Raw genomic sequence first — 55,892 nt, forward strand, 5'->3', positions numbered from 1 at the left:
CCCCCGAAGAGACCGGTGAGCACATCGCGGATCTTGGCGTTGCCGGCCCACTCGTGGTCGGCGAGATCGCCGATGACCTCGTGGCGGATCGTGGCGGCGGGGTCGAGCGAGTCGTGCTGGGTGAGCACCCCGATGTGCAGCCCGCCGCTGTGGGTGACCCGGCCGGTGTCGGGCTCCTCCAGCCCGGCGAGCATGCGGATCAGCGTGGTCTTGCCGTCTCCGTTGCGCCCGACGACTCCGATGCGGTCCCCCTCGGAGACGCCGAGCGACACTCCGTCGAGCAGGGCACGGGTGCCGTACACCTTGCTGACTGCCTCGACATTGACCAGATTGACGGCCATTTCTCTCCTGACAGGGGGATCGATCGACCTACCAGGGTAGTCGGGGCGCACCGTCCGCAGTCCGCGCGTACGGTGCGCGACCGTACACCCACGGAGAGTGGACAGTACGCGACCGGGTCGCGACGCTGGGTGGGTCGCCCCAGTTGACCGTGTGAGCTCTGGACGGCCGTGGGTGGCCGTCGGCGTGGGGCCGGGAGCCAGAGGCCAGGAGCCTGGGGGCCTGGGGCCTGGGAAACGCACCTGGAGGTGGCGGATTTGGCCGGGGTGGACGACGAGCCGGTGTCGTCGGACAGTCTGAGGACGTTCGGGGCGTTCGTGCAGGGGCTGCGGGAGCACGCGGGGCTGTCGCGGGAGGCGTTCGCACCGATGGTGCGCTTCTCCCGGCACACGGTGGCCTCGATCGAGCTGGGCCGCCGGATGCCGGACACGCAGTTCGTCGAGCTGGCGGAGGCGGCGCTGGGGAACACGGGCGCGCTCCGGCGGGCGTTCGGGCATCTGACGCGGCAGCCGGGGCTGGCGTCGTGGTTCAGGGAGTGGGCGCGGCGGGAGAGGACGGCGGTGAGCCTGTGCACGTACGAGTGCAGGATGGTGCCGGGGCTGCTGCAGTCGGAGGGGTACGCGCGGACCCTGTTCGAGAACGCGGTACCGCCGTTGAGCGACGCGCAGGTGGAGGAACAGCTCGCCGCCCGGATGGAGCGCCAACAGCTGCTGCGTACGCGCCTCAACGTCCCCTTCAGCTTCATCGTGGCGGAAGCCGTCTTCCGCGAGCGGCTCGGCGGTCCGCAGGTGACGCGGGGGATGCTGGACCATGTGCTGGCGAGTACGGAGCCGAGGAACGTGACGCTGCAAGTCATGCCGCTGGGCTGCGAGTTCCACGCCTGCCTTGACGGCCCGTTGCAGTTGCTGGAGGGACCGGACGGAAGGCGTTACGCCTACTCCGAGGGACAGAAGAACGGCCGGCTGATCGGCGACCCGAAAGAGGTGGTCCCGCTCCAACAGCGCTATGACACACTGCGCTCACAGGCTCTGACCCCTGGTGAGTCCCGGGGTCTGCTGGAGCGGATCCGAGGAGTGTTATGAGCACCGCCGAACTCGCCTGGTTCAAGTCCAGCTACAGCGGCACCGAAGGCGACAGCTGCGTCGAAGTCGCCCTGCCCTGGCACAAGTCCAGCTACAGCAGCGCCCAGGGCGACAACTGCGTCGAGGTCGCCGCGTGCCCCGGCACCGTCCACGTCCGCGACTCCAAGGTCCCCGACGGCCCCCGGCTCGCCGTCCCCGCCGCGGCCTGGTCAGCCTTCGTCTCGGCGTACGGCGAAGCCTGACCGTTCCACCAGCCACCAGCCCGCCAGCGCCATCGCGACCGCGGCCGGGGCGCTGACCGGGACCGCGACCAGGGTCGCGGTGCGGCCGTCCAGCAGACCGGCGAAGCCGACCATGGACAGGCCGAGGACGCCGAACAGGCACAGGGTGATGCCGAGCGCGGCGAGCGGACCCGAGCCGGGGCGGACCGGAGCGGGTGAGGGCTGTTCGAAGCCGCGGAACACGGCGACCAGGACCGCCGTCAGCAGCGCCGCGGCGGCGATCCTCAGCGGAGTCTGCGCCCACCAGGCGGCCGAGGCCGGTTCCGGCAGGGTGACACCGGCGGCGAGGAGCGCGCCGTAGACGCCGAGCATCGCGGTCAGATGCCACAGGAACGCGGTCATGGCCACGCCGTTCGCGGCGACGACGGTGCGCCAGACCCGGGGACGCGCCACCAGCCGGGCGCCGGGCGCGCGCAGCAGCTCCACCGCGCCGACCAGCCACAGGCCGTGGCAGAGCAGCGCCAGGGTCGGCGGGGCCATGTTGGAGACCTTCTCCCCCGGCATGCCGACCATGGACAGCGGGTACGGCCCGGCCGCCACGAGCAGCGCGGCCCCGGCCAGCCCCGTCGCCGCCAGCGCCGACGGCAGCCGGAGGCGTCCGTCGGCCCGCAGGAAGCCGAGCTGGTGCACGGCCAGCCAGACGAAGGCGAAGTTCAGGAACTCCACGAAGGGGACCCCCAGCGCGAACCGGAGCACGTCCACGAGGACCGCGCCGGCGACGAGCGCCCCGAACGCGCCCCAGCCGTACCGCTCGTGCAGCCTGAGCAGCGGCGGGGTGAAGGCGACCATCGCCAGATAGATCCCGATGAACCACAGCGGCTGGGTGACGAGCCGCAGGGAGACACCGGTCAGTCCGCCGCCACCGCCGAGCAGTTGCACGAGCAGCGCCGCCACTCCCCAGACGAGGACGAAGACCATCGTGGGCCGCAGCAGTCGGCGCAGCCGTGCCCGCAGGAACGCCGCGTAGAGCGAGACTCCGTCGTCCGCGGGGTGCCTGCGGCGCAGGGAGCGGTAGGAGAGCGCGTGCGAGAAGCCGCCGACGAAGAAGAACACCGGCATGATCTGCAGTGCCCAGGTGAGGAGTTGGAGCTCCGGCACGACGGCGAGCAGATTGCCGACGCCGTCGGCGGTGACGGCGGCCATCAGCCAGTGCCCGAGCACGACGGTCCCGAGCGAGACGACCCTCAGCAGGTCGACGTAACGGTCCCGGGTGTCCGGTGTCGCCTCGGCGAGCGTTCGTACGCGTGATCCCATGCGCCCACGGTCCCGTCCGGGGGCGCGTGGCGGTCAGGGCGTTCGTACTCAACTCCCGGCCTGAGTACGTGCCAGCGGCCGCCGAACCGGCCGCGCTCGGCTCGGCTCGGCTCGGCTCGGCTCGGCTCGGCTCGGCTCGGCTCGGCTCGGCTCGGCTCGGCTCGGCTCGGCTCGGCTACAGGATCGTGGCGCCCCGCGCCGGGGCCTCGGCGACGCGGGCCGTGCGGCAGGTGCTTGAGGCGATCAGGACCTCGGAGATCCGCGCCGCAGACTCCGCGTCCTTCGCGAGGAACGCGGTCGTCGGTCCGGAGCCCGAGACGAGCGCGGCCAGCGCGCCCGCGTCGGTGCCGGTGCGCAGGGTGTCCGCGAGCGACGGGCGCAGCGAGAGGGCCGCGGGCTGGAGGTCGTTGACGAGTGCGCCGGCCAGCGCGCCCGCGTCGCCGGTGCGCAGGGCGTCCAGCAGCAGCGGGGACGCCACCGGGACGGGGACGTCGACGCCCTCGTTGAGCCGGTCGAACTCCCGGTAGACCGCCGGGGTGGACAGCCCTCCCTCGGCGACGGCGAAGACCCAGTGGAACGCCCCGCCGACGGGCAGCTCCGTGAGCCGCTCGCCCCGGCCCGTGCCGAGGGCGGCGCCCCCGACCAGGCTGAACGGCACATCGCTGCCGAGCTCCGCGCAGATGCCGAGCAGTTCCTCCCGCGACGCCCCGGTGGACCACAGCGCGTCGCAGGCGAGGAGCGCGCCCGCGCCGTCGGCGCTGCCGCCCGCCATGCCGCCCGCGACGGGGATGTCCTTGTCGATGTGGACGTGCACGGCCGGGTCGATGCCGTACCGCGCGGCGAGCAGTTCGGCCGCCCGCGCGGCGAGGTTCGTCCGGTCCAGCGGCACCTGGTCGGCGCCGGGGCCCGTGCAGGTCACGGTCAGCGACTCGGCGGGGGTGACGGTGATCTCGTCGTACAGCCCGACGGCCAGGAACACATTGGCCAGGTCGTGGTACCCGTCGTCCCGGACCCCGCCGACGGCCAGCTGGACATTGACCTTGGCAGGTACCCGTACGGTGACGCTCACGTGGTTTCCCCGGCTCCCTTGTGCTCCGCGATACGCGCGAATTCTTCCACCGTCAGCGACTCGCCCCTCGCCTGCGGCGAGATCCCGGCCGCGACCAGCGCCGCCTCCGCGGCCGCCGGGGAGCCCGCCCAGCCGGCGAGCGCGGCCCGCAGCGTCTTGCGGCGCTGCGCGAAGGCCGCGTCGACGACCGCGAAGACCTCCGCCCTGCTCGCCGTCGTCTTCAGCGGCTCGGTGCGCCGGACCAGGGAGACGAGCCCGGAGTCGACGTTCGGCGCGGGCCAGAAGACGTTCCGCCCGATCGCCCCGGCCCGCTTGACCTCGGCGTACCAGTTCGCCTTGACCGACGGCACGCCGTAGACCTTGTTGCCGGGCCGGGCCGCGAGCCGGTCGGCGACCTCGGACTGCACCATGACCAGCGTCCGCTCGATGGTCGGGAAGCGCTCCAGCATGTGCAGCAGGACCGGCACGGCCACGTTGTACGGGAGGTTCGCGACGAGCGCGGTGGGCGCCGGGCCCGGCAGTTCCCGCACCTGCATCGCGTCGGAGTGGACCAGCGCGAAGCGGTCCTTCCGCTCCGGCATGCGTGCCGCGATCGTGGTGGGCAGGGCGGCGGCGAGCACGTCGTCGATCTCGACGGCCGTCACCCGGTCCGCGGCCTCCAGCAGCGCGAGGGTGAGGGAGCCGAGCCCGGGACCGACCTCCACGACCACGTCGTCGGGGCGCACCTCGGCGGTGCGGACGATCCGGCGGACGGTGTTGGCGTCGATGACGAAGTTCTGGCCGCGCTGCTTGGTGGGGCGTACGCCAAGCGCTGCGGCCAGTTCTCGGATGTCGGCGGGGCCGAGGAGGGCATCGGGATCGGTGGTGCTCACCGGTACAGCCTACGGCCGCAGTGCGGCCACGGACTCGCCCCCCGTTGCACGTAGAGCTTCTTCGCCCGGTACGTCTGTTCCTCGGGTGAGGCGTCCTGAGGTCTGCCGCGCCCGCCGAGCGACTGCCAGGTGCGGGTGTCGAACTGGTAGAGCCCGCCGTAGGTGCCCGACGGGTCCACCGCGTCCGGCCTGCCGCCGGACTCGCACCGCGCGAGCGCCTCCCAGTTGAGCCCGTCGGCGCCCCGCACCGAGTCGGGCAGCCGCTTGGTGCCGGTTTTCACCTGCTGCGCGACCGGCTCCCGGACCACCGCCTCGGAGACCTTCCGGGGCTTCTGCCGGACGCCGTTCACCGTCCGGACCGAGTAGGTGACCCGCCGCGCGCCCGCGCGGCCGGCCCGTGCGACGACCTCGGTGCCCCTGTGCAGCTCGGGGTCGTCGGTCCGGACGGTGTCGTACGGAATGGGCTCGTCGCGGACCTCCTCGGTGTCGCTGATGCGCATGACGGTGATCGTCTGGCCGTCGCGCGGGAAGCTGTCCGGAGGCACGGAGGTGGTGTCCAGGTCGCCGAGGGTGATGCCGGCCGCCTCGACGGCCTCCCGGGCGGTCGCAGCGTTCGTGCGGATGGTGCGGGCCCGGCCGTCCGCCATGAGCGTGACGGTCCGCTCGGTCAGCACGTCGACGTCGAGGCCCGTGCGCGAGATGGACCTGGAGCGCGAGACGGACATGTGCGCGCCGTTCGCCCGCACCCCGACCTGGCGCAGCGCCTCCTCGACCGTGCGGGCGGTCGTCCACACCTGGCGGCTGCGGCCGTCGATGGTGAGGGTGACGGGGCGGCCGAAGCGGACGACGACCTCGTCGCCGTGGGCGAGGTCCGTGCCGGGCGCAGGGGCGACGAGATCGTGCTCGCCGACCGTCAGCCCCTCCTCGGCGAGAAGCTCGTCCACGTCGTCGGCGAACGTGTGCAGGGTGCGGGGCACCCCGTCGACGCTGAGGCGGACGGCCTTGTCCGCGGCGACGAAGGCGGTGGTGCCGCCCGCGAGGAAGGCGACGACGAGGGCCTGCGGGATGAGGCGGCGCAGCCCGTCGGGGCCGCCGAGCGGGAACGTCCGGCTCTTCCGGCGGCGCGCGGCGCGCCGGGCTTCGGCCCGGGTGGCGGCGCGGCTGCCGGTGGGGGCGGGCTCCGCCCCGGTGGCAGCGGAGGTGGCGGGTGCGGGGGCCGCGCGGCGGGCCGCCCCCCGGGTGGCCGCGGGGCGGGCCTGGGCGGGGGTGGTCGCCGGGCCGGCCTCGACCCGGGTGGCGGGCGCGGCGGGACGGGCTCCGGCGGGGGTGGCGCCCGCCGCGGGCCAACGGGCCGTGACGGCCTCGGGGCCCGGGGGCCGCTCCGGTGCGTCCGGGCCCGGAGGCCGCCCGGCCGGGCCGGAGCCGTCGGGTCCCCGGGGGGCGCCGCCGGGAGGGCCCCCGGGCGTCCCGGGCCGGAACGCCGTGACCGTCGGCGCGTACGGCGACACTGCTGCTGCCGGGCCGTGCGGCGGCACCCTGACGGGCGCCGGCGGCACGGGCGGCGGCGGGGGCTCCATGAGCCTGGCGGCGCGGCGACCGCCGCGTGCGGCACGGTGACTGCCCTGCGAAGTGCTCACGAGGCCGGGACCCTAGCCGCTCCTCGTCACTCTCCAAAGCAGGCCGACTACGCGGTGTCGCGACACCATGCCAGACAGGTCCCGGAATGTGACGGTTCGTTATCTTTCAGTAATCGAATGCACGAGCCGTGTTCGAAGCAATCGCCTCCGACATGGCGTCCTCGTCGATCCCCCGCACCGCGGCCATCGCGCGGACCGTGACCGGAATGAGATACGGCGCGTTGGGCCGACCGCGGTAGGGCGCGGGCGTCAGGAACGGCGCGTCGGTCTCGACCAGGACGAGTTCCAGCGGGGCGACGGCGAGCGCGTCGCGCAGCGGCTGGGCGTTCTTGAAGGTGACGTTGCCGGCGAAGGACATGAAGTACCCCGCGTCGGCGCAGATCCGCGCCATCTCCGCGTCGCCCGAGTAGCAGTGGAAGACCGTGCGCTCCGGGGCGCCCTCCTCGGCCAGGATCCGCAGGACGTCGGCGTGTGCGTCCCGGTCGTGGATGACGAGGGCCTTGCCGTGCCGCTTGGCGATCTCGATGTGCGCGCGGAAGGACCGCTCCTGGGCGGCCACGCCCTCCGGGCCCGTGCGGAAGTGGTCGAGCCCGGTCTCGCCGACGGCCCGCACCTGGTCGAGTCCGGCCAGCCGGTCGATCTCGGCGAGCGCCTCGTCGAGGGCGGCGTCCCCGCCGCCCGGTCGCGCCTCAGCCCGTCGCCGAGAGGTCCCTTCCACAGGGTCGCCGTGGACGATCCGCGGCGCCTCGTTCGGGTGAAGGGCCACCGCCGCGTGGACGTTCCCGTGGCGGGCGGCCGTTTCGGCCGCCCAGCGCGAGCCGTCGATGTCGCACCCCACCTGGACGACGGTCGTCACACCGGCCTTCGCCGCCTTCTCCAGCGCCTCCTCCACGGTGCCGCTCTGCATGTCCAGATGGGTGTGCGAGTCGGCGACCGGCACCGCCAGCGGTGCGGGCAGCGGCGGAGGGGTGTCGTTGGACTTGGCACTCATGACCACGATCGTACGAGGACCATGGCCACGGCCTCACTCACGGCGGCCCGGACCGCGAGCGGGGCATGCGCGGCCGCGGGTCACGCACGGCCACGCCCGGCCACGCACCCACGCGCGGCACCTCGGGCTCACCCGGCCGCGACGCACCCACCCGTCCGCAACGGGCCCGGGCGGGCGACCCGGGCCCACCGGTCCACCACGAAACGGCGCGGGCGCCGCAGGGTCGGATGTTCCACCAGGAAACGGCGCGGGCGCCACAGGGTCGGATGTTCCACCAGGAAACGGCGCGGGCGCCACAGGGTCGGATGTCGGCCACGGACCGGTGGGGCCGTCATGAGCTCACTTGCTGCGGCGGTGGATGCCGCGGAACATCCCGCCGAGGCCCCGGCGCGGCTCGCCCTCGGGCAGAGCGGCCTCGGCCGCGGCACCCTCGGTCGCCACGCCCTCCGGCGCGGGGCCGTCGGCCGTGCGGGCCCCGTGGCGGCGCCTGGGCGCTCTCGGCTCCGGTTCGGACGCCGGTACCGGCCCGGCGGTGGCGAAGTTCGGCGGCGCGAAGTGCTGCCGGCGCAGCGACTCGGCCAGACCGGACACCTGCCCCGCACGCATGATGCGGACCTTCTGCCCACCGCAGTTGAGGCAGGTCAGCCGGTTCAGCGGGGAGGGAACGAGCTGTCCCTGCACGCGGTACGTGAAGAAGGGCCGGCCCGTGCCGTCGATGTGGTGCTCGATGTCGTAGGTCTGCTCCCAGCCGTAGCCGCACCGCATACAGGCGAAGGCGTAGGACTCCTGCACCGTCTCGGGTGCGCCGACCGGGAGGGGTCCCGCGCCGCTCGGGGTGCCCGCTGTGTCACTCATGCCAGCTCCTCCTGATCCACTGCCCCCCTGATCGGCGGGGGTGTGTCCGTTACCAGTGGACTCCTGTCGCCGCGTGATGGCATCAGGCCTTCCGGCTAATTGGCGAGGATTTGGCCGGCGCATTCCGGAAGGCCCGATCGCACGGTCCGAGCTTTGCTTTTCACGATAGACCTTTACCGTTCGACGGTCCTGTTCCTGCCGCGTTCTTTGCCGCGACGACCGCGTCGAACACCTCCCGCTTGGGCAGGCCCGCCTCGGCGGCGACCGCCGCGATGGCCTCCTTGCGCCGCTCCCCCGCCTCCTCGCGCACCCGCACCCGCCGCACGAGTTCGTCCGCGTCCAGTTCGGACGGGCCCGGGGCCGGGGCGCCCTCCACGACGACGGTGATCTCCCCGCGCACCCCCTCCGCGGCCCAGGCGGCCAGCTCGCCGAGGCCGCCGCGCCTGACCTCCTCGTACGTCTTCGTCAGCTCGCGGCAGACCGCCGCCCGGCGGTCCGCGCCGAACACCTCGGCCATCGCACCGAGCGTGTCGTCGAGGCGGTGCGGGGCCTCGAAGTAGACGAGGGTGCGGCGCTCGTCCGCGACCTCGCGCAGCCGGCCGAGACGCTCGCCCGCCTTGCGGGGCAGGAAGCCCTCGAAGCAGAACCGGTCCACCGGCAGCCCCGACAGGGCGAGCGCGGTCAGCACGGCGGACGGGCCGGGCACGGCGGTGACCCTGATGTCCTTCTCGACGGCCGCGGCGACCAGCCGGTAGCCGGGGTCGGACACGGACGGCATCCCGGCGTCGGTGACGAGCAGCACCCGGGCGCCACCCTCCAGCGCCTCCACGAGCTCCGGCGTACGGGCGGACTCGTTGCCCTCGAAGTAGGACACGACCCGGCCGCGGGTGTGCACACCCAGCGCCTGGGTGAGGCGGCGCAGCCGCCGCGTGTCCTCCGCGGCGACCACGTCGGCGTTCTCCAGCTCGGCCGCGAGGCGCGGCGGCGCGTCCGCCACATCGCCGATGGGAGTCCCTGCCAGTACGAGTGTTCCAGTCACCGATCCAGTCACAGGAGCAATCCTCGCAGGGCGGGCCACGCCCCTCGCACAGACGCGTTCCCTACGATGGCGCGGTGACCAGTACCGCCCCACGGGCCGAGCACGGTCAGGACGTCGCGGAACAGCCACCGTCCTGGCAGCAGCGCCTGCGCAGATTCGGCCATGTGCCCAGGCCCGGCATCGGGTTGCGCGAGCGGCTGGTGCCGCCGTACACCCGGCCCTCCGACCGGTTGTGGTCCCTGCTCGGCGTGCCGCCGGGGGCGGCCCGCCGGGTGGAGCGCTTCTCGGCGTGGGGCGGCCCGCTGCTGGTGACGCTGGTCGCCGGGCTGCTGCGGTTCTGGCAGCTGGGCAGCCCCAAGGCGGTGATATTCGACGAGACGTACTACGCGAAGGACGCGTGGGCGCTGGTCAACCAGGGCTACGAGGGCTCCTGGCCGAAGGACGTCGACAAGGCGATCCTGGCGAACCCGGACGCGGTCCCGATCCCGTCGGACCCCGGCTATGTGGTGCACCCGCCGGTGGGCAAGTGGATCATCGGGATCGGCGAGCAGATGTTCGGGTTCACCCCGTTCGGCTGGCGCTTCATGGTGTTCGTGCTCGGCACGCTGTCGGTCCTGATGCTGTGCCGGATCGGCAGACGGCTGTTCCGGTCGACGTTCCTCGGGTGCCTCGCGGGCGCGCTGATGGCCGTGGACGGGCTGCATTTCGTGATGAGCCGCACGGCGCTGCTCGACCAGGTGCTGATGTTCTTCGTGCTGGCGTCCTTCGGCTGTCTGCTCGTCGACCGCGACCGGGCGAGACGGCGGTTCGCGGACGCGCTCCCGGTGGACGAGGAGGGTGTGCTGCGCCCGGACCCGCGGATCGCCGAGACCCTGCGGCTGGGCCTGCGGCCCTGGCGGATCGCGGCCGCGGTGATGCTGGGCCTGGCGATCGGCACGAAGTGGAACGGCCTTTACTTCCTGGCCGCGTTCGGGCTGATGACGCTGCTGTGGGACGTGGGCGCGCGGAAGACGGCAGGCGCGGTCCGCCCCTACGCGTCGGTGCTGAAGCGGGACCTCCTGCCGGCCCTCACCGGCCTGCCGGTGGCGATCGCCACGTACATCGCCTCCTGGTCCGGCTGGTTCTTCACGGACAAGGGCTACTTCCGGGACTGGGCGGCGACCGAGGGCAAGGACAGCCCCTGGAGCGTGGTGTTCCCCGACTGGTGGCGCAGCTTCTGGCACTACGAGACCGAGGTCTACAACTTCCACGTCAATCTGACGTCCGGTCACACGTACGAGTCCAACCCGTGGAGCTGGATCGTCCTGGGCCGTCCCGTCTCCTACTTCTACGAGGACCCGGCGGCCGGCACCGCGGGCTGCCCGGTCACGGCCGCCGAAAAGTGCGCCCGCGAGGTCCTGGCGATCGGCACTCCCGTGCTGTGGTGGATCGCGTGCTTCGCCGTCGTCTACACCCTGTGGCGCTGGGCCTTCCGCCGCGACTGGCGCGCGGGCGCGATCGCGTGCGGGATCGCGGCCGGCTGGCTGCCGTGGTTCCTGTACCAGGAACGCACGATCTTCATCTTCTACGCGGTCGTCTTCGTCCCGTTCCTGTGCCTGGCCGTCGCGATGCTCCTCGGCGCGATCATCGGCCCGGCCCACCGCCCACGGGGACCGGCGGTCCCCCCGGAGCCGGGGCTGGCTCCCGGAGAGCGCCGCAGGATGCTGGGCGCGGTGACGGCGGGCGTGCTGGTGCTGCTCGTCATCTGGAACTTCATCTACTTCTGGCCGCTGTTCACGGGCGAACCGATCCCGATGGACGACTGGCGGGCGCGGATGTGGCTGGACACCTGGGTCTAGCAGGCACGACGGTGGTCCCGGCGCGTGGTTGCGCCGGGGCCGCCGCGGTCGTTGACGGGCGTCCCTGGTCGTCCTGGGCCGTCGCTCGACGGCCCACAGACGGCCCAGGGACGGCCCAGGATCGTGCACGCCAGGCAGACTCGCGGGTCCGTGTCAGACCCCGCACCTACACTCCCGACCATGGAAAAGGGAGCGATCTCGCGGGACGACATCCTCAAGACACTTGCCGAGTACGACGACTTGGGACAGGAGGCGTTCCTGGACCGGTACAAGTACGGCAAGGCGAGCACGTACCTGCTCCTCCATGACGGCAAGGAGTACGACTCCAAAGCAGTGGCCGGCGTGGCACACAAACACCAGCACGGCAGGCCCCTGGCGCATGGAGAGCTCATCGGGGGCGTCGGCCGCGGTCACGCAGTGGAGTGGCTGAAGCGCGAGGGCTTCACCATCGGGGTGTCCCGGAGCCCTAAGTGGACACGTGACGAGATCATCCTGGCCTGCGACGTAGTGGCGCGTAACGACTGGAAGGGTCTCGACGCTGACGACCCCCGCATTGCCGAGCTGTCCCACTACCTGCAGCTCCTGGGCGCCTACCCGCCCGAAGAGCGCGCCCCGACGTACCGCAACCACAACGGAGCGGCACGCAAGACCTTTGATATCGCCACACACCACCCTGACTACGACAAGAAGCCGACCAAGGGCGGGCAACTGGACCGCGAAGTCCTGCGTGACTTCCTGGACCGGCCGGAGGAGATGGCCCGTGCAGCGAAGCTGCTGCGCGAGGGCCTGGCGCACGGATCCTTGGAGACCGTCCTCGCGGACGACGATGAGGACGACGCCGAAGACGATGCCAGCGCCCCCGAGGGCAAGGTTCTCTACCGCCGCCACCGGACGAGAGAGCGCAACAAGGGCCTGCGGAAGAAGAAGATCGCTTCTGTCTTGAAGGCGGGCGGTTCCCTCGCATGCGAGGCGTGCGGCTTCGACTTCGCCGCGGTCTACGGCGAACGCGGCGAGGGCTACATCGAGTGCCATCACGTCGTACCGCTCCACGAGGCCGGCGAGGGCACGACAAAGCTCTCCGACTTGGCTCTCATCTGCTCCAACTGTCACCGGATGATCCACCGGGCCGCCCCGTGGCCCACGCCGGCTGAACTCAGCGCGCTGGTCCGAGAGCAGGCACAGAGGAGCCGCCAGGTGCTACCAAGCCCTCGGGTAACCGAGAAGGCGCTGGACCACGGTTGACCACGGTGCGCCGACCACCGTGTTAGGAGCTCGACCGGACGGCCTCAGCGCACAGTCGGTCCGCTGCCATTGCGGCTGCATCAGACCGCTTGGCGCCGCCGTTGATCGCTGCCGTTGATGTCAGCCGGGGATGTGACCACACCGCAGGCTCACTTGCGACGCCCACGCGCCTTCGCTTTGCGCTCGGCTTCCTTGCGCCTCTCGATGGTGTACACGGACCAGTCGCCACGGTGAAGGTTGCACCTTGATGCGCCCACCATGGCAAGCCTGCGGCAACGACTCCCACTCTGCGTTAGTGCCCCACACCTCGACTGCACACGAGCCACGATTCCCACCCCTGAGCCTCGACTGTCCTGTAGACCGAACCAGGGTCGTTGGCGTATGCCGACAGCGGAAGGCGCACGGCCGCGCGAATTGGTGCACGACGGTCCGAGACGGTTGCTTGGGGGCGCACGCTTGCGCCCGGCTGGGCTGACAGAGTTGGGTACCCAACTCCGCCCTGGACGCACCGTCTTGTGACATCATCACGGGATGTCGATCCAGGTGGTTCACGTCACAGCGAACGATGTCGCCAAGATCCTCGACCTTGACGAGGCGCATTTCTCTGATCTGAAGTCGGTTGACATTGCACCCGGTAAGCTGACGAAAACCATTGCGGCTTTCGCCAACGCGGACGGTGGCGAGCTGTATATCGGGATTGACGAGATCGACAAAGGGAAGCGGCTAAGAAGGTGGAGGGGCTTCCCTGGGGTTGAAGAGGCCAACGGGCATATTCAGGCTTTTGAGGGGCTCTTCCCCCTGGGGCAAGATTTCTCCTACGAGTTCTTGCAGGCTCCGGAGTCCTCCCCCGGACTGGTGCTGCATGTCACTGTCCAAAAGACGCGAGCAGTGGTTCAGGCGTCTGATGGAAAAGTGTACGTGCGCCGGGGCGCGCAAAGCATTCCTTACGTGTTGCCATCTGATCTTGATCGCCTGTCCCGAAACAAGGGGATTACATCTTTCGAAGCTCAAACAGTCTTGGCGCCCCTTGAAGCCGTCTCGAACTCGGAAACCATAATTGGATTCATGTTGGCGGTGACCCCCAGCGCTGAACCCTTGCCCTGGCTGAAAAAGCAACTACTAATCCATGACGGGAAACCTACGGTAGCCGCCCTGCTCCTATTTTCAGATGAGCCTCAAGCGGCGTTGCCCAAGCGATCGGCAATCAAGATTTACCGCTATAAAACCGCGGAGTCGCAGGGCACCCGGGAGACTCTGGACTTTGATCCGGTGACCGTCGAGGGGTGCCTTTATGATCAGATCCGGGCATCCGTCCAGCGCACATCGGACATTATCGAGCAGGTAAGAGTGCTCGGCCCTGAAGGCCTGGAGTCGATCACCTATCCGCATGTCACCCTACATGAGATCATCACAAATGCCGTGCTGCACCGAGACTACGGGATTGCAGACGACGTACATGTCAGAGTTTTCGATAATCGCGTTGAAGTAGAGAGCCCGGGAAGACTCCCTGCCCACATCACGGAAAAGAATATCCTTGATGAGCGCTTCGCGCGAAACGGGACAATCGTCCGCCTTATCAATAAATTCCCAGACCCACCCAACAAAGATGTGGGTGAAGGATTGAACACTGCGTTCAGCGCAATGAAGAAATTGAAGCTACGCGACCCGGTAATTCGACAGGCGGAGAACTCGGTAATCGTCGAGATTCGGCATCAGAAGCTCGGGACGCCGGAAGAGCTCATCATGGAGTGGCTTGACTCGCATGAGGAGATCACCAACAAGCGGGTTCGCGAGTTGACTGGCATTGGATCCGAAAATGAAGTGAAGCGGATCTTCTATCGTCTTGCTGAGGCTAAGCAGATTGAGCGAGTACCGGGAAAGGGTGGAGGCTCTGCGGCGTGGCAAAAATTCACGGGAAATGACGGCTCTGAGGAACCTTCCAGCCCACCCGAAGAAGATCCGGGGCTCTTCTAGAAGACCCTGAGACTCGTCGCTTCCCAGGCGTTTGATGGAAGGTGGAGTGGGTTTGGCCGTTTCCCTAGGCGGGCTGTGGTCGAGCATGATCAAGAGGCCGTACGCTTGCTGGCAATTCGGGCAGGCTTCCAACCTGCCTGCAATGTCCCCGAGTGGCCCGTGGTCTTGCTCAACGCAGGCCCCTGACCGGGTAGGTGCCAAAAGCCGTGGAGCCGACCGCCGCAGCCACGTCGGGGTTCACCCCATCTCCGGGCCGCGCGACCGCGCGACGCCGCGCTGTGCACGGCGGATGCGCCCTGAGGTGGCAGAGAAAGTTGTACCGCAGTGCGCCCGACCTCCGGCATAAAAGGTCACCGTGGCACTCTTGTGCGTGACCAGGAGCACGAGAAGGGAGCGCGCGTGTCGCAGGAAGCCAGTCCTCGCGGAACCTTCCTGAAGATCGCCGATGTAGTGAAGGCTGAGATCGACGCCGAGCCTGCGATGGCCGAGCTGCCGTCAGCGGCGGAGCTCATGCGTGAACATGGGGTCTCACGCGGGGTCGCACTGCGGGTCTTTGGCGTGCTCGAGAAGGAGGGGCGCGCAGAGCGGGTACCTGGCGGCCGCTGGCGCGTCATTCGTCCGGGGCAGGAACGGGACCGCCGGCCGCTGGCCGAGCTGGTCGCTGAGGTGATTCGTTCGGAGCGTCTCAACGTGGGAGACAGGTTCCCCAGCACGAGCGCCCTGGCTACGCGCTTCGGCGTCTCACGGCCAACAGTGGCCAAAGCGCTCGACAAGCTGGAGGCAGCCGGCCTGCTGTCGGCGAGCCAGCAAGGCAAGCAGCGAACCGTACTGGCCCTGCCGGGCCGAGAGGAGCGTTCGTAGCGTGAGCACCGCCGGACTGACCGACTGGGCCTATCCGCTCGCGGAGTCGCTGCTCGCCGAGCCGCTACCGCGGCGGTGGGCGCACTCGCTCGGGGTCGCCGAGCGGGCTCGGATCATCGCGCCGATCCTGGACGACGATGCCGAGCTGCTGGAGGCCGCGGCGGTACTCCATGACATCGGCTATTCCCCCGACCTTGCCAAGACCGGATTTCATCCGCTCGACGGGGCCCGGTACCTGCGGGACGTCGCCAACGCTGATGCTCGCGTGGCCCGTCTCGTGGCTCATCACTCCTGTGCCTGGATGGAGGCTGAGGCCCGGGGCCTGCGCGAGGAGCTGGAATCCGAGTTCCCGCGGGAGCGGGCGGAGCTCTCCGACGCGCTCTGCTTCTGCGACATGAACACGACGCCGGACGGGATCCCGACGAATCCCGTCGACCGCGTGAACGAGATCGCAGGGCGATACGGGTCGGACAGCCTGATCGGCACGTTCATCCGGCGCGCTGAGCCGGAGATCATGGCCTGTACCGCCCGCGTGCTTGAACGCGTCGCCGCGGTGAAGCGTCAGCCGATGTAGGGAGCCGTACGCGTCCGGTCCATGGCGTGCTCGATACGGAGCCGCATCGTGGGGTGGATGTCGAGTCCTGCCAGGTCCGCCGGGGCCACCCAGCGGACCTGCGTCGTCTCGTTGCTCGTACGCACATCTCCGCCGATGGGTCGAGCGCGGAAGCAGATGCTGAACTGCTGGCGCGCCTCGCCGTCGTCGTACAGCATCACGTGACCCGGGTCGGTGTAGATCCCGGACATGTCGACGACCTCGGCCTTGATTCCGGTCTCTTCCCAGACTTCCCGCACGACCGTGTCGCTGATGGACTCCCCGACGTCGTGTCCGCCGCCGGGGAGCGCCCATCGGCCGTTGTCGGACCGTTGGATGACCAGCACCTCGCCTGCGTCGTTCTGAACGAACGCCACAACCGACGGAACCACCGAGTTGGCCGGCGGGGCGTCGGGATCGTGAAGGTAGTCGATGCGTCCCATGCTCAGGCTCCCGTGAGGTCGTGTTCCGTCACCTGGCGCGCGCCTCCCCAGGTCTGCTCGATGCTATTCGCGTACGTGTCGAAGAGTCCCCCGCCTGGCAGGCGCCGTAGGTGAAGGACGGGCGCCATGTACGCGCCGATGCCGTAGACGTGCGTGTTCACGAGCATCTCGTCATCAGCACGGAACAGCGAGTTGTAAAGCGTCGCATCGTGGAGCCGGAAGCCGATGTCCGGGTGGCTCTGGAACAGCGGGCGGTAGTTCATCAGCGCGTTGCGGATCTTGCCGTCCATGATCTGGTGACCCTCGTCTATGCCACGCTGCTTCACCGCCGCGCAGTCAGGATCCCCGAGCAGGATGCGCACCTGGGCGTTCCCCTGCGCCTTGGCCTTGAGCAGATCGTGAAAGAGCGGGTCTTCCGAGAGCCACAGTCCGGAGTAGACGAGCACGTCGATATGCGACGCCGCCCGGCCGTAAATCTCCCGCCACAGGCCGGTGGGCACCATGTGCCGATGCGGGTAAACCGTCACGATCTCCGCTTTGCTCAAGTCGGTCGCGCTATCGACCATGCGGGAGTCCTCCCACAGAGTCGTCACCTCGACTTTGAGCACGGATGCGGTCGCGTACTGGTGCCTCCTGTACGGGACCTTCCCCTGCGTGATCCAGCGCTCAACCGTCTTCGGGTTGACCTCAATCGCTTCGGCCAGGTCCTGCACGGTCATGCCCTGGGTCAAGAGGGCGGACCGTAAGCGCTCGTTGGACACCTCAACCCCCGGTGGGACATCTAGGGACGTCCTGACCGTAGCGAGACGACCCCCAGGTGTCCACGCGTGGGGTGAACAACGCCCCTCACCTGCACCGATTCTGATGGTGCACCAAGAAGTTCCGGCGTGAGGAGCGGAGAGTCCGCCGTCAAGCTTGACGAGACTCGATGCAGTACCTGTAATAGAGGTACTGCATCGAGCTTGAGGCTCGACGGCGGTTCCCAGCACACCTGAGGGGCCTTCTTTGGGCTGCTCATCAGCAGAGGGCGGGGACGCTGCAATCCCGCTAAAGGCCAGGTAGGACGCAATGGGCTTCGGCCCGACTGGCGAGGTGGCCCGGCGACCGCGAGCAACGGCCGGAGGGTGGGGACGAAGTCCCCCTTGCAGTGCGCCACCCGAATGACCTGCGAGAAGAGGAGTTCTGATGCGGCAGTTAAGTACCTGGGCGCTGCTCGTGCTGGACCGGCACAAGTGGTGATGCCCTTCGCGTCTCCCTGATCCGCCGTGCAAGCGCACCGGGATAGCCGGTGACCCGCGGAGTCAGGTCATCTGCGCGGCGTATGCCGCGGCCGGTTGCCTCCCTCGCCCGTCCGGCGCTCGTGCCGTACGGGCGAGGCGTGGGGAGCTGGAATCCGCTGGCTCTACGAACCGCGCCGCTCGGAGCTGCAACTCCGAGCGGCGCCTACAGGCACCTATGTGGAGGTCCCTGTGATCACCAGTCTGACAGAGGCAGAGCGGGCCGAGCTGGCCCGAAGAGCCGCTGAGGCGAACAAGCGCAGCGCGGACAACGCCCGTATGCAGGGGCGCCGGTGAGCGGCGAGCACCCGCGGGACGAGCGGCCACCCCTTCCGGTGCGGCCCCCGCGCCCGCATCCGCACGCAGCGGCCGGCGGCCGTTGAGCTGATCCGAACCCCCCAGATTCCCGACAACGGCGTGCGCCCCCGGAGCGGCTACTCCGGGGGCGCTTCGGGCCGTACCCCATGGAGAGGAACCACGACCCATGAAGCACATGAAAGCACGTCAGGTGGCCGATACCGCCATCACTGACGGCCGTGAGCCGACCGGCGCGGAGCTGGACGCGATCGAGCGGGAGATGCCGTTGATCGCGGCGGAGGTCGAGCTGTTGGATGCGCAGATCGGTCTGCTCGACCGGGCGGCCACCGCGCTGGACGAGCGGCGTATCCGCCGGGCCCGTAACCGAGTGCTGGCCGCGCGGCGCGACCTGACCAATCGCACGGCCGGTGTGCCCGGCGGACCGGCGGTGGCATGATGCCGACCGCCCAGATGTCCAGTAGCGGCGGGCCGTGGCGCCTGTACGTCGCGCTGATGGGCTCCACCAAGTGGCCGGACTACCGTTGGGAGCGGCCGACCCCGGTGCCCACGATCGCCGAGCGCCGGACCGTCCTCGCGACCCTTGGCTATGAGCAGGTCCCCGGCTCCGAGTGGTCGTGGATCGAGGACACCACCACCTATGGCGACGACGGCTCGCCCGTGCTGCTGATCGCTGCCGTCGAGGTGCGGGAGTCCAGGGGCGGTGCGTCATGAACCGCTTCGGTAAGGGGCTGCTCGTGCTCGCCCTGGTCGCCGTCGTCGCGATGGCGTTCCGGGTGTCGTGGAACGCGCTGCGGGACGTAGCGAAGGCGACCGGCGCGGACGCTACCGCGGCGACGCTGTACCCGTTCGTCGTCGATGGCCTCATGGCTCTCGCGCTCGTCGCCACCCTCGTGCTGACTGGGGACGCGCGACGGTTCGCATTGCGGGTGCTGGCCACCTACACGCTCGCCTCGCTGGTCCTGAACTACGTCCACGGGCTGGTGCCGGAGTTGCACGATCGATCGGTCGACTGGAGTCGACTGGCCGACTGGGACCCGGCGAACTGGGTCCTGGTCCTGCTCGCCACATCGCTGCCGGTCGGCTCGATCTACTTCGGCTCCGACCTCGTCGCCAAGGTCCTGCACCACCGACCGGACCCCACCCCGACACCTGCCGAATTGGCAGAAATCAGCGTAGATCGGTCGACGGCTGACCTGGGCGAACAGGCTGAGCTGCTCGCCGCACGGGTCGAGGAACTGCCTGCCCGACCGGTCGAGCCGGTTCCGGCGGTGGTCGAGGAGAGCGAGCCGGTGCCGGTCGGTGCGGTGGCGGCCGAGCAGCCGCGGGTGGGTCGGGCGACCGGTCGACTCCCGCAGTCGGCCCGATCGGCACGACCGGTCCGTACGGCCGAGGAGCTGCTGATCGAGGCCCGCGAGGCGACCGCCGGTTGGGCGGTCGAGGAGCTCACGGCCGAGGGCATCCGCAAGGCCGTACGCACGTCACCGGCGAAGGCCCGGGGGCTGCGCGAGACGCTGCGCGCCGAGCGCACCACGCCCGCCGAGCCGCTGCCGGTGTCTGAGGGCGCCTGATGCGGCTGACGCGTGCCGACTGCTTCGACCCCACGGGCGAGCGGTTCGGCATCCCCACCTACCCGTGGCGGTGCGCGCCGGACGGCTACGCCACCCGCCGACAACTCCGGGCCGCGGGACTTCGCCCCGGCGGGCAGCCGGTAGCGGCCCAGTGCCTGCGGCCGCGCCGGCGCCGGGGGCCGCTGGTCGCCTATCTCTACCGCGTCGACCGCGCGATGCCCGTGCGCCCGATGACCCCCGGCCGATGGCGAGCGCTGGCCAAGGCCAACGCCGCACGGCGCCTGTGTCCCGGCTGCGGGCGCGACGCCGGATACGTCCTTCCCGCTGCGCTGGGCATCTGTGTGCCCTGCGCTTATCCCGAAGGGACCAGCGATGGAATCGCTGCCTGAACTCGCCCGTGTGGTGCAGCTCCCGGACGGCACCCATGTCTACGTCGACCCCGCTCACCTGCCCGCCACCTATTCCGGGCCGCAAGTGGTTCACCAGCACGTGCACCAGGCGCCGCCGGACCGGACGGTGCAGCGCATCGCGCTCGGCTCCGGGGTCGGTGCCGGCGCGGTCGCGGCGGGCGTCTACTTCGGCCCGCTGCTGGTCGGCGTGCTCACCGCCATGGCCGCGAACCTCGCCCTCCTCGCCCTCCTGGCCGCCGTCTGCGCCTGGGGTGTCGTCACCGTCGTGAAGTCGGTTTCCGGCACCGAGGGCAGGGCGGCCGCGAAGAGCATGCGCAGGGTCCGCCGCCGGCGCTGATGGCTGCCTGCGGTTCCCGCCCGGTGCGGGGGCCGTGGGGAGCCGGACAGTCCGGCCCCGGACAGGAGACAGACCGTGGCGCGTGAACCCAAGCTCACCACTGGCGAGAAGGCGAAGGTCGCCTGGTACGTGGCCCGGATGGCCAAGCGCGGCATCGCCGACGACCGCCTGACCGGCGGCCGCGTGCACCAGCGGGACCTGGAACGCAAGGTCGAGCGGGTCATCGAGCGGGCCCGCACGCGCGAAGAGCGCGACGCGAAGAAGAACGGCCGCAAGTAGCTGTGCCCCGGGGGCGGCCGTATCGCCGGCAAGCATCCAGGCCGCCCCGGGCCCCTGACCACCCCTTTTCGAGTAGCAGGAGACACCCAGCATGACCGAGACATCTGCGGGCCCGCACCTGCAGCCCGTGCCCGCGATAGACCGTGACGACGATGCGCCGGCTGTGCCGGTGCCGGTCGACAACCCTGCCCTGCCGGACCCGAAGGTGCGGATCGAGAAGCGCAAGCCCGTTCTCGCGTCGTGGCTGACGAACCGGCGTGACTTCGCCGCCACCGCCCGCCACAGTGTGGCGAACGCCGGGTACGCGACGCTGTATCACGGGGTGCGGCTGCCGGTGTATGCCGGACGCCTCGCCCTCATGTCCCCCCGCGGTGCTTGCCGCTTCGTCGCCACGACGAACCGGTGGGTGTGGGACCGCGAGGCCGCACCCCTGCGGTCGTACGCGGTGCAGATTGAGGACATCGACGAGTACATGCGCCTCGCCCGGCTCCGCGCCGGTCGCGTCCGCCTGCGCGGGCTCGTGACGCTGGTCGCCGCGGTGTTCGGGGTCGGGTTCGCCCTCTACCTCTACGTCCTCGCCCCGGGGTTCCTGTACGCGTTCGCCGCCGGTGGTGTGCTGCTGCTCGGACTCGGCGGACAGCAGCCCGACGCCCCCGTGGTCGGCCCGGCGGTGTTGAAGACCGAGGTGCAGAAGCTCACCGGCTCGATCGTGCTGCGCGGGCTCGATTCGATCGGGAACGCGAAGGTCACGGCCGCGATCAAGAAGGGCGGTGACATGAACGGGCTGCGGTTCGTCTCCGAGATCGTGCGAGACGGGCCCGGCTACCGCGCCGATCTCGATCTCCCCTACGGCGTCACACCCGAGGACATCATGGAGGCCCGCAAGCCCCTCGCCTCCGGTCTCCGCCGCAAGACCGGCTGCGTGTGGCCCTCGCCCGATCCGGAGCAGCACGAAGGGCGCCTGGTGCTGTGGGTGGGCGACAAGCCCATGAACGAGACGTCGAAGCCGGCATGGCCGCTGGCCAAGTCGGGGACGGTGGACCTGTTCCGGCCGGTGGTGTTCGGCAACGACCAGCGCATGCGCGACGTCGCCGTCACGCTCATGTTCGCCTCGGTGGTCGTCGGGTCCATCCCCCGCATGGGCAAGACGTTCCTCATGCGGCTGTTCCTGCTCATCGCCGCACTTGACCCGCGCTCCGAGGTGCACGCGTTCGACTTCAAGGGCACCGGCGACTTCGGCGCCCTCGAACCCGTCTGCCACCGCTACCGCGCCGGCGAGGAGGACGACGACATCGAGTACGTCCTCGAGGCGCTGCGGGAGTTGAAGGAGGAGCTGCGGCGGCGGGCGAAGGTCATCAAGTCCCTGCCCCGCTCCCGGTGCCCGGAGTCGAAGGTCACCCCGGAGCTGGCGGGTGACAAGGGCCTTGGTCTGCACCCGATCGTGGTCGGGTTCGACGAGTGCCAAGTCGCTTTCGAGCACGAGGAGCACGGCAAGGAGATTGAGGCCATCTGCACCGACCTGGTCAAGCGCGGTCCCGCGCTCGGAATCGTGGCCATGTTCGGCACCCAGCGCCCCGACGCCAAGTCCCTGCCCACCGGCATCAGCGCGAACGCCGTCCTCAGGTTCTGCCTCAAGGTCATGGGGCAGCCCGCCAACGACATGGTGCTGGGCACGTCGATGTACAAGTCCGGGTACCGGGCCACCATGTTCTCCCGGTCCGATCGGGGCATCTGCTGGATGGCCGGTGAGGGCGACGACCCGCGCATCGTCGCGTCCGCGTTCGTCGACGCGGTAGCTGCGGAACACATCGTCGCCCGCGCCCGCGTCGCACGCGAGGAGTACGGCAACGTCACCGGCCACGCCATCGGCCAAGGCCCCGAGAAGACCGGCAGTGGCTCGGACATCCTCGCCGACGTCCTCAACGTCATCGGAAGCGAGGAGAAGGCCGTGTGGTGCGAGCGCATCGCCACCCGGCTCGCCGCCGCCCAGCCGGACACCTACGGCGGCTGGCAGGGCGAGAACGTCACCGCCGCGCTCAAGCCCTGGGGCATCAAGCCGGGCCAGGTGTGGGGCCAGACCGACGAAGGCGAAGGGGCGAACCGGCGCGGCATCAAGCGCGCCGACATCACCGCCGCCATCACTCGCCGTAACGCCGACCGGGCCGCCGCGTAGCCCGAGCAGCACCGCTAGACCTAGCACCCCAGCCTGCTAGGTCTAGCGGCCCCACTAGCGCCCCGCACCGCAGCTGATCAGCGAATTAGTACCTAGCAGCCCACCAGCGCAAACCCCCGAAACCAGCCCTGAGAGGGGAGGTGACACCCCTATGGCTCTCGCTAGCCTCGCCATCCTGCTCACGCTCGCTGGTTACGCAGCGTTGTGCGCGCTCAGCCCGTTCGGGCCCTGCCGCAAATGCCGTGGGACCGGCATCCGCACCGTCCGCCGCCGGACCGTCAAGGTCTGCCGCCGCTGCCGAGGCGCCCGCTACCGACTCCGCATCGGCCGCCGCCTGCTCAACACCGGACGCACCATCCACCGCGCCGGCACCCGACCAGCCACCTCAGAACGGAGGTTCACGGCATGGCCGTAACCGTCTCGCTCGTCCTGCTCTTCGGGCTCGTGCTGTTCTTCCTGCTCCGCTCCCACAGCCTCAGCGCGGGAGCCGCGTTCACCGCCGCCGGGTTCGGCTTCTTCCTCGCCTCCACCGGGGCCGCCGAACCCATCAACAACCTGATCACTGCCGTCATCAGCGCCATCCCGGCCCTGTGACCGGGCAGGGCCGGTTCGAGATCCGGATCATCTGCCACCCGGCGGACGCCGACCGCATCACCGCCACGCTCGCCGGCGCTTTCACCACCGGTCCGGTGCGGCAGTACCCGACCCGCGACCGCAGCCGAGTCCGGCTCTATGTCACCGCGACCGAGCGCGCTTCCGCGCCAGTCCTGCGACTGCTCCGCCCGGACCACTAGAACCCGCACGACCGAGGGCGGCCCCCGTCTCACGCCAATGAATCGGGGCCGCCCTCATCACCAGCCATCATCGAGAGAACTGGAGACATCCAGCATGCCTCACGACCGCAACACCGCGCTGCTCACCGCAGCGCTCGATATCGCCGCCCGCGGCTGGCCCGTCCTGCCGCTCCGGCCCGGCGGCAAGCGCCCCGCGCTGCACGGCGAAGCCGCCTGCACCCGTACCGGCGTATGCACCACCGGACACGTGAAGTGGGAGCAGCGCGCCACTACCGACCCCGACCGCATCCGCGCCGCGTGGACGACCGGGGCGTTCAACGTCGGCATCGCCACCGGCCCCGCGGGACTGGTCGTCATTGACCTCGACAAGCCCAAGGGCAGTTCGGACACGCCTTGCGGCGTGACGACCTTCACGGCGCTCTGCGAGCGCACCGGGCAGCCCGTACCGTCCACCCGCACGGTGCGGACCGCGCGAGGAGGACGGCACCTGTACTTCACCGCCCCGGAGAATGTCCGGCTCCACAACACCCAAGAGTTCCTGGGGCCGAACATCGACACCCGGGCCCGGGGCGGATACGTCGTCGCCCCCGGCAGCGCCCTCCCCGCCGGGACGTACATGCTTGAGGACGACCGGCCCCCGGTACCCCTGCCGGATTGGCTGTGCACCCTCCTGACGCCCCGTCAGCCACCGCGGGAACTGACGGCCGTGCCGGTCGCTCCCCGCTCCTCTCGCTGCGCCACGGCCGCTCTCAACGCCGAAATCACGACCGTTGCTGCCACCACCGAGGGCGGGCGCAACGCGCGGCTGCTCGCCGGTGCGCGGGCCATCGGTCGTTTCGTCGCGTGGGGCGACCTCCCCCGCGACGTGGTGGAACAGGCTTTTCAGGGGGCGGGCGAGTCTGCGGGACTGCCGCCGGCCGAGTGCCGCGCCACCATCCGCAGCGCGCTCAACTGGTCCATCCGCACCGCCCGGCCCCGGGAGACGGCATGACCCACCAGCCGCCTCCCCCCGCCCTGAAACGCCACCAGGCCACCGGGCAGCCGTCGGCCGCCGACGAGACCAACACCCCCACCCGCCAGACCGCGGAAGTCGCCGCCCGCCAGGGCGTCCTTTCTGCTCTTCGCACTGACCCGCGCCTGACCCCCACCGCCACCCCGGCGGACAGGAGGAACGCCGCATGACCACGAACCCCACCACGCCCACAGTCGACGGGGCCGCGCTGCTCGATGAGGTGGAAGCCTTCCACCGGCGCTTTAACGTCTTCCCCACACCGACCGCCTACGTCGCCGTGACCTTGTGGGACGCACACGCGCACCTGCTCGACGCCTTCGACTCCACTCCCCGCCTCGCGTTCCTCTCCCCCGAACCGGGGTCGGGCAAGTCCCGCGCGCTGGAGATCGTGGAAACCCTCGTCCCACACCCGATGGTCGCCGTGAACGCCTCACCCGCCGCCCTCTTCCGCGCCGTCTCCGGCGTCGACGGACGGCCCACGATCCTCTTCGACGAGATCGACACCGTATTCGGCCCGAAAGCCGGGGAGAACGAGGAACTGCGCGGCTTCCTCAACGCCGGCCACCGCCGCTCCGGAGTCACCTACCGGTGCGTGGGCGACGGCTCCAACCAGACCGTGCAGCCCTTCCCGTCCTACTGCGCCGTGGCCATGGCGGGGCTCGGCTCCCTGCCCGACACGATCCTGACCCGCTCCGTCATCATCCGCATGCGCCGGCGGGCCCCGAACGAGAAGGTGCAGCCCTACCGGCAGCGCATCCACGAGAAGGAAGGCCACGCCCTCAGGGACCAGATCGCTCGGTGGGCCGACAGCGTGCGCGGGAAGGTCACTGGGGCATGGCCCGAGATGCCCGAGGGCATCACCGACCGGCCCGCCGACGTGTGGGAACCCCTGCTCGCGGTCGCCGACGCTGCCGGTGGCGACTGGCCCACCCGGGCCCGGGCCGCGTGTGTCGAGCTGGTGGCCGCCGCCGCGCAGGACGACGAATCCTCGCTCGGTATCCGGCTGCTCACCGACCTGCGCGACACGGTGTTCTGTGGCATCGACCGCATGCCCACCGCCGCCATCCTCGAGTGCCTGCTCGCCATGGACGACGCCCCGTGGGTCGACATGGGCGGCAAGCCCCTTACTCCGCGGGGGCTGGGGCGTCTGCTGAGCGGCTACATGACCGGCGCCAACAAGCCCATCAAGGCCCGCCCCATCCGCACCCCCGGCGGCACCGTCCCACGCGGCTACTACGCCGAAGACCTCGCCGACGCATGGTCCCGCTACTGCCCTCCCACCCCCGGAAAGTCCGCTACATCCGCTACATCCGCTACACCGCAGGTCAACGGGGGTGAATCTGTAGCAGAAGAGCTCTTCGGCATCTGCTACACGACCGCGGAAACCGCTACGCCCCACGAGCCGACCGCCGCCCCGTAGCGGCATCCATCTGCTACATCCCGCGCATCTGCTACACGAAACAGGCCCCTGACCTGCGGTGTAGCGGATGTAGCGGATGTAGCAGATCTCTGAGGGGGAAGGCAGGCCCCCTCCTGTCTTGCGAGGAGACTCAGGCCATGGCATCAGCCACCAACACCCTTCGGGCGGGGCTGCCGGATCGCTACCTCACCCCCGAAGACATCGCCGAGATGTTCGGCCTTCCGAGCGTGGAGACGGTGTACGCCTGGCGCAAGAAGCGCACGGGACCGCCTGCATTCCGCGTCGGTAAGCACCTGCGCTTCGACCCTGCTGCCGTCCGCGCATGGGTCGAGCAGCAGACGGCCGCAGAGCACGCAGCGTAAGACTCTCGCCCACCATTGCCCGAGGGAGGGCCGCCCAACTGGCGGTCCTCCCTCAGGTATTTATGAGAAGGAACTGCATTCAGTGCCTGGTCATATTCAGGACCGTTGGTACAAAGTCGTCACCGGCCCCGATGACAAGCCCCTCAAAGTCAAGACCGACCGTTACGGGACCGGGATGCGCTATCGCGCCCGCTACATCGGTCCGGACGGTACGGAGAAGAGCAAGTCTTTTCCCGACAAGCAGAAGCGCCTCGCCGAGCAGTGGCTAACAAGGACGGCCGCCGACATGGCGCAGGGTCAGTACGTAGATCCGCGGGCCGCCCGGATCACCTTCCGGCAGTTCGCCGAAACATGGGTGGCCACACACACGACCGAGATCAACAGCCGTGAGGCAGCCGAGCGGCGGCTTCGGCTCCATGCCTACCCCTACATCGGAACCCGCCCTCTGCCCTCCTTCCAACCAGGCCATATTCGAACGTGGCTGGGCAAGTTGGAGGCTGACGTTCCGGCGGCTTCTCACCGTCGAATCATTTTCGGCACCGTCTCAGCCGCGTTCAGCGCGGCCGTGGACGACGGCCTCATCGCTAAGAACCCGTGCAAGGCTCGCTCGGTTCAGACACCGAAGCCCGGTCAGTCGCGCGTTGTGCCATGGAGCATCGAGCAGGTCTTCGGCGTACGCGCGGCGCTACCCGCACACCTCCGTGCGACCGTGGATGTTGCCGCCGGTTGCGGCTTGCGGCAAGGAGAGGTCTTCGGGCTCGACGAAAGAGAGCTGGACTACGAGGGAAGCTGGCTCTCAGTCAAGCATCAGCTCAAGAGGATTCGAGGGAAGTTCGTATTCGCCCTGCCCAAAGGCGGAAAGGTTCGCGACGTACCACTTCCCCACGCCGTGGCGGATGCGCTGCGTGCCCACTCCCGGCAGTTCCCTCCCGTGCGAGTGACCCTGCCGTGGCGAACGCCAGACGGGCCGCTGGTGACGAAGTCGCTCGTGTTCACCGGCGCCACCGGAGACCACGTCCGGGTGAGCCACTTCAATGACGCCATGTGGAAACCGGCCCTGGCATCTGTCGGAATCATCCCCGAGCCGGAGGATGGGGAGCGTCACGCATCGGCACCCGAGCACGGCATGCACGCCCTCAGGCACTTCTACGCGTCCGTTCTCCTGGATGCCGGCGAGAGCATCCGGGCCCTGAGCCAGTACCTGGGCCACGCGGATCCAGGCTTCACGCTCCGCACGTACACCCACCTGATGCCGAGCAGCGAGGGACGCACGCGCAAGGCCGTGGATCGCCTCTACGAGGCCCCCGAAGACCATGATCACGGCCCACGGACGGCCCAGTAGCAGCCCCACGGCCCCAGCCAGCATAGAAAGTGCTGGTCAGGGGCAGCGTGGACCAGAACAGCGAAACTTCATCTACTTCTGGCCGCTGTTCACGGGCGAACCGATCCCGATGGACGACTGGCGGGCCCGGATGTGGCTGGACACCTGGGTCTAGCAGGCACGACGGCGGGCCCGGCGCTTGGAGGTGCCGGGCCCGCCGTGGTCGTTGACGGGCGTCTCCGGTCGTCCTGGGCCGTCGCTTGACGGCCCAGGACAAGCACGCCCGGCCGACTCGCAGTACTCCAGCGCCCAGAGTGTCAGTACGGCGACGCGCGCGGTCGTTGCCGCCATGCCCCGCCGTCAGGTACTCGTACGTGAGGCCAACAGCCGTCATCCGGAGGACAGCAGCACCGGAAACACGAGCAGGGTTGGCGGCAACCACCGCTGGAGACAACTCCTGTTACGGAGTCCAGCGCAGGGGGTTGACGTGCCCGGTCCCAGCTCTCGAATATCGACGCTATTACGCAACGCCATACACAGTCTCGATCTCTACGCAACCCTGACGGCAGCGATCACTTTCGCCATTCTGGGAATAACCGGAAAAGCGTCGCAAGAGGTTATCGCTTCCGGAATTCTGGCCGTACTCGCTCTCGTAGGATTTTCGCTCCTCAGGATTCGATCACAGAGTGACAGGATCAATGAAGCTCTCGCCGACGTAGGGACCCGACCGAGCGCAGACCGCTTCTTCACCGAGGTGGATGACGGTGACGAGATCAAAAGAATGATCTCGTCGTCGCGAGAGGTTTGGTTGCACGGTTGGACGCTTGAGCTGCATCTGGTTTCATATGCAGGCGAAATAAGGAGAGCCGTTGCCAGGGGCGTCCACGTGAAGATCCTCGTGATTGAACCGGGCAGCACGGCCATGGCCGTCGCCGCGAGCGAGGCGGACAACCGCAGCGCCAGGGAACTCAGCTCCAATCTGGAGGCGAACCTGAGAAGGCTGCTGACGCCACCGTCCGGCCGGCTTTCCGGTCATCTGGAGGTCAGAACGCTCACCCATGTTCCCCACTACACGGTAATCGCCTCCGACCCGTCAGCGACTCAAGGCAAGATCATAATGCGTATCGCCACGTTCCAGGCCGATCATTGGCAGCGCCCGACCTTTGCCGTCACTCGGCAGCATGACAGCAACTGGTACGAGTTTTTCAAGACTCAGTTCGACAAGAAGTGGGAATCCGCAACGCCCTACGGTTCTCTGCCGTAGGACGATCCTGATCCCCAGGGAACGACCCAGCAGAGCGCAAGGCGAAGAACGCTCTCTGCCCGGCAGTCGACGGTGAAGATCTTCGAAAGCCTGCAGGGCGGCCCATACCGGCCTTGCGTCAAGCCACGGACGGACAGTGGGCGGTGGTCGTGGGTGCGGCGCTCGGAGCCAGTGGAGCCGTCGTCGGCGCCGGCACCAGCTGGGCGAGTGCGCGTCTGCAAGCAGGTGCGAGGGTCGATGTCGCACGCCTTAAGCAGGACGCGGCACTCGGCGCCGAGACGGTGGCCCGGAGGCGCGCGGCCTACGAGGAGCTGATCCTCTCTGTCGACGCCGCCCGGCGGGACATGCGGTCGTGCGGCAGCACCCGACCGCCCCGCTCGAGGACGATGACGGGCTCGAAGCCGTGCGAGCCCGTGTCCACGATCGGATACGGGAGATGCAGCCGCCGGATGGGCGCTTCGGCTCATGCTGGCCGATGACGAACAGGCGGCCGTCACGGACCCGACCGAAGCCGTCTACACCAGCCGCCAGGGGCCTTCGACGACGTCGACGAGTGGCTGCGCACGGGTCGGCGGCCGGGAACGGGCGCCGGGCGAGACCCCCGGCTCCTGGCGGCGGCGTCAGCGCTGCAGTCGGAGATGATGCGCTTCGCGGGAGTGGCGCACACGCGCCTGTATATCTGAGCTGGTGACTGCGGCGGGACAGAGGGGCACCAACGCGGCGGGCGCCCCGTACCGGAGGAGGGTCGAAAAGATCAACGCCGCCGTTCGTTTGGGGCGCCCCGGAGCGGCAAGGTTCGGGTTGTGGGGGTCCCGACCTGGAGGGCCAAATGATCATCCTCGGACTCATCCTTCTGATCATCGGACTGGTCGCCGGCATAAGCATCCTGTGGACCATCGGGATCATTCTGGTCGCGATCGGAGCACTGTTCTGGGTCCTCGGAGCGCTGGGTCACGCGATCGGCGGTCGGCGCCACTACTACTGACCGACCGCAGACGGACCCCCGCCGACACGCCGTGAGGCTGCCGCGGAACGACCCGGCCGTGAGGCGGCCGGGTCGCCGTGAGGTCAGTGACCCGCCGTGAGAGCCGCGACGGCCTCCGCGGTCCAGTGTCCCGCGGCGCCGGGAGAGGCCGCGAGATAGGCGGCGATGCCGGACGCCGGCCATGCGCCGGCGTCCTGCAACCCCTCGGCGAGATGGCAGATAGGCCGCGGACGGCCGGGTCCATTCCACGTCGTGGAGGGTCCAGGGGGCCGTGAAGGTCAGGACGGGCACTCCGTCCAGGACCCCCGGGCAGACGAGCGACTCGTAGCGTCCGCCGCCGAGTTCGGCCCTGCCGCGGCCCAGCGCCTCGGAGAGGTCCAGGTCGGATCCCGGTTCGCGGTACATCTCCTGGTCCACGATGTCCGAGAACTGCCCGGCCGTCACCAGATGCGCGCGGGCCAGGACCGTGCCGGCCGCGCCGGGGTCGTAGAAGGCCCGGCCGCCGCGCCACACCGGGGAGTGGGTGGCGAAGTACAGCGCGCCCGGCAGTTCCACCGGCACGGACGCCGCGGGCGGCCGGGGGTCGCGGCAGCCCGGGTAGGTCCGTGCGGCACCGCGCGGACGTCCACCGGTGAGGTAGTGGGACAGCCGCTCCAGATGGGTGTTGGAGCCGTAGGCGGTGTACCAGACCCTTTCCGGTGACCGCCGCCGGGCGGTGTCGGCGTGTGGATGGTGCGCTTGCGGTTCACGCCTCCTGCCCTACCCGGTTGGACGGCACGGTCCGGTAACGCCCGTCTCCTCGCTCACTCCTGTCCCGTAGAGTGCTCGACGGATGCACTTGAACGTGTTCAAGTACTGGCGGACTCCTGGGGAGGGGCTGCGGCATGCGCAGTGGAGCGAAGGTCGCCGTCATCGGCGGCGTGTTCGTACTGTTCGCGGGCGGTGTGGGGTACGGCGCCCACAACGTCCTCGGCGGCGGTGACGACGACGGCGGCACGGAGTCGAAGTCCGGTGCCGTCACCAAGAAGTCGGGGCCGCCGAGCGCCGAGGAGATCCGCGCCACCGCCGAGGACTTCCTCGCCGCCTGGGCGTCGGGGAAGGCGACCGTCGCCGCGCAGCTCACCAACAACGCCGCCGAGGCGGAGCCCACGCTCGTCTCCTTCCGCGACGGCGCCCACGTCAGCGGTGTGACGATGAAGCAGGGGGCGCCGGTCGGGGCGAAGGTGCCGTTCACGGTCAGCGCCACGGTCTCGTACGAGGGCGCGAGCAAGCCCTGGACGTACTCCTCCGAGCTCACGGTCGTCCGCGGGCTGACCACCGGCAGGCCCCTCGTCGACTGGGCTCCGTCCGTCGTCCATCCGCAACTGGACAAGCAGGAGCAGCTGAAGACGGGCCCCGCGGCCGCGCCGCCGATCAAGGCCGTGGACCGCAGGGGCAGGGAACTGACGAAGGAGAAGTACCCTTCGCTCGGTCCGGTGCTCGACCAACTGCGGCAGAAGTACGGGGACGAGTCCGGCGGCAAGGCCGGGGTGGAGCTGGTCATCAGCCCGCCGAACGGCGCGGACACCACGCTGCTGACCCTGTCCGAGGGCGAACCGGGCGAGTTGCGGACGACGCTCGACGCGGACGTCCAGGCTGCCGCGGAGAAGGCCGTGAAGCGGCACAGCGAGGCGTCGGTCGTCGCGATCAAGCCGAGCACGGGAGAGATCCGCGCGGTGGCCAACAACCGCAAGGACGGCTTCAACGCGGCGCTCGGAGGACAGCAGGCACCCGGGTCGACGATGAAGATCATGACGGCCGCGCTGCTGCTGGACAAGGGGCTGGTCGCCGCCGACCGGAAGGCGGAGTGCCCGAAGAACGCGATGTACCAGGGGCGGACCTTCCACAACCTGGACCACTTCGACATCCCCGACGGAACGTTCACCCAGAGCTTCGCGCGCTCCTGCAACACCGCCTTCATCAAGCTGATCGACGACGTCCACGACGACGCGGCGCTGGCGAAGCTGGCGCGGGACACCTTCGGCATCGGGCTGGACTGGAACACCGGGGTGCAGACCTTCGACGGCTCCGTGCCCGAGGGCAGCGGCGGCGAGGCGGCCGCGCAGTACATCGGCCAGGGCACGATTCAGATGAACGCGCTGACCGTCGCCTCCGTCGCGGCCACGGCCAAGAACGGCGGCTTCGAGCAGCCCGTCATCGTGCCGCGGTCGCTGGACGACCGTGAAGTGGCCACCGCGGACCGGCAGCTGTCGGGGGCTGTGTGGCGCCAGTTGCGGGACATGATGCGGGCGACCGCCCAATGGGGTTCCGGCGCGCAGGCGATGGCCGGCGTGCCCGGCGACAAGGGCGCGAAGACGGGCTCCGCGGAGGTGGACGGGCAGGCCACGTCGAACAGTTGGTTCGCCGGCTTCGCCGGGGACCTGGCGGCGGCGGCCGTGGTGCAGTCGGGCGGACACGGCGGCGACACGGCGGGACCGCTGGTGGCGTCGGTGCTCAAGGCGCGCTGATGAGGGGCTGACGGCGGAGGCCTGCCCGGCCGCGCGGAACCCGGGGCCGGGCCGGACCCGGCGGCCGCGGGAGTGACCGGGGCCCCGGCGGCCGCGGGAGTGACCGGGGTTCCGGCGGTCGCGGGAAGGAGTGGGCCCGGCACCCGCGCGGCACGCCGCCCACCCCTCCCGCGCCCCGTCCGTCGCGCCGCTCCCGTCCGGGGCCCCGCGTACCACCGGGCGAAACGCTGTCGCATGGCCCGTACACCTACCGCTAGCGTGGCCGTCCATGAGCACTTCCGAGTCGCCTGCCCACCCCCGGTTCGCCGAGGCCCTGCGCACGCTGGGGCTGGAGGTCGAGGTGCGCCGCTTCCCGGACGCCACCCGGACGGCCGCCCAGGCCGCGGCGGCGATCGGCTGCGATGTCGCCGAGATCGTCAAGTCCCTGGTCTTCGTGGCGCGGGGGATCCCGGGGGCGGAGCGTCCCGGGGGAAGCGAGCCGGTGCTGGTGCTGATGGACGGCTCCTCCCGCGTCGACCTGGAGCTGGTGCGGCGCGAGCTGGGCGCCACCGAGGTGGGCCGCGCCGACGCCGATCTCGTCCGGGAGACCACCGGGTACGCGATCGGCGGAGTGCCGCCCTTCGGGCACCGCACCAGGACCCGGGTGCTGGCCGACCGGGGTCTGCTCGCCCACGCCGTGGTGTGGGCGGCCGCCGGGACGCCGCACACGGTCTTCCCGCTCGACCCCGAGTCCGTGATCGCACACGCGGGCGCGGTTCTGGTGGACGTCCGCGAGCGCGTCGCGTGACGGTCACGGTCGTGGCGGCGGTCCTCGTCGCGGCGATGGCGCATGCGAGCTGGAACGCGTTGGCACACGCCATCAAGGACCAGCTCGTCGCGTTCACGCTGATCGCGGGCTGCGCGGCGGCGCTCGGCGCCGTGACGGCCTGCTTCGTGCCGTTGCCGCACGCGGCGGCCTGGCCGTACCTCGTCGCGTCCGCGCTGCTGCATCTCGGCTACCAGCTGCTGCTGATGCGGTCGTTCAGCCTCGGCGACTTCGGCCAGATGTATCCGATCGCCCGGGGAACCGCGCCCCTGGTCGTGACGGTCCTCGCCGCGGTCCTCGTCGACGAGACGCCGGCGCCCTGGCAGCTCGCCGGGGTCGCCCTCGCCTCGGCGGGGCTCGTCGGCGTCGCCCTGTGGGGCTTCCGCGGCGGGGCCGGCGGAAGAGGCGAGGGCGGCACTCGGGCCCGCCCGCAGTGGCCGGCGCTGCTCGCCGCGCTGACCACCGGCCTGTCGATCGCCGCCTACACGGTCGTCGACGGGATCGGCGTGCGCGCCTCCGGATCTCCCGTCGCTTACATCGCCTGGCTGATGCTCCTGCAGGGTGTGCTGATCCCCGCCTACGCCTGCCACCGCCTGCGCGGTTCCCTGCTCACCCGGCTGCGCCCGCACGCGGTCCGCGGCTTCGTCGGCGCGGTCCTCTCGCTGCTCGCCTACGGCCTCGTCCTCTGGGCCCAGACCCGCGCCCCGATGGCTCCCGTCGCGGCCCTCCGCGAGTCCTCGATCATCGTCGGCGCGGCCATCGGCGCCCTCTTCTTCAAGGAACGCTTCGGCGGCCCGCGCCTCGTCGCGGCGGGCCTGATGGTCGTGGGCATCGGCCTGATGCTGCGGGCGGGGTGACGATGGCGGTCACGCTGCTGCTCGCGCGGATCTCGCAGGGGTACCTCGACGCCTACGCGGACGCCGTGGACCCCGGCGACCCGGAAGGGGCCTACCTCGCCCGGGACCCGCCGGACGGCTGGACCGACCTCGACTGGTCGTCCGGCGCTCTCGTCGAGTCCGCCCGGTACGCGGGCCTCGGGCCGGAGCGGATCGCGGCGCTCGGTGTGGCGGTCGGCGGCGACCCGGCCGTCGACGTCTCCTTCGTCCTGCCCGGCCACCCGTGGTCGGCCTTCGGCAGGCCGGCCGCGGTCGGCCCCGTCGAAGTGGCCGGGATCGCCCGCACGCTGGGGCGGATCGACTGGTCCGGGGTGATGGCGGCGCTGCCCGACGAAGACGGCGAGGCGATCGCGGCGCTCGGCGGGGTGTGCGGGCCGATCCGCGATCCGCGCGCCTATCTGAGCGGGCACTTCGCAGCCCTGCGCGAGCTGTACGAGAGGGCCGCGTGCCACGGGCAGCTCGTCGTGCTGTGGTGGGACTGACGGGTCCGGGGCCGGGGCCGGCCTCCGGGTCAGCGCTCCCCGAACTCCGCAAGCACCTGCTGGAAGCCCGTGTTCACGGCCAGCAGGCCGCCGTCCACCCGCAGGGTCGTGCCCGTGACCCAGGCGGCGTCGGAGGAGGCGAGGAAGGCGACGGCCGCGGCGATGTCCTCCGGGGCGCCGACGCGGCCCAGGGGGTATACGGCGCCGAGGGCGTCGAGCTGGTCCTCGCGGCCGGCCCAGCCGGGGGTGCGGACCGTGCCCGGGTTGACCTGGTTGACACGGACCCCGCGGGGGGCGGCGTCGCCGGCGAGGGTGCGGGTGAGGGAGGCGAGTCCGGCCTTGGCCGCGCTGTACGCGTGATTGCCGAAGTCCTGTTCCCCGTTGACGGAGCCGATGTTGACGATCGCGCCGCGGCCGCGCGCCTTCGCCAGGTGGGGGAGAGCCGCGCGGGCGCATCGGAAGGCGCCGGTGAGAACGGTCTCCAGGTCCCGGTGCCAGCCGTCCTCGGGCTGGTCCTCGAACGCCGAGGCGTCCGGGGCGCAGGTGTAGGCGTTGTTGACGAGGACGTCGAGGCCGCCGAACTCCTCGACCGCGTACGCCACGGCCGCCTCGACGGCGGTGCGGTCGCCCACGTCGCAGGCGAAGGACGCGGCGCGGGGAATCGTCCGCGCGGTCGCGGCCGCCCGTTCCCCGTCGATGTCGGTGACCAGGACCCGGGCGCCTTCGGAGGCGAGCCTGCGGGCGGTGGCCTCGCCGATGCCCCGTCCCGCCCCCGTGATCAGTACGCCGTACCCCTCGAAACGCTGCATCCGCCGATCATGTCGCCGAACGGACCGCCCTGACCAGAGCCTGTGCCCGGGGATCGGCCGTGACGCCCTTGCGCATGCCGTTGGTGACGTAGCCGAGGGCGATGCCGGACTCCGGGTCGGCGAAGCCGAGCGAGCCGCCGCGGCCCGGGTGGCCGAAGGAACCGGGGCCCAGCAGCGGGGAGGCGGGCCCGTGGAGCATGTAGCCGAGACCGAATCGGGTGCCGACGACGAGGACGCGGTCGGGGCCCGTGGACTCCTCGGTGCGCGCGAGCGTCAGCGTCGCCGGGGCGAAGAGCCGGTGTCCGTCGACCTCGCCGATCATGGCCGCGTAGAAGCGGGCCAGCGCGCGGGCCGTGGACACGCCGTTGGAGGCCGGGAGCTCGGCGGCCCGGTAGCCGGGGTCGTTCTCGTCGGGCATCGGGTCGATCGCGCCGAAGGCCCGGCGGGTGAGGGAGTCCGGGTCGCGGTAGGCCTCGGCCACGGACCGCTTGGGGCGCAGTTTCAGCCCGCCGCCCGACGCCGTGGGCGGTTCGTCGATCCGGCCGATCCTGCCGATGCGGTGGGCCTCGTCGTCGGGAACGCCTATCCAGAAGTCCAGGCCGAGCGGGCGGGCCAGCTCCTCGGCCGTCCAGCGGCCGATGGTGCGTCCGGTGACCCTGCGCACGAGTTCCGCCAGCAGCCAGCTGTAGGTCTGCGCGTGGTAGCCGTGATCGGTACCGGGTGCCCAGGCGGGTGCCTGGGCGGCGACGGCGTGTGCACCGGACGTGCCGTCGGCGGCCTCCGCCACGGTGAGCGGCCGGTCCAGCGCGGGCACTCCGGCCCGGTGCGACAGCAGATGCCGTACGAGCGCGCGTTCCTTGCCCGCGGCCTTGAACTCCGGCCAGTACGTGCCGACGGGCGCGTCCAGGTCGAGCTGTCCGCGCTGGTGCAGCAGCAGCGGTACGGCGGCGGCGACGCCCTTGGTGGCCGAGCGGACGACCTGTGCGGTGTCGACGGCCCACGGCACGGTGCCGTCCACGTCCCGGGTGCCGCCCCAGAGGTCGACGACCTTCACGCCGTCCTTGTAGACGGCGACGGCGGCGCCGCGCTCCCCGCGCGTCTCGAAGTTGCGTATGAACGCGTCCCGGACGGGCTCGAAGCCTTCCGCAACCGTGCCCTGGACGTCCACGTCCACCTCTCCCTGCTGTTCCGGCCTGCACCTCGTCCCTCCCATGGTGCAACGTGCCGGGAGGTGACCGGATTCCGGGTCGGTCACGGGCCGGCGGTGCCGGGCCCGGTGCGGCGGGCCTCGGACGCCCGCCGCAGTCACGCGCCCGTCGTCACGGCCCGCGGATCGAAGCCGAACGGCAGCTCCAGGCGGTGCGCGTGCATCAGGTCGGGGTCGGCGAGGAGGTCCTGGGTACGCCCGTCGGCGGCGATCACGCCCTCGCTGAGGATCACCGAACGCGGGCAGAGCTCCAGGGCGTACGGCAGATCGTGCGTGACCATCAGGACCGTGACGTCCAACGACCTCAGGATGTCGGCGAGTTCGCGGCGGGACGCCGGGTCGAGATTGGACGAGGGCTCGTCGAGGACGAGGATCTCCGGCTCCATGGCGAGGACGGTCGCCACCGCCACCCGGCGCCGCTGGCCGAAGGAGAGGTGGTGCGGCGGCCGGTCCAGGTACTCCGTCATCCCGACCAGGTCGAGAGCCGTGCGTACCCGCTTCTCCAGTTCCTCCCCGCGCAGCCCGGCAGCCGCCGGGCCGAAGGCCACGTCCTCCCGCACCGTCGGCATGAACAGCTGGTCGTCCGGGTCCTGGAAGACGATGCCGACCTTGCGCCGGATCTCGGCCATGTGCTGCTTGCCGACGGGCAGGCCCGCGACCGCGACCGTGCCGGCGCCGCCGGCGAGGATGCCGTTGAGGTGGAGGACGAGGGTGGTCTTGCCGGCGCCGTTGGGGCCCAGCAGGCCCACGCGTTCACCGCGTTCGACGGTCAGGTCGACGCCGAAGAGCGCCTGGTGGCCGTCGGGGTACGCGTACGCCAGCCCGCGGACGTCGAGCGACGGCGGGACGGCGGCGGGCGGAGGGAGCGAGGTCATAGGGTCCAGCCAAGCAGACAGACGGCGAGCGCCGAGAAGGGGAGCGCGGCGGCGTACGCCCACTGCGCCCGCGACGCGGTCACCTCGTCGATGACGGGCATGGTGCCGGTGTAGCCGCGGCTGACCATCGCCAGGTGCACCCGCTCACCGCGCTCGTAGGAGCGGATGAACAGCGCGCCCGCGGACTTGGCGAGCACGCCCCAGTGGCGCACCCCGCGGGCCTCGAAGCCGCGCGAGCGCCGGGCGATGGACATCCGCCGCATCTCGTCGGTGATGACGTCCCCGTAGCGGATCATGAACGACGCGATCTGCACCATCAGCGGCGGCAGCTTCAGCCGCTGCAGTCCGAGGAGCAGGGAGCGCAGCTCGGTGGTCGAGGCGAGGAGGACGGAGGTGGCCACGCCCAGCGTTCCCTTGGCGAGGATGTTCCAGGCTCCCCACAGCCCCGGCACGGAGAGGGAGATGCCGAGCCACTCGGTGCGCTCGCCCGGCACCAGGAACGGCATGAGCAGCGCGAACGCGACGAACGGGATCTCGATCACCAGCCGGCGCAGTACGAAGCCCGCGGGGACGCGGGCCGCCGCGGCGACGGCGCCCAGCAGCAGCGCGTACAGGCCGAAGGCCCAGACCGCCTCGCGCGGCGTGGAGACCACGACCAGCACGAAGCAGAGCGCGGCGGCGATCTTGCAGTGCGGCGGCAGCCGGTGGACCGGCGACTCGCCGTGCCGGTACAGCTTGTGGGCGTGACCCGTGCTCATGGCGGCTTCCGCTTCTCAGCCCCGTACGGATTCCTGTTCGGCCTCGGCCGTTTCGCCGCGGCGACGGCGGACCACGACGAACACGCCGGTGCCCACCACCAGGGTCGCGCCGACGCCGATCACTCCCGCGAGACCGCCGGAGACCCGGGCGTTCTCGATGGTGCCGACGCCGTAGTCGGTGAGCGGGGAGTCGGCGGCCGCGTGGTCCTCGACCTTCTTGTCGATGCCCTTGTCGGCTGCGACCCGCTCCAGCCCGTCGGGGTTGGCGGAGGCGTAGAAGGAGACGAACCCGGCGAGGATCAGGGAGATCACGAGACCCGCGAACAGCACCGGGCGCGGGGAGGCGGCGGGGGCAGGGGCGGCCTCGGGCCGGGCGTCGACGAGTTCGCCGTCCACGCGCAGCTTGAGCGGCGCGGACAGTCCGCGGGCGCCGTGGACGAGGTCGGGCCGCACGGCGAGGACGGCACCGACGGTCGCCGCGGTGATCGCGGCCTCGCCGATGCCGATGAGGATGTGGACGCCGGTCATGGCGCCCAGGACCGTGCCGATCGGCACGTCGGTGGTGCCGCCGATCGCGTATAGGAGCGTGAAGGCGACGGCGGACGCGGGCACGGAGACCAGGGCGGCGATGAACGTGGCGATCGTCACCGACCTGCGCTTCTTCGGCAGCACCCGGACCAGCGCGCGGAACAGGGTGTAGGCGACGACGACCGTGACGACGCCCATGAGCAGGATGTTGACGCCGAGCGCCGTCAGGCCGCCGTCCGCGAAGAGGACTCCCTGGAGCAGCAGGACCACGGAGATGCACAGCACCCCTGTGTACGGACCGACGAGGATCGCCGCCAGCGCCCCGCCCAGCAGATGGCCGCTGGTGCCGGCCGCGACCGGGAAGTTGAGCATCTGGACGGCGAAGACGAAGGCGGCGACGAGCCCCGCGAGGGGCGCGGTCCGCTCTCCCCCGTGGCCTCCGGCGCCCGCGAGCTCCCGCCGGGCACCGCGCAGGCTCACGGCGACGGCGCCGGCGGCGACGACCCCGGCCGCTGCGGAGACGGGGATGTCGATGAATCCGTCGGGGACATGCATGGCGGGCTCCGCTTCCGGGACAGGCCGCATCGGCCCGGCTGGTCAACCGTCCGATGATGCGCCCTGTTGCGAACTCTTTGCAAGAGCGTCTCACCCACAGGTGCAAGCGACACGCCAGGGTCTTTCGAGTGAAAATATGCGACATTGGATGACAAAGAGAACCAAAGGTGAGGAGCGTCCGATGTCCCACGCTGTCGAGAGCCCCTCTGTCGAAGAGCACGCGAAGGCCCGGATCATCAACGACGCCCCTCACTACCGATCGGTGCCCGTGGCCCTCCGCTACGAGCCCGGCAGGGATCCCGACGCGGTGCGGTGCGTCTTCCCGAGCGGCATCGAATGGGCCTTCCGCCGCGAGCTGCTGGAGACGGGTCTGCGCGCGCCCGCCCGCCGCGGTCCGGTATCCGTCTGGCCCTGCGGCCGCGCCCAGGTGATCGTCGAGTTCCATTCGCCGGGCGGTGTGGCGGTGATCCAGTTCGACACCCGCCCCCTCGTGCGCTTCCTGCGCCGCACCTACGCGGAGGTGGCCGCGCCCGCCACCCGGGTGTGACGGACACGGCCACCGCGCCTCGCGGCTCAAGGGCGCCCACCGGTCTCGCGGACCGGTGGGCGCCCTGGCCCTTCCGGCGCGCGGACCGCGCCGGGCGGGGCGGTTCTCAGGCGCCGACCAGCTCCCTCTCCCTGCCGTCCTCGCCGGCCGGCGAGTGCTCGCCGCCCAGCTTCTCGCCCTCGACGTCCACGCTCGGCAGCAGCCGGTCCAGCCAGCGGGGCAGCCACCAGGCCTTGCCGCCCAGCAGCGCGAGGACGGCCGGCACGATCGCCATCCGGACGACGAAGGCGTCGAAGAAGACCGCGATCGCGAGACCGAATCCGATCATCTTCACCATCTGCTCGCTCGAACCGATGAAGCCCGCGAACACCGCGATCATGATCACCGCCGCGGCGGTGACCACCCGGGCCCCGTGCCGGAAGCCGGTGACGATCGCCTGGCCGGGCCGCTCGCCGTGCACGAACGCCTCACGCATCCGCGTCACCAGGAAGACCTCGTAGTCCATCGCGAGGCCGAAGACCACGCCCACCATGAAGATCGGCATCATCGACATGATCGGGCCGGTTTGCTCGACGCCGAAGAGCGAACCGAGCCAGCCCCACTGGAAGACCGCGACGACCGCGCCGAGTGCCGCGACCACCGAGAGCAGGAAGCCGAGCGCCGCCTTCAGAGGCACGAGGACGGACCGGAACACCACCATCAGCAGAAGGAACGCCAGACCCACGACGAGCGCCAGATACGGCACCAGCGCGTCGTTCATGCGCTGCGAGAAGTCGATGTTCATCGCGGTGGCACCGGTGACGTGCACGTCGTCACCGGTGGTGTCGCGGATGGTGTGGACGAGCTCCTCGGTCTCGGTCGAGCTGGGCCGGTCCTCGGGAATGACCGTGATCGTCGCGGTGTCGCCGGCCTTGTTGTACGTGGCCGGGGTGACGGCGGCGACGCCGTCGAGCTCCGCGATCTCCTTCGCCGTGCCGTCAGCGGCGGCCCTGTCACCGTCGACGACGACGAGCAGCGGCCCGTTGAAGCCGGGGCCGAAGCCGTCGGAGAGCAGGTCGTAGGCCTTGCGCTGGGTGGTGCTGGTGGGCTGGGAGCCGTCGTCCGGCAGGCCCATCTCCAGCGACGTGGCGGGCACGGCCACGGCACCGAGGCCCACGACGCCGGCGAGCAGCACGGCGACCGGGCGGCGCAGCACGAACCGGGCCCAGCGCGTGCCCATGTTGGGCTTGCCGACCGCGGGCTCGCTCTGCTTGCGGGCCTTGCGGCCCAGCACGCGCTTGCCGGCGAAACCGAGCAGGGCAGGGATCAGGGTCAGCGCGATGAGGACGGCGATGGCGACCGTACCGGCGGCCGCGAAGCCCATCTTGCTGAGCATGGGGATGTTGACGACGGCGAGGCCGACGAGGGCGATGACCACGGTCAGTCCGGCGAAGACGACGGCGGAGCCGGCCGTGCCGGTGGCCCGTCCGGCGGCCTCCTCGTGGTCGCGCCCCTCGGCCAGCTCGGCCCGGTAGCGGGAGACGATGAAGAGCGCGTAGTCGATACCGACGGCGAGGCCGATCATCGTGGCGAGGGTGGCCGTCGTGGAGCCCAGGTCGAGGGTGCTCGCGAGCGCCGTGATGGTGGAGACGCCGATACCGACGCCGATGATGGCGGTGAGCAGCGGCAGACCGGCGGCGACCAGCGAGCCGAAGGTGATCACGAGGACCACCGCGGCGACGCCGACACCGATGACCTCCGAGGCTCCGGTCTCCGGGGCGGCCTGGAGCGCGTCACCGCCGATCTCGACGGTCAGCCCGGCCTCCTCGGCCTTCTCGCCGGCCTCGGTGAGGGCCTCGCGGTCCTTCTCGGCCAGCTCCATGCCGCTGACCTTGTAGGAGACCTGGGTGTAGGCGATGGTGCCGTCCCGGCTGATCGCCTTGGCCCGGTACGGGTCGACGACCGAGGCGACCTGGTCCGAGCCGGACCGGAGATCGGCGACGACCTTCCCGACCTCGGCCCGGTGGGCGCGGTCCGTCATCTTCTCGCCCGCGGGCGCCTTGAAGACCACACGCGCGGTCGCGCCGTCGGCACTGGTGCCCGGGAATCGCTCGTCGAGCAGGTCGAAGGCCTTCTGGGCCTCCGTACCCGGCATGGAGAAGGAGCTGGACGCGGCGGTCGGCGCCGAGGAGGCGGCGACTCCGGCGAGGGCGAGCAGCGCCACCCACAGCAGCGCGACGAGCCGTCGGCGGCGGAAGGCGAACCGTCCGAGTTTGTAGAGGAACGTGGCCACGAGAAGGGTCTCCCGGTCATGTCGTTGGGGCGGATGGGCAGGCTTGACCAGCCCGACGACGTGAGCGGTGCGCGTCAGGTGGGACTGTGCGGAACTGCGGGGCGGGGAGGGTGCGGCGCGGGGAGGGTGTGGCGCTGTGCGGGCCGGGGACGTCAGTTGCCGTTGGCGGGGATGCCCAGTGCGGGGAGCACGACGGCGTCCAGGTACTCGTGCAGGAAGCCCTGGCTCATGGGCTCGTCCTCGATCAGCGGATGGGCCACGAACGCGCCCACCAGCATGTGCGACAGGTACTTCAGGGCGGGATTGTCCGCGGAGATCTCACCGCGGCGGACCGCCCGCTGCAGCAGTACGTCGAGTCCGGTGATCTCGGGCTCGATGAACAGCTCGCGCAGCGCCTGAAGCAGATCGTCGTTCTCGTGGACCGCCCGGGCGAGGCCGCGCATCAGCGCGGTGTCCCGCTCCATCTGGCAGTCGTCGGACTGGGACACCATCTCGTGGAAGTCGCCGCGCAGGCTGCCGGTGTCGATCCGGGAGATGTCCACCGGCTTGCTGTTCCGCAGCGACATGGCGACCAGCTCGGGCTTGCTCCCCCACTGGCGGTAGAGGGTGGCCTTGCTGGAGCGGGTGCGCGCGGCGACGGCGTCCATGGTGAGGGCGTCGTAGCCGACCTCGCGCAGCAGGTCGAGCACTGCTTCGTACAGCTCGGCCTCGCGCTCGGGCGTGAGTCTGCTGCGTGCCACGGTCGACCTTCCGAACGAAACGGTTTCGTACACCACGACTGTACTCCGGGGGCCGAGCGAAACGAAACCGTTTCGTACGTGTCCTGGGCCACAGCGGCGCCCGCCCGGAAAAGCCCGGCCCCACAAGTTGCCGGGCCCTCCCCGCGCGGAAAGCATTTAGGAGTGAGTGAAGACGTCGCGTACCTCCGCTTTCCGCACCTGCACGACGACTTGCTGTGCTTCGCGGCCGAGGACGATCTCTGGATCGCCCCCCTCGTCCCCGCGGGCCGGAGCCCCGGCCGGGCCTGGCGGGTGACCGTCGACCGGACCCGGATCGGACACCCCCGGTTCTCCCCAGACGGCAGCCTGATCGCCTACACGACCTGGCGCAGCCTGGACCCGGAGATCCATCTGGCACCGGTCGACGGCGGCCCGGCGCGCCGGCTCAGCTACTGGGGCTCGACCGACACCCGGGTCTGCGGCTGGGACCCGGACGGCAACATCCTCGCGGTCTCCTCGCACGGCCAGCCGTTCTCCTATTTCTCCTGGGCCTACAAGGTGCCCACGGACGGCGACCCCGGAAAGCGCCTGCCCTGGGGACCCGTCTCCGACATCGCCGTCGCCGACGCCGACGGACAGCACCGCACGCTGCTGCTCACCGGCAAACCACCGCACGAGCCGGCCGGGTGGAAGCGCTACCGGGGCGGTGCGATGGGGCGGCTCTACCTGCACGGCGAAAGGCTGCTCGCGGACATCGAGGGCCATCTCGACTGCCCGATGTTCGTCGGCGGCCGCATCGCGTTCCTCTCCGACCACGAGGGCGTCGGGAACCTGTACTCCTGCCTGCCCGACGGCACGGACCTGCGCCGGCACACCGACCATGACGCCTTCTACGCCCGGCACGCCTCGAGCGACGGCCGCCGGGTCGTCTACCAGTGCGCCGGCGACCTGTGGATCGTCGAGGACCTGGCGCCGGACTCCCGGCCGCGGAAGCTGGCCGTCCGGCTCGGCGGTCCGCGTGCCGGACGGCGCCGCTACCAGGTCCCCGCCTCCCACCACGTCAACGGGCTCTCGGTCGACACCACGGGCCGGGCCAGCGCCGTCGCCGTACGCGGCAGCCTCTACTGGCTGACCCACCGCGACGGCCCGGCGCGCACCATCGCCGACACCCCCGGCGTACGGGTACGGCTGCCGGTGATGCTCGGCAGCGGCGGCGGGCAGGTCGCCTACGTCACGGACGCGGACGGGGAGGACGCCGTCGAGATCGCGGACCTGCCACGGGCCAGCGGCGACCGGCCGCCCCGGCGCCTGGCCTCCGGCCGGCTGGGCCGGGTGCTGGAGATGGTCTCGGACCCAGCCGGGGAGCGGCTCGCGATCGCCTCGCACGACGGGCGACTGCTGCTGCTCACGGTGGCGGAGGAGGAGACCGGGACGGGAAGGGCGGAGGGGACGGAGGACGAGGGGGACGGGGGGAACGGCGGTGAGGCGTCGGGGGCCGAGGCGAAGGGGGCGGAAGGAAGGGCGGACGGGCAGCCCGCCGGGACAGGGGCCGGCTCCGCCGGGACCGAGGCGTCCGGTGCCGCCGCGTCGGGCGGCACGGATTCCGGCGGTGCGGATTCCGGCGGTACGGGCGAGTCCGGGGGCGCCGACGAGGGCCTCGTCACCGAACTGATCCGCTCCGACAACGGGCCCGTGCGCGATCTCGCCTTCTCCCCGCACGGGAACTGGCTCACCTGGTCGCACCCCTTCATCGGCCGTTCCCTGCGGAAGATCAAGATGGCCCGCATCGACGGCCCCGGCCCCCGCACCGTCGTCGACGTCACCAACGGCCGCTTCGAGGACGAGTCCCCCGTCTTCACCCGCGACGGCCGCTATCTGGCCTTCCTGTCCTGGCGCGGCTTCGACCCCGTGTACGACGTGCACACCGGCGATCTGTCCTTCCCGCTGGGCTGCCGCCCCTATCTCGTACCGCTGTCGTCCGCGACGCCGTCGCCGTTCGCGCTTCTGCCCGACGGGCGGCCGGCGGCCGGCGGGCTCGACCCCACCGAGGTCGACACGGGCGAAGGCGCGGCGATGGTGGAGGTGGAGGGGCTGGAGAGCCGGGTCACGCCGTTCCCCGTGGCCGCCTCCAAGTACTCGTCCCTGCACCCGGTCGCGGGCGGCGGTCTGGTCTGGCTGCGGTGGCCGATCTCGGGCGCGCTCGGTGAGACGTTCGCCAATCCCGCCGACCCCTCGCACCGGCCGACCCTCGAGTACTTCGACATCCCCAAGGCCCGCAAGACCGAACTCGTCGCGCACCTCGACTGGTTCGCGGTCAGCGGCGACGGCTCCCGGCTGGTCGTCTTCGACGACCAGGAACTGCGCGCCGTACCCGCGACCGAGCCCGGCGACAGCGACTCCACGGTGTACCTCGACATGCGCCGGATCCTGCACGAGGTGGACCCGCCCGCGGAGTGGCGCGGCGCGTACGAGGAGGCGGGCCGGCTCATCCGGGACTACTACTGGGACCCGGGCATGTGCGGGATCGACTGGCCCGCCGTGCTGGACCAGTACCGTCCGCTGCTCCAACGGGTGGCCTCTCCGGACGAGTTCGCCGATCTGCTCCGCGAGGTGCTCGGCGAGCTGGGCACGTCGCACGCCTACGTCACCCCCGCGCGCCGGAACGAGGGTCCGCCCCACTACCAGCGGGCGATGGGTCTGCTCGGTGCCAACCTGGCGTGCCGGGAGGAGGGCTGGGCCGTCGTGCGGATCCTGCCCGGCGACTCCTCGGACTCCAAGGCGCGTTCCCCGCTCGCCGGTACCGGCATCCGCGAGGGCGCGGTGCTCACCCATGTCGACGGGCGTCCGGTGGACCGGGTGACCGGCCCGTACCCGCTGCTGGCCGGGGCGGGCGGGACGACCGTGGAGCTGACCTTCCGGCCTGCCGAGGGCGAGGGCCTGCCGCGGCGGGTCGCGATCGTGCCGCTGATCGACGAACGCCCCCTGCGCTACCAGGACTGGGTCGCCAAACGGCGCGCGGTCGTACGGGAGATGAGCGGCGGCGAGTGCGGCTACCTCCACATCCCGGACCTCGGCGGCTCCGGCTGGGCGCAGTTCAACCGCGATCTGCGCATGGAGGTGTCGCGGCCGTCGCTGATCGTGGACGTACGCGGCAACGCGGGCGGCCACATCAGCGAGCTGGTCATCGAGCAGCTGAGCCGCAGGATCCTGGGCTGGGACCTGACGCGGAACGCGCAGCCGGTCTCGTACACCTCGAACGCCCCGCGCGGACCGATCGTGGCGCTCGCGGACGAGGCGACCTCCTCCGACGGCGACATGATCACGGCGGCGATCAAGCTGCTGGGCCTCGGCCCCGTGGTGGGCCAGCGCACCTGGGGCGGTGTCGTCGGAATGACCGGCCGGCACCGGCTCGCGGACGGGACGGTGATCACGGTGCCGATGAACGCCGCCTGGTTCGAGGCGTACGGCTGGTCCGTCGAGAACCACGGTGTGGAGCCGGACATCTTCGCCGAACGCCCGCCGCTGCACTGGGCCGAGGGCAAGCGCACCGATCTCGACACGGCGGTGCAGGTCGCGCTCGACCGGCTGGCGAAGGATCCGGCCAAGAAGCCCCCGGGGTACGAGGACGTCCCCGACCGGCGCCGGCCTCCGCTGCCGCCACGGCCCTGAGAACGGCGGGTCCGGGGGCGGGCGGGGCACCGACGGCAGGAAAGGGGCGCACCCCGTGCACTGGGTGCGCCCCTTCCGTGTGCCTCGGACGTCAGGCGTCGTGGCGACGGTGCATCGGCTCGTCGCTCATCTCACGCTCGGGACGGCGGCGCTCCTGCCCGCGCTCCTGCCCGCGCTCCTGCCCGCGCTCCTGGCCGCGCTCCTGGCCACGCTCCTGGCCACGCTCCTGCGGGGGGCGCTGCGGCCGCTGCTGCGGCGAGCGCTGCGAAGCCTCCTGCTTCATGCCGGGCTTCTGCTTCGCCTGCTCCTTGAGCTGCTCCGCCTTGTCCTTGAACTGCTCCTGGATACCCATCTGGTTCACTCCTGGAAGGGTGAGAGGGGGGCCGTTGGGCCGGCCCCCGGGGCCTCGACCAGACTGGCACGCAGGAACACTCCGCGCATTTCGATCAGTTACGCTCCGTACGTTCCCGCTCGTCAGCGGCCCCGCCGGCACCCACGAGCCCCGTGCGGACCCCGGTGAGCCGCGGCTCGAAACGCTTCATCTCCCGCTGCCCCACGAGTCCGATGACACCCGGCAGGTATCCGCGGACCGACTGCATCCCGCGCAGCCACCACTGCGCGTACACATGGGCGGAGCGCCGTTCGATGCCGGCGACGATCCGGTCCACGGCCGGGCCGAGCGGGTAGGTGCGGTTCGACGGCCACGGGAGCCGCTGCCGCAGTTCCCGCATCACGTCGTCCTGGTCGGCCCCGCGCACCATGTCCGTGTCGGTCCAGGACAGATAGCCGACGCCCACCTTCACGCCCTTGTGGCCCACCTCGGCGCGGAGGCTGTGCGCGAATGCCTCGGCCCCCGACTTGGAGGCGCAGTACGCCGTCATCATCGGGGCCGGGGTGATCGCGGCGAGCGAGGCGATCTGGAGGAAGTAGCCCCGGGACTCGACGAGCACCGGCAGGAAGGCCCGGCAGGTCACCGCGCTTCCGATGAGGTTGACCTCGATGACCCGCCGCCACGCCTGCGGATCGGAGTCCGCGAACGGGCCTCCCGATGCCACACCGGCGTTGGCGACGACGATGTCGACCTTGCCGAAGCGCTCCTTGACCTCGCGGGCCACCCGCGACATCGCCTCGTGGTCGGTGACGTCGGCGTGCCAGTGCTCGCACTCGGTGTGCAACCGCCCGGCGACCGCCTTCAGTTCGTCCGGCTCCAGGCCGACGAGGGCGATCCTCGCGCCGCGCGCGGAGAGTTTGCGTGCCAGCAGCTCGCCGACACCGCGGGCGGCGCCGGTGACGACGGCGACCTGCCCCTCGAGGCTGACCCTGGTCATGCGTTCTCCTCCAGCTTGGTACGGGTGTCCTGCCGTCCGGTGTCCTGCCGTCCGGGGGCGTCCTTCCCCAGGTGGGCGCCGACGAGCTTCCTGATCTCCGCGGTGACCGCCTCCGGGGCCTCCACCGGGGTCATGTGCCCCGTGCCGGCGAGTTCGACGAGCCTCACGCACTCGGGCAGCGACGCGGCCAGGGCCCGGGCGTGGACGATCGGGGTGAGCCGGTCCGCGGTGCCCGCGACGACGGCCGTGGGCAGCCTCATCTCCCGTACGCCGGCGTCAAGATCGAGTTCGGCGAGGACGTGCGCCCAGGCCACCCGGGTCGGGCGCGGACAGGCATGCACGATACGGGCGCACTCGGCCACCCGCTCCGGCGCCGTGCCCGGCCCCATCGTCGCGTAGCGCAGGATCTTCCTCGAGACCGGTGTGACCGGGCCGAGCGGCGCGCGCGAGCCCAGGATCGCCCCCGTGAGCCGGGTCCGGAACCCGCCGGCCCGCATCGGCACCACCAGCGACTCGGCGACGAGCCGCGAACTGCCCGTGCTGCACAGCAGCGCGGCCGCGGCGTGCTCGGCGAACTTCGGCCGGGACGCGGCCGCCATGAGTGTCATGCCACCCATGGAGTGCCCCGCGAGCACGGCACGCTCGCCCGGCTCCAGCGCGGTGGCGAGCACCGCCTCCAGGTCGTCGGCGAGGGCCTCGGTGCTGTGCCCGGCCTTCGCGACGGCCGGCGTGCGGCCGTGCCCTCGCTGGTCGTAGGCGACGACCCGGTGGTCGGCGGCCAGTTCCCTGATCTGGGCCGCCCAGAAGTGCGTGGAGCAGGACCAGCCGTGGGCGAGCACGACGGCGGGCGCGCCGTCGGGGCCGTGCACCTCCACGTGGAGGCGGGAGCCGTCGGCCGAGACGGCGGTCAGCTCGCGGGCGGCGACGGGCGGGGCCGGGGCCGTCGCGAACCGCTTCATGAGCCGGCTCATGCGCCCTCCTCCCCCACGGCCGCCGCGACGGCTCCGGTGCTTCCGGCGTCCGCGGCGGCGTCCCGGACCCGGGGCGCGCGGATCACCTCGTACTCGGCGAGGTCGACCGTGCGCGTCTGGCGCCGGAACTCCCCGGTAGTGCCCGGCCAGAGGGTGGTGTTGCGGCCGCTCGCGTCGAGGTACCAGCTGGTGCAGCCGCCGGTGTTCCATACGGTCCGCTTCATCCGGTCCTGGACCCGCCGGTTCCAGGCGTGGACGGCGGAGGGCCGCGCGGCGAGCGCGACGCGGCCCCCGAGGACGTCCAACTGCCGCAGATAGTCGGCCATGTAGTTCAGCTGGGACTCGATCATCAGGATCATCGAGCTGTTCCCGAGGCCCGTGTTGGGGCCGATGATCGTCATCCAGTTGGGGAAGCCGGCGGCGGTGGCACCGCGCAGCGACTCCATACCGTCCTTCCACGCCTCCGCGAGGGTGATGCCGTCCGCGCCGACCACGCGGTCGGCGATCGGCAAGTCCGTGACGTGGAAGCCGGTGCCGAAGACGATCGCGTCGACCTCGGCCTCGTCACCCCCGGCGGACACGACCGTGGAGCCTCGCACCTCGGCCAGCCCGGAGGCGACGACGTCGACGTTGGGCCGCGCGAGAGCCGGGTAGTAGTCGCCGGACAGCAGGATCCGCTTGCAGCCGATGCGGTAGGACGGCGTCAGCTTCGCCCGCAGCGCCGGGTCCTTGATGGACTTGGCCATGTTGGCCTTGGCCAGCGACTCGATCAGGCCGAGCTGGTCGGGGCGCTTGGTGAAGGCGCTGACCTGCAACTCCCGGATGCCCCAGAGCAGTCCGCGGCGCGCGGTCCCGGTGAGCGGCAGTCGCCGGTGCAGCCAGCGCTCCCCGGCGCTGATCGCCCGGTCCATCCGCGGCATCACCCAGGGCGGGGTGCGCTGGAAGAGGGTCAGCTTCGCCACCAGGGGCTGGATCGACGGCACGATCTGGATCGCGGACGCTCCGGTCCCGATCATCGCGACCCGCTTGCCGCGAAGGTCGTAGTCGTGGTCCCAGCGCGCCGAGTGGAAGACCTTCCCGGGGAATCCGTCGAGGCCGGGGATCTCCGGCATCTTGGGGTCGGACAGCGGGCCGGTGGCGGAGACGACGACGTCGGCGGTGAACGCGCCCCGCGAGGTCTCGATCTCCCAGTGCAGTTCGTCGGTGTTCCAGCGCATCGTCAGCACGTCGTGGCCGAAGCGGATGTGCGGGCGGATCCCGAAGGTGTCGGTGACGTGCTCCAGGTACGCCCGGATGTGCTCCTGCCCGGAGAAGGTCCGGGGCCAGTCGGGATTGGGGGCGAAGGAGAACGAGTAGAGATGGGACGGGACGTCGCAGGCGCAGCCGGGGTAGCTGTTGTCCCGCCAGGTCCCGCCGACGGATTCGGCCCGTTCCAGGACGACGAAGTCGGTGATCCCCTCGCGGCGCAGCCGGACGGCCGCGCCGAGGCCGCCGAATCCGGATCCGATCACCGCCACTCGCACGTGCTCGTACTGCTGGCTCATGCCGCCGCCTCCCGCAGACAGACTCCCGCCGAACCGTGCCAGCAATCACTGGCACGATGGGAGAGTAGAGCCTCCGCATACCGAGCGGTAGGGGTGGAACCGAACAAGTTACCGGCGGTACAACATAGGCTTGCGGACGTGACGGACGAGCAGCGCACGGATCGCGAAACCCGCGAGTACCGCATGGAGGAGCTGGCCAAGGAGGCCGGCATCACGGTGCGCACCCTGCGCTTCTACCGCGAGCGGGGGCTCATACCCCCGCCCCGCAGGGAGGGCCGGATCGCCTGGTACGACGACAGTCATCTGGCACGGCTGCGCACCATCGCGGCCCTGCTCGAACGCGGCCACACCCTCAGCGGCATCGCCGATCTGGCGTCGGCCTTCGACAGCGGCCGCGACGTCGGCGAGGTACTGGGCCTCGGGGAGCCCACCGAGGAAATCCCGGTCCGCCTCACCCCGGAGGACCTGGCGGACTACTTCGAGGGCGAGGTCACCCCCGAGAACCTCGTGGCGGCACTCGACCTCGGCTATCTGGCCACCGACGGCGAGGAGATCGTCCACATCAGCCGCCGGCTGCTCGACGTCTCGTCCGCACTGGTGAAGGAGGGCGTGCCGCTCTCGGCGGTCCTCGCGGCGGGCCGGGAGGTGCGCAGCCACGCGGAGGCGCTGGCGGCGCTCTTCGTCGAACTGCTGCGGTCCCACGCGGCCGAGGGGGACGTCGAGCGGCTGCGCCCGCTCGCGAAGAGCGTGGTGGAGGCGGAGCTCTCCATGGCGATGGACCGCCGGCTGCGCGAGCCGTGACCGGCGGTCCGGCCCATCCGGCAGGCGCCGCAAGGCCGTTCGACCCCCGAGCCGCGGCGGCACCGGGCCGACGGTCGCACCGCCCGCCGCACCCAGGGGCCGGACACGCCCGCTCGACCGCCGGCGCCGGTGCTCGTGCCCGGACCTACGACTCGAAGACCGCCGTCACCGGCGCGTGGTCGCTCCACCGCTCCGCATGGCTCGCGGCCCGCTCCACGTACGCCTTCACGCACTTCTCCGCCAGACGCGGGGTCGCCACCAGCAGATCGATGCGCCAGCCCGTGTCGTTGTCGAAGGCACGGCCCCGGTAGGACCACCAGGAGTACGGACCCTCCTGGCCGGGGTGCATGGCACGGACGACGTCCACGTACCCGGCCCCGGTCTCGCCGTCGCCGTAGACCCGGCCGAGCCACTCCCGCTCCTCCGGCAGGAAACCGGAGTTCTTCCTGTTGCCGCGCCAGTTCCTGAGGTCGGCCTCCTGGTGGGCGATGTTCCAGTCGCCGCAGACCAGCACGTCTCGGCCGTCGGCCGCCGCGCGCTCCCGAAGGCCCCTCAGATACGGCAGGAACGCGTCCATGAAGCGGTACTTCTCGTCCTGGCGCTCGGTCCCGACCTCGCCCGAGGGGAGGTACAGGCTGGCGACCGTGACGCCGGGCAGGTCGACCTCCACGTAGCGTCCGCTGCCGTCGAACTCCTCGCTGCCGAATCCGGTCCGCACCGCGTCCGGCTCGCGCCGGGCGAGGACGGAGACGCCGGCGCGGCCCTTGGCCGCGGCCGGGACGTGGACGGCGTGCCAGCCCTCGGGGCTGCGCACCTCTTCGGGCAGCTGGTGGGCCTCGGCCCGTACCTCCTGGAGGCACACCACATCCGCCTTGGTCCCCGCCAGCCACTCGACGAAGCCCTTCTTCGCGGCGGCCCGCAGCCCGTTCACATTCACGCTGGTCACAGTGAGCACCCCGGCACACTATCCGAGGGAGAACGACGCGCATACATGTACGATCGCTCGCATGGATATCCGGCAGATGCCCTTCGACCACCCTGACGCGGTCAAACTCAACGACCAGGTGCAGCTGGAGTACGCCGCGCGCTACGGCGACGAGGGCGATGTCACACCGCTCGACCCCTCGATGTTCGCCCCGCCGAGCGGACTCTACCTACTCGCGTACGACGGACTCGGACGCCCGGTGGCCACCGGCGGCTGGCGCACCCAGGACGAGAACGCCGAGGGGTACGCGAACGGCGACGCCGAGCTCAAGCGGATGTACGTCGTCCCCGAGGCGCGCGGCCTCGGCCTGGCACGGCGCATCCTGGCGGCACTGGAGGAGGACGCCCGCGCGGCCGGCCGGATCCGCATGGTCCTGGAGACCGGCACGGCCCAGCCGGAGGCCATCGCGCTGTACGCCTCCAGCGGCTATGAGCCCTGCGCCAAGTTCGGCCACTACCGGGACTACGAGAACAGCCGCTGCTTCGCCAAACCGCTCACCGCGCGGTGAGCCCGGCAGTCCCTGCGAGAACAAATAGCCCTGACGCGCTCCTGACAAACTCTGCGCAGTCATGACACCCTGCCTCACGCACGCCGATCCGCACCGTTCTCATCCCCCACCTGCCCCGGCAGAAGGAGACATGCGTGAGACGCCATCGCACAGCCGCAGGGATCCTGTTAGCAGTCGGCGGTCTGCTCACCGGCGGTCTGACGGCCGCCACCGCGGCCCACGCCGCCGCCCCGGCCCCCTCCCCCGCTCCCACCGCCGTGGCCCATCACGCCACGGCCGCCGAGCAGAACCGGGCCCGCACCTTCTGGACCGCCGAGCGGATGCGCGCCGCGGCCCCGCTCGATCTGCGCCTCGGCGCGGACGCGCTGAAGACCCTCAAGACCCCGAAGCCCGGGGCCGTGACGACGACCGTCGCCCCCACCGCCTTCCCCCAGGCGGGCGGCGCCTGGACCGGCGGCGGCGCGGTGGTGAAGACCTCCGGCCGGGTCTTCTTCACCTTCCAGGGCCGTACGGCCTCCTGCTCGGCGAACGCCGTGACCAGCCAGAACGCCAGCACCGTCATGACGGCCGGACACTGCGTCAAGTACCAGGGCAGCTGGCACACCAACTTCGTCTTCGTACCGGCGTACGCCAACGGCCAGGCCCCGTACGGCCAGTGGACCGCCACCAAGACGCTGACCACCCCGCAGTGGGAGGCGAGCGAGGACATCAACTACGACATCGGCGCTGCCGTGCTCGCCCCGCTGAACGGCCAGAACCTGACCGCGGTCACCGGCGCCCAGGGCATCCAGTTCAACGGCGGCTACAACAAGCAGATGTACGCCTTCGGCTTCCCGGCCGCGTCCCCGTACGACGGCACGAAGCTGATCTACTGCAGCGGAAACAGCTCCAAGGACTGGCTGTTCACCCAGGACCACAGCCTCGGCTGCAACATGACCGGCGGCTCCAGCGGCGGCCCCTGGTTCACCGGGTTCAGCGAGACGGCCGGTACGGGCCTGCAGGTCTCGGTGAACAGCTTCGGCTACGTCTTCCTGCCGAACCGGATGTTCGGACCGTACTTCGGCAATGAGGCGAAGGCGCTGTACGACAAGGCCCAGGCCTCCTGACGGCGGCTGCGGCCGGCGGTGGCCACGGCCCCGCCGGCCGCTGCACGCCCATGGACGCGGCACGCCGCGCCCCGCAAGGATGATCGGATGGCGACGACGCGGCACTGGGCCGACTTCCAGTACGAGATCTATCTCAACGGCATGACGGGCGCCGTGCCCCGGCTGCCCACCGATCTGACGCGGCTGGAGGAACTGGCCGGGCACCGGCTCGGCCCCGGCCCCGTCGGCTATGTGGCCGGCAGCGCGGGCAGCGGTAGCACCGCCCGCGCCAACCGCGCCGCGCTCGACCGCTGGCGGATCGTGCCCCGCATGCTGCGCGACGTCCACGAACGCGACCTGTCCGTGGAGGTGCTGGGCCGGCCGCTGCCCGCACCGCTCGCCCTCGCGCCCATCGGCGTGCTGTCGATCATGCACCCCGACGCGGAGTGCGCCGCGGCGAGGGCGGCCGCCGCACGGGGAGTCCCCTACATCCTGTCGTCCGCCTCCAGCACCCCGATGGAACAGGTCGCCGAGGCGATGGGCGAGGCAGAGCGGTGGTTCCAGCTGTACTGGGCCAAGGACCGCGACGTCACCGCGAGCTTCCTGGAGCGGGCGAAGGCCGCCGGCTACACCGCGCTGATCGTCACTCTCGACACCCCGCTGCTGGCCTGGCGCCCCCGCGACCTCGACCAGGCGTACCTGCCGTTCCTGCACGGCGTGGGCACCGCCAACTACTTCTCCGACCCCGCCTTCCGGGCGGGGCTCGCCAAGCCCGTGCACGAGGACCCGAACGCGGCCGTGATGCACTTCGTCGGCATGTTCGCCGACCCCGCCAAGACCTGGCCCGACCTGGCCTTCCTGCGCGAGCACTGGGACGGGCCGATCGTCCTGAAGGGCATCCTCCACCCCGACGACGCCCGCCGGGCCGCCGACGCCGGCATGGACGGGGTGGTCGTCTCCAACCACGGCGGCCGCCAGGTCGCCGGGTCCGTGGCCGCCGCGGACGCCCTGCCCCGAGTCGTCGAGGCCGCGGGCGACCGGCTCACCGTCCTCTTCGACAGCGGCATCCGCACCGGCGACGACGTGTTCAAGGCCCTCGCCCTCGGGGCCCGGGCGGTGCTCCTCGGCCGCCCGTACGCCTACGGCCTCGGCCTCGAGGGCCAGGCGGGCGTCGACCACGTCATCCGCTGCCTCCTCGCCGAACTCGACCTCACCCTGGCGCTGTCGGGGCACGCGGGCCCCGGCTCGCTCACGTCCGACGACCTGATCAGGGACTCCGCATGAGCGGCGGGCTCCCTGCGGCCGGGAACGTCCTGGCGGTCATCCCGCCCCACGTGGGCGGGCGTTCGACCGGGTCCGCACTGGCGGACCTCGTACCCGGGGCCCACGTCACCGTCGTGGAGTCGGCGGACGAGGACCCGGCCGCCCTGCGCGAGGCGCACGCGATCATCACCGCCCTCGCCCCGGTGACCGCCGGCCACCTCGCCGCCGCTCCCGCCCTGGAACTCGTCCAGTGCGCGAGCCACGGATACGACTACGTCGACCTCGACGCCGCCCGCGCCCGGTCCGTGGTGGTCTGCAACATCGGCTCCAGCGGCGCGGAGGCGCAGAACGTGGCCGAACAGACCTTCGCGCTCATGCTGGCCCTCGCCAAGCAGGTGGTCCCCGCCCACACCGCGCTCGCCGAGGCCGACTGGGCCCTGCCCCGCCTCCAGCAGTCCCTCACCGAACTGTCCGGCAAGACCCTCGGCATCGTCGGCCTCGGCAACATCGGGCAGGAAGTCGCCCGCCGCGCCCTGGTGTTCGGGATGCGCCTCGTCTACACCGGCCGGAACCGGGCCCCCGCCGAGACCGAGTCCCGCCTGGGCGACGCCCGCCACCTCCCCCTCGACGAACTCCTCCACGCCTCGGACTACGTCAGCCTCCACGCACCGCTCACCCCGGACACCCGCCACCTCCTCGACGCCCGACGGATTGCGCTCCTGCGGCCGACCGCCTTTCTCGTCAACACCGCCCGAGGGGCGCTCGTCGACCAGGACGCGCTCGCCGACGCGCTGACGGCGGGCGCCCTGGCGGGCGCGGGCATCGACGTCTTCGACCCCGAACCGCCGACGGCCGCCCTGCGCCTCCTCAAGGCACCGAACGTGGTCCT

The 55,892-nt window shown here is 71.0% G+C and carries 56 protein-coding genes and 1 pseudogene (2 of these 57 only partly in view); 34 read left to right on the forward strand and 23 right to left on the reverse strand.

Translation table 11 applies throughout. The annotated features are described in order from the left end of the window. On the reverse strand, positions 1–341 hold the 5' end (the start) of the coding sequence (locus BLT82_RS17915) for an ABC-F family ATP-binding cassette domain-containing protein (RefSeq protein WP_093655965.1). It extends 1,465 nt beyond the left edge of the window; only the first 341 of its 1,806 coding nucleotides appear in the window; it begins with the start codon at positions 339–341; the stop codon falls past the left edge of the window. Between the two features lie 246 nt (positions 342–587). Here BLT82_RS17915 and BLT82_RS17920 point away from each other — a divergent pair, with 246 nt between their 5' ends. Both BLT82_RS17920 and BLT82_RS17925 read left to right on the forward strand, forming a co-directional pair. After that, on the forward strand, positions 588–1,421 hold the full coding sequence (locus BLT82_RS17920) for a helix-turn-helix domain-containing protein (protein WP_244292025.1): 834 nt from the start codon (positions 588–590) through the stop codon (positions 1,419–1,421). Continuing rightward, entirely contained in the window at positions 1,418–1,663 is a 246-nt protein-coding gene (locus BLT82_RS17925; RefSeq protein ID WP_093655967.1) for a DUF397 domain-containing protein, read from the forward strand. Before BLT82_RS17920 ends, BLT82_RS17925 begins: the two co-directional genes overlap by 4 nt. On the opposite strand, the gene BLT82_RS17930 is transcribed toward BLT82_RS17925, so the two are convergent. The 7 genes from BLT82_RS17930 to rsmI all read right to left on the reverse strand — a co-directional run bounded on the left by BLT82_RS17930 (position 1,631) and on the right by rsmI (position 9,419). Next, complete coding sequence (locus BLT82_RS17930) at positions 1,631–2,956, reverse strand: acyltransferase family protein (RefSeq protein WP_093655969.1); 1,326 nt, start codon at positions 2,954–2,956, stop codon at positions 1,631–1,633. The genes BLT82_RS17925 and BLT82_RS17930 overlap by 33 nt on opposite strands. 175 nt (positions 2,957–3,131) lie before the next feature. Next, the gene (locus BLT82_RS17935; protein WP_093655971.1) at positions 3,132–4,025 is read right to left on the reverse strand and encodes a 4-(cytidine 5'-diphospho)-2-C-methyl-D-erythritol kinase; all 894 of its coding nucleotides are present in this window, start codon (positions 4,023–4,025) and stop codon (positions 3,132–3,134) included. Then, positions 4,022–4,897 (reverse strand): 16S rRNA (adenine(1518)-N(6)/adenine(1519)-N(6))-dimethyltransferase RsmA, encoded by an 876-nt coding sequence (gene rsmA / locus BLT82_RS17940; protein WP_093655973.1) that lies wholly within the window; start codon positions 4,895–4,897, stop codon positions 4,022–4,024. The genes BLT82_RS17935 and rsmA overlap by 4 nt, the downstream gene beginning before the upstream one ends. Beyond that, a complete protein-coding gene (locus BLT82_RS17945; RefSeq protein ID WP_093655975.1) occupies positions 4,894–6,474 on the reverse strand; it encodes a resuscitation-promoting factor in 1,581 nt (526 codons plus the stop codon). Before BLT82_RS17945 ends, rsmA begins: the two co-directional genes overlap by 4 nt. A gap of 166 nt (positions 6,475–6,640) precedes the next feature. Further along, positions 6,641–7,525, reverse strand: a complete 885-nt coding sequence (locus BLT82_RS17950) for a TatD family hydrolase (RefSeq protein WP_093655977.1) — start codon at positions 7,523–7,525, stop codon at positions 6,641–6,643. Between the two features lie 339 nt (positions 7,526–7,864). Next, positions 7,865–8,380, reverse strand: a complete 516-nt coding sequence (locus tag BLT82_RS17955) for a hypothetical protein (RefSeq protein ID WP_093655979.1) — start codon at positions 8,378–8,380, stop codon at positions 7,865–7,867. Between the two features lie 160 nt (positions 8,381–8,540). Beyond that, on the reverse strand, positions 8,541–9,419 hold the full coding sequence (gene rsmI, locus BLT82_RS17960; RefSeq protein WP_093655981.1) for a 16S rRNA (cytidine(1402)-2'-O)-methyltransferase: 879 nt from the start codon (positions 9,417–9,419) through the stop codon (positions 8,541–8,543). Positions 9,420–9,493: 74 nt separating this feature from the next. Between rsmI and BLT82_RS17965 the strand changes: the two genes are divergently transcribed. The 5 genes from BLT82_RS17965 to BLT82_RS17985 all read left to right on the forward strand — a co-directional run bounded on the left by BLT82_RS17965 (position 9,494) and on the right by BLT82_RS17985 (position 15,908). Further along, positions 9,494–11,257: a dolichyl-phosphate-mannose--protein mannosyltransferase gene (locus BLT82_RS17965; RefSeq protein ID WP_093655983.1), complete on the forward strand. Its 1,764-nt coding sequence runs from the start codon at positions 9,494–9,496 to the stop codon at positions 11,255–11,257. A gap of 180 nt (positions 11,258–11,437) precedes the next feature. After that, on the forward strand, positions 11,438–12,499 hold the full coding sequence (locus BLT82_RS17970) for an HNH endonuclease (RefSeq protein WP_093655985.1): 1,062 nt from the start codon (positions 11,438–11,440) through the stop codon (positions 12,497–12,499). 531 nt (positions 12,500–13,030) lie between these two features. Further along, positions 13,031–14,473: an ATP-binding protein gene (locus BLT82_RS17975; protein WP_093655987.1), complete on the forward strand. Its 1,443-nt coding sequence runs from the start codon at positions 13,031–13,033 to the stop codon at positions 14,471–14,473. Between the two features lie 399 nt (positions 14,474–14,872). Continuing rightward, positions 14,873–15,334 carry a GntR family transcriptional regulator gene (locus tag BLT82_RS17980; RefSeq protein WP_093656160.1) on the forward strand — a complete coding sequence of 154 codons (462 nt, stop codon included), beginning with the start codon at positions 14,873–14,875 and terminating at the stop codon, positions 15,332–15,334. A gap of 1 nt (position 15,335) precedes the next feature. Beyond that, positions 15,336–15,908 (forward strand): HD domain-containing protein, encoded by a 573-nt coding sequence (locus tag BLT82_RS17985; RefSeq protein ID WP_093655989.1) that lies wholly within the window; start codon positions 15,336–15,338, stop codon positions 15,906–15,908. Here the strand turns inward: BLT82_RS17985 and BLT82_RS17990 are convergent. Together BLT82_RS17990 and BLT82_RS17995 are read right to left on the reverse strand one after the other, a co-directional pair. After that, entirely contained in the window at positions 15,896–16,369 is a 474-nt protein-coding gene (locus BLT82_RS17990; protein ID WP_093655991.1) for an NUDIX domain-containing protein, read from the reverse strand. The genes BLT82_RS17985 and BLT82_RS17990 overlap by 13 nt on opposite strands. 2 nt (positions 16,370–16,371) lie before the next feature. Beyond that, positions 16,372–17,088, reverse strand: a complete 717-nt coding sequence (locus BLT82_RS17995) for a MerR family transcriptional regulator (RefSeq protein WP_093656162.1) — start codon at positions 17,086–17,088, stop codon at positions 16,372–16,374. A gap of 1,042 nt (positions 17,089–18,130) precedes the next feature. On the opposite strand from BLT82_RS17995, the gene BLT82_RS18000 reads away from it, so the two are divergent. From BLT82_RS18000 to BLT82_RS37180, 16 genes are all read left to right on the forward strand, one after another. After that, positions 18,131–18,400, forward strand: coding sequence for a DUF6284 family protein (locus tag BLT82_RS18000; RefSeq protein WP_093655993.1), 270 nt, complete (start codon positions 18,131–18,133; stop codon positions 18,398–18,400). Then, complete coding sequence (locus tag BLT82_RS18005) at positions 18,397–18,675, forward strand: DUF6303 family protein (protein WP_093655995.1); 279 nt, start codon at positions 18,397–18,399, stop codon at positions 18,673–18,675. Before BLT82_RS18000 ends, BLT82_RS18005 begins: the two co-directional genes overlap by 4 nt. Continuing rightward, positions 18,672–19,532, forward strand: coding sequence for a DUF2637 domain-containing protein (locus BLT82_RS18010; protein ID WP_093655997.1), 861 nt, complete (start codon positions 18,672–18,674; stop codon positions 19,530–19,532). The genes BLT82_RS18005 and BLT82_RS18010 overlap by 4 nt, the downstream gene beginning before the upstream one ends. Next, positions 19,532–19,921 (forward strand): RRQRL motif-containing zinc-binding protein, encoded by a 390-nt coding sequence (locus BLT82_RS18015; RefSeq protein ID WP_208867958.1) that lies wholly within the window; start codon positions 19,532–19,534, stop codon positions 19,919–19,921. The genes BLT82_RS18010 and BLT82_RS18015 overlap by 1 nt, the downstream gene beginning before the upstream one ends. Next, positions 19,905–20,279 carry a DUF6251 family protein gene (locus BLT82_RS18020; protein WP_093656001.1) on the forward strand — a complete coding sequence of 125 codons (375 nt, stop codon included), beginning with the start codon at positions 19,905–19,907 and terminating at the stop codon, positions 20,277–20,279. Before BLT82_RS18015 ends, BLT82_RS18020 begins: the two co-directional genes overlap by 17 nt. Before the next feature lie 75 nt (positions 20,280–20,354). Continuing rightward, positions 20,355–20,558: a DUF6257 family protein gene (locus tag BLT82_RS18025; RefSeq protein ID WP_093656003.1), complete on the forward strand. Its 204-nt coding sequence runs from the start codon at positions 20,355–20,357 to the stop codon at positions 20,556–20,558. Positions 20,559–20,649: 91 nt separating this feature from the next. Next, positions 20,650–22,731 (forward strand): FtsK/SpoIIIE domain-containing protein, encoded by a 2,082-nt coding sequence (locus BLT82_RS18030; protein WP_093656005.1) that lies wholly within the window; start codon positions 20,650–20,652, stop codon positions 22,729–22,731. A 405-nt stretch (positions 22,732–23,136) separates the two neighbouring features. After that, the gene (locus BLT82_RS18040; protein WP_093656009.1) at positions 23,137–23,325 is read left to right on the forward strand and encodes a hypothetical protein; all 189 of its coding nucleotides are present in this window, start codon (positions 23,137–23,139) and stop codon (positions 23,323–23,325) included. Continuing rightward, positions 23,322–23,525 (forward strand): hypothetical protein, encoded by a 204-nt coding sequence (locus BLT82_RS18045; protein ID WP_093656010.1) that lies wholly within the window; start codon positions 23,322–23,324, stop codon positions 23,523–23,525. Before BLT82_RS18040 ends, BLT82_RS18045 begins: the two co-directional genes overlap by 4 nt. Positions 23,526–23,619: 94 nt before the next feature. Next, complete coding sequence (locus tag BLT82_RS18050; RefSeq protein ID WP_093656012.1) at positions 23,620–24,516, forward strand: bifunctional DNA primase/polymerase; 897 nt, start codon at positions 23,620–23,622, stop codon at positions 24,514–24,516. Continuing rightward, the gene (locus BLT82_RS36835) at positions 24,513–24,707 is read left to right on the forward strand and encodes a hypothetical protein (protein WP_143041501.1); all 195 of its coding nucleotides are present in this window, start codon (positions 24,513–24,515) and stop codon (positions 24,705–24,707) included. The genes BLT82_RS18050 and BLT82_RS36835 overlap by 4 nt, the downstream gene beginning before the upstream one ends. Next, complete coding sequence (locus BLT82_RS18055; RefSeq protein WP_093656014.1) at positions 24,704–25,957, forward strand: DUF3631 domain-containing protein; 1,254 nt, start codon at positions 24,704–24,706, stop codon at positions 25,955–25,957. The genes BLT82_RS36835 and BLT82_RS18055 overlap by 4 nt, the downstream gene beginning before the upstream one ends. 137 nt (positions 25,958–26,094) lie before the next feature. Continuing rightward, the gene (locus BLT82_RS18060; protein WP_093656017.1) at positions 26,095–26,319 is read left to right on the forward strand and encodes a helix-turn-helix transcriptional regulator; all 225 of its coding nucleotides are present in this window, start codon (positions 26,095–26,097) and stop codon (positions 26,317–26,319) included. An 82-nt stretch (positions 26,320–26,401) separates the two neighbouring features. Then, complete coding sequence (locus BLT82_RS18065; RefSeq protein WP_093656019.1) at positions 26,402–27,661, forward strand: tyrosine-type recombinase/integrase; 1,260 nt, start codon at positions 26,402–26,404, stop codon at positions 27,659–27,661. Positions 27,662–28,127: 466 nt separating this feature from the next. Further along, on the forward strand, positions 28,128–28,904 hold the full coding sequence (locus BLT82_RS36840) for a hypothetical protein (RefSeq protein WP_143041502.1): 777 nt from the start codon (positions 28,128–28,130) through the stop codon (positions 28,902–28,904). 829 nt (positions 28,905–29,733) lie between these two features. Then, on the forward strand, positions 29,734–29,889 hold the full coding sequence (locus BLT82_RS37180; RefSeq protein WP_093656023.1) for a DUF6131 family protein: 156 nt from the start codon (positions 29,734–29,736) through the stop codon (positions 29,887–29,889). Between the two features lie 83 nt (positions 29,890–29,972). Here BLT82_RS37180 and BLT82_RS37970 read toward each other — a convergent pair. After that, positions 29,973–30,546 (reverse strand): annotated as a pseudogene (locus BLT82_RS37970) (histone deacetylase). A gap of 227 nt (positions 30,547–30,773) precedes the next feature. On the opposite strand from BLT82_RS37970, the gene BLT82_RS18085 reads away from it, so the two are divergent. The 4 genes from BLT82_RS18085 (at position 30,774) to BLT82_RS18100 (ending at position 34,579) form a co-directional block, all read left to right on the forward strand. Further along, a complete protein-coding gene (locus BLT82_RS18085) occupies positions 30,774–32,396 on the forward strand; it encodes a penicillin-binding transpeptidase domain-containing protein (protein ID WP_093656025.1) in 1,623 nt (540 codons plus the stop codon). Between the two features lie 268 nt (positions 32,397–32,664). Then, complete coding sequence (locus tag BLT82_RS18090) at positions 32,665–33,183, forward strand: YbaK/EbsC family protein (protein ID WP_093656027.1); 519 nt, start codon at positions 32,665–32,667, stop codon at positions 33,181–33,183. Next, positions 33,180–34,058 carry a DMT family transporter gene (locus BLT82_RS18095; protein ID WP_093656029.1) on the forward strand — a complete coding sequence of 293 codons (879 nt, stop codon included), beginning with the start codon at positions 33,180–33,182 and terminating at the stop codon, positions 34,056–34,058. The genes BLT82_RS18090 and BLT82_RS18095 overlap by 4 nt, the downstream gene beginning before the upstream one ends. Beyond that, positions 34,055–34,579: a DUF1877 domain-containing protein gene (locus BLT82_RS18100; RefSeq protein ID WP_143041503.1), complete on the forward strand. Its 525-nt coding sequence runs from the start codon at positions 34,055–34,057 to the stop codon at positions 34,577–34,579. Before BLT82_RS18095 ends, BLT82_RS18100 begins: the two co-directional genes overlap by 4 nt. A 29-nt stretch (positions 34,580–34,608) precedes the next feature. On the opposite strand, the gene BLT82_RS18105 is transcribed toward BLT82_RS18100, so the two are convergent. The 5 genes from BLT82_RS18105 to BLT82_RS18125 all read right to left on the reverse strand — a co-directional run bounded on the left by BLT82_RS18105 (position 34,609) and on the right by BLT82_RS18125 (position 39,311). Continuing rightward, positions 34,609–35,388, reverse strand: a complete 780-nt coding sequence (locus tag BLT82_RS18105; RefSeq protein WP_093656033.1) for an SDR family NAD(P)-dependent oxidoreductase — start codon at positions 35,386–35,388, stop codon at positions 34,609–34,611. Positions 35,389–35,395: 7 nt separating this feature from the next. Then, positions 35,396–36,556: a serine hydrolase domain-containing protein gene (locus BLT82_RS18110; RefSeq protein WP_093656164.1), complete on the reverse strand. Its 1,161-nt coding sequence runs from the start codon at positions 36,554–36,556 to the stop codon at positions 35,396–35,398. Positions 36,557–36,693: 137 nt separating this feature from the next. Continuing rightward, positions 36,694–37,470, reverse strand: coding sequence for an energy-coupling factor ABC transporter ATP-binding protein (locus BLT82_RS18115; protein WP_093656035.1), 777 nt, complete (start codon positions 37,468–37,470; stop codon positions 36,694–36,696). Then, positions 37,467–38,228 (reverse strand): cobalt ECF transporter T component CbiQ, encoded by a 762-nt coding sequence (cbiQ, locus tag BLT82_RS18120; RefSeq protein ID WP_093656037.1) that lies wholly within the window; start codon positions 38,226–38,228, stop codon positions 37,467–37,469. The genes BLT82_RS18115 and cbiQ overlap by 4 nt, the downstream gene beginning before the upstream one ends. 15 nt (positions 38,229–38,243) lie before the next feature. After that, entirely contained in the window at positions 38,244–39,311 is a 1,068-nt protein-coding gene (locus BLT82_RS18125) for an energy-coupling factor ABC transporter permease (protein WP_093656039.1), read from the reverse strand. Positions 39,312–39,492: 181 nt separating this feature from the next. Between BLT82_RS18125 and BLT82_RS18130 the strand changes: the two genes are divergently transcribed. Continuing rightward, complete coding sequence (locus BLT82_RS18130; RefSeq protein ID WP_093656041.1) at positions 39,493–39,858, forward strand: SsgA family sporulation/cell division regulator; 366 nt, start codon at positions 39,493–39,495, stop codon at positions 39,856–39,858. A gap of 106 nt (positions 39,859–39,964) precedes the next feature. On the opposite strand, the gene BLT82_RS18135 is transcribed toward BLT82_RS18130, so the two are convergent. Beyond that, positions 39,965–42,130 (reverse strand): MMPL family transporter, encoded by a 2,166-nt coding sequence (locus BLT82_RS18135; RefSeq protein WP_093656043.1) that lies wholly within the window; start codon positions 42,128–42,130, stop codon positions 39,965–39,967. Between the two features lie 152 nt (positions 42,131–42,282). Beyond that, positions 42,283–42,870, reverse strand: a complete 588-nt coding sequence (locus BLT82_RS18140) for a TetR/AcrR family transcriptional regulator (protein ID WP_093656166.1) — start codon at positions 42,868–42,870, stop codon at positions 42,283–42,285. Between the two features lie 162 nt (positions 42,871–43,032). Here BLT82_RS18140 and BLT82_RS18145 point away from each other — a divergent pair, with 162 nt between their 5' ends. Further along, positions 43,033–46,518 carry a S41 family peptidase gene (locus tag BLT82_RS18145; protein WP_093656045.1) on the forward strand — a complete coding sequence of 1,162 codons (3,486 nt, stop codon included), beginning with the start codon at positions 43,033–43,035 and terminating at the stop codon, positions 46,516–46,518. Positions 46,519–46,609: 91 nt separating this feature from the next. On the opposite strand, the gene BLT82_RS18150 is transcribed toward BLT82_RS18145, so the two are convergent. The 4 genes from BLT82_RS18150 to BLT82_RS18165 all read right to left on the reverse strand — a co-directional run bounded on the left by BLT82_RS18150 (position 46,610) and on the right by BLT82_RS18165 (position 50,361). After that, on the reverse strand, positions 46,610–46,870 hold the full coding sequence (locus BLT82_RS18150) for a hypothetical protein (protein ID WP_093656047.1): 261 nt from the start codon (positions 46,868–46,870) through the stop codon (positions 46,610–46,612). A 94-nt stretch (positions 46,871–46,964) separates the two neighbouring features. Further along, complete coding sequence (locus BLT82_RS18155) at positions 46,965–47,846, reverse strand: SDR family oxidoreductase (protein WP_093656049.1); 882 nt, start codon at positions 47,844–47,846, stop codon at positions 46,965–46,967. Next, positions 47,843–48,817 carry an alpha/beta fold hydrolase gene (locus BLT82_RS18160; RefSeq protein WP_093656051.1) on the reverse strand — a complete coding sequence of 325 codons (975 nt, stop codon included), beginning with the start codon at positions 48,815–48,817 and terminating at the stop codon, positions 47,843–47,845. Before BLT82_RS18160 ends, BLT82_RS18155 begins: the two co-directional genes overlap by 4 nt. Continuing rightward, complete coding sequence (locus BLT82_RS18165) at positions 48,814–50,361, reverse strand: flavin-containing monooxygenase (protein WP_093656053.1); 1,548 nt, start codon at positions 50,359–50,361, stop codon at positions 48,814–48,816. The genes BLT82_RS18160 and BLT82_RS18165 overlap by 4 nt, the downstream gene beginning before the upstream one ends. A 183-nt stretch (positions 50,362–50,544) precedes the next feature. Here BLT82_RS18165 and BLT82_RS18170 point away from each other — a divergent pair, with 183 nt between their 5' ends. Next, positions 50,545–51,162, forward strand: a complete 618-nt coding sequence (locus BLT82_RS18170) for a MerR family transcriptional regulator (protein WP_093656168.1) — start codon at positions 50,545–50,547, stop codon at positions 51,160–51,162. Between the two features lie 145 nt (positions 51,163–51,307). On the opposite strand, the gene BLT82_RS18175 is transcribed toward BLT82_RS18170, so the two are convergent. Further along, complete coding sequence (locus tag BLT82_RS18175; protein WP_093656054.1) at positions 51,308–52,117, reverse strand: exodeoxyribonuclease III; 810 nt, start codon at positions 52,115–52,117, stop codon at positions 51,308–51,310. Positions 52,118–52,169: 52 nt separating this feature from the next. Between BLT82_RS18175 and BLT82_RS18180 the strand changes: the two genes are divergently transcribed. The 4 genes from BLT82_RS18180 to BLT82_RS18195 form a co-directional block, all read left to right on the forward strand. Then, complete coding sequence (locus BLT82_RS18180; RefSeq protein ID WP_093656056.1) at positions 52,170–52,655, forward strand: GNAT family N-acetyltransferase; 486 nt, start codon at positions 52,170–52,172, stop codon at positions 52,653–52,655. 134 nt (positions 52,656–52,789) lie between these two features. Then, positions 52,790–53,761 carry a trypsin-like serine peptidase gene (locus BLT82_RS18185; protein ID WP_093656058.1) on the forward strand — a complete coding sequence of 324 codons (972 nt, stop codon included), beginning with the start codon at positions 52,790–52,792 and terminating at the stop codon, positions 53,759–53,761. A gap of 87 nt (positions 53,762–53,848) precedes the next feature. Further along, a complete protein-coding gene (locus tag BLT82_RS18190; protein ID WP_093656060.1) occupies positions 53,849–55,024 on the forward strand; it encodes a lactate 2-monooxygenase in 1,176 nt (391 codons plus the stop codon). Beyond that, on the forward strand, positions 55,021–55,892 hold the 5' portion of the coding sequence (locus BLT82_RS18195) for a 2-hydroxyacid dehydrogenase (protein ID WP_093656062.1). The gene runs 115 nt beyond the window's last position; only the first 872 of its 987 coding nucleotides appear in the window; it begins with the start codon at positions 55,021–55,023; its stop codon lies off the right edge, out of view. Before BLT82_RS18190 ends, BLT82_RS18195 begins: the two co-directional genes overlap by 4 nt.

Source organism: Streptomyces wuyuanensis, from assembly GCF_900103455.1.
GTDB lineage: Bacteria > Actinomycetota > Actinomycetes > Streptomycetales > Streptomycetaceae > Streptomyces > Streptomyces wuyuanensis.

Bases quoted from the DNA above. Each gene is read 5' to 3' on its own strand.
- BLT82_RS17955 (WP_093655979.1), bottom strand. From the start codon at position 8,380: ATGAGTGACACAGCGGGCACCCCGAGCGGCGCGGGACCCCTCCCGGTC.
- BLT82_RS18150 (WP_093656047.1), bottom strand. From the start codon at position 46,870: ATGGGTATCCAGGAGCAGTTCAAGGACAAGGCGGAGCAGCTCAAGGAG.
- BLT82_RS18020 (WP_093656001.1), top strand. From the start codon at position 19,905: ATGGAATCGCTGCCTGAACTCGCCCGTGTGGTGCAGCTCCCGGACGGC.
- BLT82_RS18170 (WP_093656168.1), top strand. From the start codon at position 50,545: ATGGAGGAGCTGGCCAAGGAGGCCGGCATCACGGTGCGCACCCTGCGC.
- BLT82_RS17925 (WP_093655967.1), top strand. From the start codon at position 1,418: ATGAGCACCGCCGAACTCGCCTGGTTCAAGTCCAGCTACAGCGGCACC.
- BLT82_RS18015 (WP_208867958.1), top strand. From the start codon at position 19,532: ATGCGGCTGACGCGTGCCGACTGCTTCGACCCCACGGGCGAGCGGTTC.
- BLT82_RS18040 (WP_093656009.1), top strand. From the start codon at position 23,137: ATGGCCGTAACCGTCTCGCTCGTCCTGCTCTTCGGGCTCGTGCTGTTC.
- BLT82_RS36835 (WP_143041501.1), top strand. From the start codon at position 24,513: ATGACCCACCAGCCGCCTCCCCCCGCCCTGAAACGCCACCAGGCCACC.
- BLT82_RS18125 (WP_093656039.1), bottom strand. From the start codon at position 39,311: ATGCATGTCCCCGACGGATTCATCGACATCCCCGTCTCCGCAGCGGCC.
- BLT82_RS18190 (WP_093656060.1), top strand. From the start codon at position 53,849: ATGGCGACGACGCGGCACTGGGCCGACTTCCAGTACGAGATCTATCTC.
- BLT82_RS18050 (WP_093656012.1), top strand. From the start codon at position 23,620: ATGCCTCACGACCGCAACACCGCGCTGCTCACCGCAGCGCTCGATATC.
- BLT82_RS18060 (WP_093656017.1), top strand. From the start codon at position 26,095: ATGGCATCAGCCACCAACACCCTTCGGGCGGGGCTGCCGGATCGCTAC.
- BLT82_RS18055 (WP_093656014.1), top strand. From the start codon at position 24,704: ATGACCACGAACCCCACCACGCCCACAGTCGACGGGGCCGCGCTGCTC.
- BLT82_RS18030 (WP_093656005.1), top strand. From the start codon at position 20,650: ATGACCGAGACATCTGCGGGCCCGCACCTGCAGCCCGTGCCCGCGATA.
- BLT82_RS18160 (WP_093656051.1), bottom strand. From the start codon at position 48,817: ATGAGCCGGCTCATGAAGCGGTTCGCGACGGCCCCGGCCCCGCCCGTC.
- BLT82_RS18180 (WP_093656056.1), top strand. From the start codon at position 52,170: ATGGATATCCGGCAGATGCCCTTCGACCACCCTGACGCGGTCAAACTC.
- BLT82_RS18105 (WP_093656033.1), bottom strand. From the start codon at position 35,388: ATGCAGCGTTTCGAGGGGTACGGCGTACTGATCACGGGGGCGGGACGG.
- BLT82_RS17995 (WP_093656162.1), bottom strand. From the start codon at position 17,088: ATGACCGTGCAGGACCTGGCCGAAGCGATTGAGGTCAACCCGAAGACG.
- BLT82_RS18130 (WP_093656041.1), top strand. From the start codon at position 39,493: ATGTCCCACGCTGTCGAGAGCCCCTCTGTCGAAGAGCACGCGAAGGCC.
- BLT82_RS18115 (WP_093656035.1), bottom strand. From the start codon at position 37,470: ATGACCTCGCTCCCTCCGCCCGCCGCCGTCCCGCCGTCGCTCGACGTC.
- BLT82_RS18010 (WP_093655997.1), top strand. From the start codon at position 18,672: ATGAACCGCTTCGGTAAGGGGCTGCTCGTGCTCGCCCTGGTCGCCGTC.
- BLT82_RS18000 (WP_093655993.1), top strand. From the start codon at position 18,131: ATGAAGCACATGAAAGCACGTCAGGTGGCCGATACCGCCATCACTGAC.
- BLT82_RS17950 (WP_093655977.1), bottom strand. From the start codon at position 7,525: ATGAGTGCCAAGTCCAACGACACCCCTCCGCCGCTGCCCGCACCGCTG.
- BLT82_RS17990 (WP_093655991.1), bottom strand. From the start codon at position 16,369: ATGGGACGCATCGACTACCTTCACGATCCCGACGCCCCGCCGGCCAAC.
- BLT82_RS17945 (WP_093655975.1), bottom strand. From the start codon at position 6,474: ATGGAGCCCCCGCCGCCGCCCGTGCCGCCGGCGCCCGTCAGGGTGCCG.
- BLT82_RS17975 (WP_093655987.1), top strand. From the start codon at position 13,031: ATGTCGATCCAGGTGGTTCACGTCACAGCGAACGATGTCGCCAAGATC.
- cbiQ (WP_093656037.1), bottom strand. From the start codon at position 38,228: ATGAGCACGGGTCACGCCCACAAGCTGTACCGGCACGGCGAGTCGCCG.
- BLT82_RS37180 (WP_093656023.1), top strand. From the start codon at position 29,734: ATGATCATCCTCGGACTCATCCTTCTGATCATCGGACTGGTCGCCGGC.
- BLT82_RS18165 (WP_093656053.1), bottom strand. From the start codon at position 50,361: ATGAGCCAGCAGTACGAGCACGTGCGAGTGGCGGTGATCGGATCCGGA.
- BLT82_RS18085 (WP_093656025.1), top strand. From the start codon at position 30,774: ATGCGCAGTGGAGCGAAGGTCGCCGTCATCGGCGGCGTGTTCGTACTG.
- BLT82_RS18005 (WP_093655995.1), top strand. From the start codon at position 18,397: ATGATGCCGACCGCCCAGATGTCCAGTAGCGGCGGGCCGTGGCGCCTG.
- BLT82_RS17970 (WP_093655985.1), top strand. From the start codon at position 11,438: ATGGAAAAGGGAGCGATCTCGCGGGACGACATCCTCAAGACACTTGCC.
- BLT82_RS17930 (WP_093655969.1), bottom strand. From the start codon at position 2,956: ATGGGATCACGCGTACGAACGCTCGCCGAGGCGACACCGGACACCCGG.
- BLT82_RS18090 (WP_093656027.1), top strand. From the start codon at position 32,665: ATGAGCACTTCCGAGTCGCCTGCCCACCCCCGGTTCGCCGAGGCCCTG.
- BLT82_RS18155 (WP_093656049.1), bottom strand. From the start codon at position 47,846: ATGACCAGGGTCAGCCTCGAGGGGCAGGTCGCCGTCGTCACCGGCGCC.